Source organism: Sphingomonas sp. AOB5, assembly GCF_029433115.1.
Classification (GTDB): Bacteria; Pseudomonadota; Alphaproteobacteria; order Sphingomonadales; family Sphingomonadaceae; genus Sphingomonas.
Genome location: NZ_JARNTV010000001.1, coordinates 108,310 through 165,980 on the forward strand (window position 1 = coordinate 108,310; position 57,671 = coordinate 165,980).

General features: G+C 64.5%; 49 protein-coding genes and 1 tRNA gene (2 of these 50 only partly in view). 28 read left to right on the forward strand and 22 right to left on the reverse strand.

All coding sequences use genetic code 11. The annotated features are described in order from the left end of the window. Both P1X14_RS00635 and P1X14_RS00640 read left to right on the forward strand, forming a co-directional pair. Positions 1–650, forward strand: partial view of an amino acid permease gene (locus tag P1X14_RS00635; protein ID WP_277313361.1) — the 3' portion only. 880 nt of this gene lie to the left of the window's left edge; only the last 650 of its 1,530 coding nucleotides appear in the window; its start codon lies off the left edge, out of view; it ends in the stop codon at positions 648–650. 83 nt (positions 651–733) lie between these two features. Then, positions 734–1,252, forward strand: a complete 519-nt coding sequence (locus P1X14_RS00640; protein ID WP_277313362.1) for a GrpB family protein — start codon at positions 734–736, stop codon at positions 1,250–1,252. Positions 1,253–1,255: 3 nt separating this feature from the next. Here P1X14_RS00640 and P1X14_RS00645 read toward each other — a convergent pair whose 3' ends face one another. After that, positions 1,256–1,807 carry an alpha/beta hydrolase gene (locus tag P1X14_RS00645; protein WP_277313363.1) on the reverse strand — a complete coding sequence of 184 codons (552 nt, stop codon included), beginning with the start codon at positions 1,805–1,807 and terminating at the stop codon, positions 1,256–1,258. A gap of 60 nt (positions 1,808–1,867) precedes the next feature. Further along, the gene (locus P1X14_RS00650; RefSeq protein ID WP_277313364.1) at positions 1,868–2,866 is read right to left on the reverse strand and encodes an adenosine kinase; all 999 of its coding nucleotides are present in this window, start codon (positions 2,864–2,866) and stop codon (positions 1,868–1,870) included. Positions 2,867–2,921: 55 nt separating this feature from the next. On the opposite strand from P1X14_RS00650, the gene P1X14_RS00655 reads away from it, so the two are divergent. Genes P1X14_RS00655 through P1X14_RS00665 form a run of 3 tightly spaced genes read left to right on the forward strand, consistent with a single transcriptional unit; the run spans position 2,922 to position 4,503 of the window. Next, complete coding sequence (locus P1X14_RS00655) at positions 2,922–3,614, forward strand: EI24 domain-containing protein (protein ID WP_277313365.1); 693 nt, start codon at positions 2,922–2,924, stop codon at positions 3,612–3,614. Continuing rightward, positions 3,611–3,982 carry a hypothetical protein gene (locus tag P1X14_RS00660; RefSeq protein ID WP_277313366.1) on the forward strand — a complete coding sequence of 124 codons (372 nt, stop codon included), beginning with the start codon at positions 3,611–3,613 and terminating at the stop codon, positions 3,980–3,982. The genes P1X14_RS00655 and P1X14_RS00660 overlap by 4 nt, the downstream gene beginning before the upstream one ends. Beyond that, positions 3,979–4,503 (forward strand): methyltransferase domain-containing protein, encoded by a 525-nt coding sequence (locus P1X14_RS00665; RefSeq protein ID WP_277313367.1) that lies wholly within the window; start codon positions 3,979–3,981, stop codon positions 4,501–4,503. The genes P1X14_RS00660 and P1X14_RS00665 overlap by 4 nt, the downstream gene beginning before the upstream one ends. Here P1X14_RS00665 and queG read toward each other — a convergent pair. Next, positions 4,478–5,536 (reverse strand): tRNA epoxyqueuosine(34) reductase QueG, encoded by a 1,059-nt coding sequence (queG, locus tag P1X14_RS00670; RefSeq protein WP_277313440.1) that lies wholly within the window; start codon positions 5,534–5,536, stop codon positions 4,478–4,480. The genes P1X14_RS00665 and queG overlap by 26 nt on opposite strands. 42 nt (positions 5,537–5,578) lie before the next feature. Here queG and P1X14_RS00675 point away from each other — a divergent pair, with 42 nt between their 5' ends. From P1X14_RS00675 to msrB, 5 genes are all read left to right on the forward strand, one after another. After that, positions 5,579–6,526, forward strand: coding sequence for an ATP-binding cassette domain-containing protein (locus P1X14_RS00675; protein ID WP_277313368.1), 948 nt, complete (start codon positions 5,579–5,581; stop codon positions 6,524–6,526). After that, positions 6,523–7,767, forward strand: coding sequence for an ABC transporter permease (locus P1X14_RS00680; protein ID WP_277313369.1), 1,245 nt, complete (start codon positions 6,523–6,525; stop codon positions 7,765–7,767). The genes P1X14_RS00675 and P1X14_RS00680 overlap by 4 nt, the downstream gene beginning before the upstream one ends. A gap of 80 nt (positions 7,768–7,847) precedes the next feature. Then, positions 7,848–9,077: a cytochrome P450 gene (locus P1X14_RS00685; RefSeq protein WP_277313370.1), complete on the forward strand. Its 1,230-nt coding sequence runs from the start codon at positions 7,848–7,850 to the stop codon at positions 9,075–9,077. Between the two features lie 72 nt (positions 9,078–9,149). Then, positions 9,150–9,683 carry a hypothetical protein gene (locus P1X14_RS00690; RefSeq protein WP_277313371.1) on the forward strand — a complete coding sequence of 178 codons (534 nt, stop codon included), beginning with the start codon at positions 9,150–9,152 and terminating at the stop codon, positions 9,681–9,683. A 76-nt stretch (positions 9,684–9,759) separates the two neighbouring features. After that, complete coding sequence (msrB, locus tag P1X14_RS00695) at positions 9,760–10,245, forward strand: peptide-methionine (R)-S-oxide reductase MsrB (protein ID WP_277313372.1); 486 nt, start codon at positions 9,760–9,762, stop codon at positions 10,243–10,245. A gap of 16 nt (positions 10,246–10,261) precedes the next feature. Here msrB and P1X14_RS00700 read toward each other — a convergent pair whose 3' ends face one another. After that, the gene (locus tag P1X14_RS00700) at positions 10,262–10,825 is read right to left on the reverse strand and encodes a CHAP domain-containing protein (RefSeq protein WP_277313373.1); all 564 of its coding nucleotides are present in this window, start codon (positions 10,823–10,825) and stop codon (positions 10,262–10,264) included. 433 nt (positions 10,826–11,258) lie between these two features. Here P1X14_RS00700 and P1X14_RS00705 point away from each other — a divergent pair, with 433 nt between their 5' ends. Both P1X14_RS00705 and P1X14_RS00710 read left to right on the forward strand, forming a co-directional pair. Beyond that, positions 11,259–11,810, forward strand: coding sequence for a hypothetical protein (locus P1X14_RS00705; RefSeq protein WP_277313374.1), 552 nt, complete (start codon positions 11,259–11,261; stop codon positions 11,808–11,810). 101 nt (positions 11,811–11,911) lie between these two features. Further along, the gene (locus tag P1X14_RS00710; protein WP_277313375.1) at positions 11,912–12,535 is read left to right on the forward strand and encodes a LysE family translocator; all 624 of its coding nucleotides are present in this window, start codon (positions 11,912–11,914) and stop codon (positions 12,533–12,535) included. A 13-nt stretch (positions 12,536–12,548) separates the two neighbouring features. Here the strand turns inward: P1X14_RS00710 and P1X14_RS00715 are convergent, their stop codons facing one another. Further along, positions 12,549–13,286: an extensin family protein gene (locus tag P1X14_RS00715; protein WP_277313376.1), complete on the reverse strand. Its 738-nt coding sequence runs from the start codon at positions 13,284–13,286 to the stop codon at positions 12,549–12,551. Next, the gene (locus P1X14_RS00720; protein ID WP_277313377.1) at positions 13,283–14,026 is read right to left on the reverse strand and encodes an NUDIX domain-containing protein; all 744 of its coding nucleotides are present in this window, start codon (positions 14,024–14,026) and stop codon (positions 13,283–13,285) included. Before P1X14_RS00720 ends, P1X14_RS00715 begins: the two co-directional genes overlap by 4 nt. Before the next feature lie 141 nt (positions 14,027–14,167). Between P1X14_RS00720 and P1X14_RS00725 the strand changes: the two genes are divergently transcribed. Then, the gene (locus P1X14_RS00725) at positions 14,168–15,397 is read left to right on the forward strand and encodes an endo-1,4-beta-xylanase (protein ID WP_277313378.1); all 1,230 of its coding nucleotides are present in this window, start codon (positions 14,168–14,170) and stop codon (positions 15,395–15,397) included. On the opposite strand, the gene P1X14_RS00730 is transcribed toward P1X14_RS00725, so the two are convergent. From P1X14_RS00730 to P1X14_RS00760, 7 genes are all read right to left on the reverse strand, one after another. Then, positions 15,370–16,407 (reverse strand): sulfotransferase, encoded by a 1,038-nt coding sequence (locus P1X14_RS00730; protein ID WP_277313379.1) that lies wholly within the window; start codon positions 16,405–16,407, stop codon positions 15,370–15,372. The two genes, P1X14_RS00725 and P1X14_RS00730, sit on opposite strands and share 28 nt — an antisense overlap. Then, on the reverse strand, positions 16,391–16,765 hold the full coding sequence (locus P1X14_RS00735; protein WP_277313380.1) for a hypothetical protein: 375 nt from the start codon (positions 16,763–16,765) through the stop codon (positions 16,391–16,393). Before P1X14_RS00735 ends, P1X14_RS00730 begins: the two co-directional genes overlap by 17 nt. Position 16,766: 1 nt before the next feature. After that, positions 16,767–16,985, reverse strand: a complete 219-nt coding sequence (locus P1X14_RS00740) for a hypothetical protein (protein WP_277313381.1) — start codon at positions 16,983–16,985, stop codon at positions 16,767–16,769. Continuing rightward, entirely contained in the window at positions 16,976–18,337 is a 1,362-nt protein-coding gene (locus P1X14_RS00745; RefSeq protein WP_277313382.1) for an arylsulfotransferase family protein, read from the reverse strand. The genes P1X14_RS00740 and P1X14_RS00745 overlap by 10 nt, the downstream gene beginning before the upstream one ends. A 105-nt stretch (positions 18,338–18,442) precedes the next feature. Next, entirely contained in the window at positions 18,443–19,786 is a 1,344-nt protein-coding gene (locus P1X14_RS00750) for an ATP-binding protein (protein WP_277313383.1), read from the reverse strand. Continuing rightward, positions 19,783–20,508 (reverse strand): response regulator, encoded by a 726-nt coding sequence (locus P1X14_RS00755; protein WP_277313384.1) that lies wholly within the window; start codon positions 20,506–20,508, stop codon positions 19,783–19,785. The genes P1X14_RS00750 and P1X14_RS00755 overlap by 4 nt, the downstream gene beginning before the upstream one ends. Before the next feature lie 79 nt (positions 20,509–20,587). Continuing rightward, on the reverse strand, positions 20,588–21,916 hold the full coding sequence (locus P1X14_RS00760; protein ID WP_277313385.1) for a dicarboxylate/amino acid:cation symporter: 1,329 nt from the start codon (positions 21,914–21,916) through the stop codon (positions 20,588–20,590). An 83-nt stretch (positions 21,917–21,999) separates the two neighbouring features. Here P1X14_RS00760 and P1X14_RS00765 point away from each other — a divergent pair, with 83 nt between their 5' ends. From P1X14_RS00765 to P1X14_RS00785, 5 genes are all read left to right on the forward strand, one after another. Beyond that, on the forward strand, positions 22,000–22,467 hold the full coding sequence (locus tag P1X14_RS00765; protein ID WP_277313386.1) for a YbaK/EbsC family protein: 468 nt from the start codon (positions 22,000–22,002) through the stop codon (positions 22,465–22,467). A gap of 118 nt (positions 22,468–22,585) precedes the next feature. Continuing rightward, a tRNA-Leu gene (locus tag P1X14_RS00770) sits at positions 22,586–22,672 on the forward strand. A 228-nt stretch (positions 22,673–22,900) separates the two neighbouring features. Next, positions 22,901–24,181 carry an integrase arm-type DNA-binding domain-containing protein gene (locus P1X14_RS00775; protein ID WP_277313441.1) on the forward strand — a complete coding sequence of 427 codons (1,281 nt, stop codon included), beginning with the start codon at positions 22,901–22,903 and terminating at the stop codon, positions 24,179–24,181. Positions 24,182–24,496: 315 nt separating this feature from the next. Beyond that, positions 24,497–26,785: a restriction endonuclease gene (locus tag P1X14_RS00780; RefSeq protein ID WP_277313387.1), complete on the forward strand. Its 2,289-nt coding sequence runs from the start codon at positions 24,497–24,499 to the stop codon at positions 26,783–26,785. Positions 26,786–26,896: 111 nt separating this feature from the next. Further along, positions 26,897–27,925, forward strand: a complete 1,029-nt coding sequence (locus P1X14_RS00785; RefSeq protein WP_277313388.1) for a phospholipase D family protein — start codon at positions 26,897–26,899, stop codon at positions 27,923–27,925. A gap of 137 nt (positions 27,926–28,062) precedes the next feature. Here P1X14_RS00785 and P1X14_RS00790 read toward each other — a convergent pair whose 3' ends face one another. The 3 genes from P1X14_RS00790 to P1X14_RS00800 all read right to left on the reverse strand — a co-directional run bounded on the left by P1X14_RS00790 (position 28,063) and on the right by P1X14_RS00800 (position 29,615). Further along, on the reverse strand, positions 28,063–28,962 hold the full coding sequence (locus P1X14_RS00790) for an HNH endonuclease (protein ID WP_277313389.1): 900 nt from the start codon (positions 28,960–28,962) through the stop codon (positions 28,063–28,065). Positions 28,963–29,038: 76 nt separating this feature from the next. Beyond that, positions 29,039–29,308 carry a helix-turn-helix domain-containing protein gene (locus P1X14_RS22095; protein ID WP_346770434.1) on the reverse strand — a complete coding sequence of 90 codons (270 nt, stop codon included), beginning with the start codon at positions 29,306–29,308 and terminating at the stop codon, positions 29,039–29,041. Between the two features lie 97 nt (positions 29,309–29,405). Next, entirely contained in the window at positions 29,406–29,615 is a 210-nt protein-coding gene (locus P1X14_RS00800) for an AlpA family phage regulatory protein (RefSeq protein WP_277313390.1), read from the reverse strand. A 738-nt stretch (positions 29,616–30,353) separates the two neighbouring features. On the opposite strand from P1X14_RS00800, the gene P1X14_RS00805 reads away from it, so the two are divergent. The 4 genes from P1X14_RS00805 to P1X14_RS00820 all read left to right on the forward strand — a co-directional run bounded on the left by P1X14_RS00805 (position 30,354) and on the right by P1X14_RS00820 (position 33,973). Then, on the forward strand, positions 30,354–32,096 hold the full coding sequence (locus P1X14_RS00805) for a ParB N-terminal domain-containing protein (RefSeq protein WP_277313391.1): 1,743 nt from the start codon (positions 30,354–30,356) through the stop codon (positions 32,094–32,096). Positions 32,097–32,148: 52 nt separating this feature from the next. Next, complete coding sequence (locus tag P1X14_RS00810) at positions 32,149–32,385, forward strand: sigma factor-like helix-turn-helix DNA-binding protein (RefSeq protein WP_277313392.1); 237 nt, start codon at positions 32,149–32,151, stop codon at positions 32,383–32,385. A gap of 76 nt (positions 32,386–32,461) precedes the next feature. After that, positions 32,462–33,385, forward strand: a complete 924-nt coding sequence (locus tag P1X14_RS00815; protein ID WP_277313393.1) for a HEPN domain-containing protein — start codon at positions 32,462–32,464, stop codon at positions 33,383–33,385. A gap of 267 nt (positions 33,386–33,652) precedes the next feature. Continuing rightward, positions 33,653–33,973: a DUF736 family protein gene (locus P1X14_RS00820; RefSeq protein WP_277313394.1), complete on the forward strand. Its 321-nt coding sequence runs from the start codon at positions 33,653–33,655 to the stop codon at positions 33,971–33,973. Positions 33,974–34,264: 291 nt separating this feature from the next. Here P1X14_RS00820 and P1X14_RS00825 read toward each other — a convergent pair whose 3' ends face one another. The 5 genes from P1X14_RS00825 to P1X14_RS00845 all read right to left on the reverse strand — a co-directional run bounded on the left by P1X14_RS00825 (position 34,265) and on the right by P1X14_RS00845 (position 40,709). Beyond that, on the reverse strand, positions 34,265–34,891 hold the full coding sequence (locus P1X14_RS00825) for a hypothetical protein (protein WP_277313395.1): 627 nt from the start codon (positions 34,889–34,891) through the stop codon (positions 34,265–34,267). Beyond that, complete coding sequence (locus P1X14_RS00830; RefSeq protein ID WP_277313396.1) at positions 34,888–35,745, reverse strand: DUF4747 family protein; 858 nt, start codon at positions 35,743–35,745, stop codon at positions 34,888–34,890. Before P1X14_RS00830 ends, P1X14_RS00825 begins: the two co-directional genes overlap by 4 nt. Before the next feature lie 324 nt (positions 35,746–36,069). Beyond that, the gene (locus P1X14_RS00835) at positions 36,070–39,828 is read right to left on the reverse strand and encodes a hypothetical protein (RefSeq protein ID WP_277313397.1); all 3,759 of its coding nucleotides are present in this window, start codon (positions 39,826–39,828) and stop codon (positions 36,070–36,072) included. Between the two features lie 322 nt (positions 39,829–40,150). Next, entirely contained in the window at positions 40,151–40,369 is a 219-nt protein-coding gene (locus P1X14_RS00840; protein ID WP_277313398.1) for a conjugal transfer protein TraD, read from the reverse strand. A gap of 19 nt (positions 40,370–40,388) precedes the next feature. Then, complete coding sequence (locus P1X14_RS00845) at positions 40,389–40,709, reverse strand: conjugal transfer protein TraD (protein ID WP_277313399.1); 321 nt, start codon at positions 40,707–40,709, stop codon at positions 40,389–40,391. A 170-nt stretch (positions 40,710–40,879) separates the two neighbouring features. Here P1X14_RS00845 and traA point away from each other — a divergent pair, with 170 nt between their 5' ends. The 6 genes from traA to P1X14_RS00875 all read left to right on the forward strand — a co-directional run bounded on the left by traA (position 40,880) and on the right by P1X14_RS00875 (position 55,148). Next, positions 40,880–43,780 carry a Ti-type conjugative transfer relaxase TraA gene (gene traA / locus P1X14_RS00850; protein ID WP_277313400.1) on the forward strand — a complete coding sequence of 967 codons (2,901 nt, stop codon included), beginning with the start codon at positions 40,880–40,882 and terminating at the stop codon, positions 43,778–43,780. Positions 43,781–43,789: 9 nt separating this feature from the next. After that, positions 43,790–44,410 carry a DUF6118 family protein gene (locus tag P1X14_RS00855; RefSeq protein ID WP_277313401.1) on the forward strand — a complete coding sequence of 207 codons (621 nt, stop codon included), beginning with the start codon at positions 43,790–43,792 and terminating at the stop codon, positions 44,408–44,410. Between the two features lie 179 nt (positions 44,411–44,589). Beyond that, positions 44,590–45,714 carry a Druantia anti-phage system protein DruA gene (locus P1X14_RS00860; RefSeq protein WP_277313402.1) on the forward strand — a complete coding sequence of 375 codons (1,125 nt, stop codon included), beginning with the start codon at positions 44,590–44,592 and terminating at the stop codon, positions 45,712–45,714. Positions 45,715–45,718: 4 nt separating this feature from the next. After that, positions 45,719–48,511: a hypothetical protein gene (locus P1X14_RS00865; RefSeq protein WP_277313403.1), complete on the forward strand. Its 2,793-nt coding sequence runs from the start codon at positions 45,719–45,721 to the stop codon at positions 48,509–48,511. Continuing rightward, a complete protein-coding gene (locus tag P1X14_RS00870) occupies positions 48,511–49,575 on the forward strand; it encodes a hypothetical protein (RefSeq protein WP_277313404.1) in 1,065 nt (354 codons plus the stop codon). The genes P1X14_RS00865 and P1X14_RS00870 overlap by 1 nt, the downstream gene beginning before the upstream one ends. Continuing rightward, entirely contained in the window at positions 49,572–55,148 is a 5,577-nt protein-coding gene (locus P1X14_RS00875) for a DEAD/DEAH box helicase (protein WP_277313405.1), read from the forward strand. Before P1X14_RS00870 ends, P1X14_RS00875 begins: the two co-directional genes overlap by 4 nt. 408 nt (positions 55,149–55,556) lie before the next feature. Here the strand turns inward: P1X14_RS00875 and P1X14_RS00880 are convergent, their stop codons facing one another. Beyond that, positions 55,557–57,671, reverse strand: partial view of a M16 family metallopeptidase gene (locus P1X14_RS00880; protein WP_277313406.1) — the 3' portion only. Its footprint extends 798 nt past the window's final position; the window shows 2,115 of its 2,913 coding nt (coding positions 799–2,913); the start codon falls outside the window, past its right edge — the gene reads right to left on this strand; it ends in the stop codon at positions 55,557–55,559.

The window sequence follows — 57,671 nt, forward strand, 5'->3', positions numbered from 1 at the left end:
TGGTCGCGGCGATCATGACCCTGCTGGTCCCCTATGCCTCGCTCAACGTGCCGGATCCGGTCGCGGTGGTCGTCGACAGCTTCGGCGAGCAGTGGGCTTGGCTGGCCAAGACGATCAAGATCGGCGCGATCATCGGCCTCACCTCGGTGGTGCTGGTGCTGATGTACGCCCAGACCCGCATCTTCTACACCATGGCCCGCGACGGCCTGCTGCCGAAAGTGTTCTCGACCGTCCATCCCAAGTTCAAGACCCCCTGGGTCAACACGCTGGTCGTCGGCCTGCTCACCGCAGTCGCGGCGGGCTTCTTCGACATCAACGTGCTGGGCGACATGACCTCGGTCGGCACGCTCGCGGCCTTCGCGATCGTCTGCCTCTCGGTCATCTATCTCCGCCGTTCGGCGCCGGAGCTGCCGCGCGGCTTCAAGGTGCCCTTCTATCCGGTCACGCCGATCCTCGGCATCCTGTCGTGCGTCTATCTGATCACGACGGTGCCGGTGAGCGTGCTGATGTTCTTCCTGTGGTACATGCTGGGCGGCATCGTGCTGTACTTCGTGTACGGCATCTGGAACTCGAACCTGCAGAAGGGCGAGGACCAGGACGACCAGCCGGACATGGGCGAATATGTCGCTCCGGTCGGCGAGCAGCCGTAAGGCCAGCGTCGCAACTGGAAACGAAAAGGGCCGGGTTCACCCCCGGCCCTTTTTCTTTGATCGATTCACGTCGATAGCAAGCCATGCCCAAAGCCGTCCGACTGTTACCGCACGATCCGCACTGGGCCGCGCTGGCCGCTGCGGAAGCCGAACGGATCCGCGCCGCGATCCCGATCGCGCTGGCCATCCATCATATCGGATCGACATCGATCCCCGGCATCGCCGCCAAGCCCATCCTCGATCTGCTGGGCGTCGGCGAAAGCCTGACAGAACTCGACACGATGCGCACGGCGATGGAAACGCTCGGCTATCGCTGGCGCGGCGAATATGGCCTGCCCGGCCGCCGCTATTGCACCCTGACCGCCCCCGATACGGGCGAGCGCCGCGTCAATTTCCACAGCTATGCCGGCGGCGATCCGTCGATCCACCGCCACCTCGCCTTCCGCGACCATCTGCGCGCCACGCCCGCTCTCGCCGCCGAATATGAAGCGCTCGAGCTCGATTGCGCGGCCCGCAACGCAGCCAGCATCGACGATTATTGCGACTGCAAGGACGCCTGGATCAAACGCGTCGAAGCCGAAGCGGTGGCGGCGCTGCGATAGCGCTCAGGACACGGCGGCTAGGTCCGCCGCGACGGCACTCAGATCGTTGCCCAGCTGGTGATCGCGGCCATCGAGCAGGCGGGCGACTGCATCGGGCATCGTATGCACGTAAAGCTGGAGATGCGCGGGGGGCACCTCTTCGTCAGCGGTCCCGTGATAGAGGAACACCGGCGCACCAGCAGGCAGCCGCTCGCCAAAGTCGTGCCGCTCGGCCAGTTCGTCGCTGGGCCAGCCATGCTTGCCGATGAAGGGCGCGGCGATCAGGGCGAGCGCGCCGATACGGAAATCCGGAGCCTGTTCGGCCAGCGCATGGATCAGCATCGTGCCGCCCACCGAATGGCCGACCAGCACCGCGCCATCCTCGAGCCCGCCCAGCGCCTCGCGCAACGCGGGCCTCCATATGGCATATTGAGGATCGGCTTCGTCGGGCATGCGCGGATAGATGACCGAATAACCGCCACCGAGTTCGCGCTTCAGGCTGGCGACGAGCTTGTCGTCCGAGCCATCATGCACGCCCTCTCCGGCGCCCTGAACGAACAGGATCTGTGTCGGCATGTCCTTCACCTCGCCAGCGTTGGAAGGTCCAACCCCGGCGAGGTGCGGAAAGTTTCGGCGTCAGCCCAGCGCGGCTTCCGCCAGCGCCTTCAGGTCCGCTTCGGGACGCGCGCCATAATGCTGGATGATCTCCGCCGCGCAGATCGCGCCGAGACGCAGCGAAGCCTCGACGCCGAGACCCTTGGCCTGGCCGTGGAGGAAGCCCGCTGCGAACAGGTCGCCCGCGCCGGTGGTGTCGACCACCTTGTCGATCGGCTCCGCGCCAACCGAAACCCGCTCGCCGCCGGCCAGCGCGATCGCACCCTTTTCCGATCGGGTGACGACCGTCAGCGGCACCTTGCCCGAGATATGCACGACCGCCGCTTCGAACTCGTCCTTCTCGCACAGCGCGAGCAGCTCGTTCTCGTTGGCGAACAGGATGTCGATCAGCCCATCGGCGATCAGCTTGCGGAAATCGTCGCCATGTCGCGAGATGCAGAACACGTCGGACAAGGTGAAGGCCACCTTGCGGCCGTTCGAGCGGGCGATGTCGATCGCCTTGCGCATCGCGGCGCGCGGCTCTTCGGGATCCCACAGATAGCCTTCGAGATACAGGATCGCGCCGCTGGCGATCACGCTCTCGTCCAGCGCGCTGGCCGGCAGGAACTGCGAGGCGCCGAGGAAGGTGTTCATCGTGCGCTGGCCATCCGGCGTCACGAAGATCAGGCAGCGCGCCGTGGTCGGGTCGCCTGCGCGCACTTCGGTGTCGAAATCGACGCCCGCCGCGCGGATATCGTGCGCGAACACGGTGCCGAGCTGGTCGTCGGCGACCTGACCGATGAACGCGCACTTGCCGCCCATCGCGGCGATGCCGGCGACGGTGTTGGCAGCCGATCCGCCCGAGACTTCGCGACCCGGGCCCATCTTCGCATAGAGGGCATCGGCCTCCTGCGGCGAGAACATGAGCTGCATCGATCCCTTGGCGACGCCGATCTCTTCGATGAACGCGTCATCGGCCTGCGAAAGAATATCGACGATCGCATTGCCGATCGCGACGACATCATAGGTGGCTGCTGTCACCGGAAACTCCAAATAGGTTGCGTTGCTCCCCTACGGACAGGCAAAGGAGAGCGCAATGATCCACGCCCTCTTCCTCTCGCTCGGGCAATTGCTCGATCGGCGCGTGGCCGCGGTGTTCCTGAAGTCGCTTGCGCTCACCGCCTTGCTGTTCGCCGCCGCCGGCGTCGGGCTGTGGTGGGGCCTGCACTGGCTGATCGACAATTACGGCCCGTGGATGGGGATCAGCCGCGAAGGCGGGGTGGTCGCCGATATCATGACCATCGTGGTGATGCTGTTCGCCTGGTGGCTGCTGTTCCGCGCCATTGCCATCGGCGTGGTCGGCATCTTCGCCGACGAAGTGGTCGCCGCGGTCGAGGCACGTCACTATCCGCAGGCGCATGCGGCGGCACGCGACGTGCCCTTCGCGCGTTCGGTGGCGATGGGACTTCGCTCGGCACTGCGCCTCATCGTCATCAACCTGCTGTTCGCGCCGGTCTATATCGTGCTGCTGGTCACCGGCGTGGGGACGGCCATCGCCTTCTTCGTGGTCAACAGCTGGCTGCTCGGCCGTGATCTGGGCGACATGGTCGCGGCGCGGCACATGGGCGCGCGCGACCTGCCCAAATGGCGGCAAAAGACCAGCTTCCGCCGCTTCATGCTCGGCTCGGTCGGCACCGGCGTCATGCTGGTGCCGGTGCTCAACCTGATCGGGCCGATCCTGGGCGCCGCGATGGCGACCCATGCCTATCATCTCGGAAAGACCAAATGAGAGCTTTCGCCGTAACCCTCTCCGCGCTGACGCTCGCCGCGTGCGGCGGCACGACTGCCGAGATCGCCCGGCCCGCGCGCGCCGCGCCGATCCCGGTGCCGGTGACGCCCACCGCGATGGCCGCCGGACTCGACCGCGTACACGGCCAGCCTGCCACGCGCCTCATCGCCACCTTCGGCAAGCCGCAGATCGACCTGACCGAAGGCGCCGGCCGCAAGCTGCAATTCGCGGGACCGATCTGCGTGCTCGACGCCTATCTCTATCCCAAGGGCCGCGGCGAGGCGCTGGTGACGCATATCGATACCCGCCAGCGCGACGGCAGCCCGATCGATCAGGCCAGCTGCGTGGCGGCGCTGCAGAAGCAGTGAGTGAGGAAGAATCGGACGGTGATCGGGCCTGCGCCGCAGCGCGCGGCCCCTATGCCGGCACGCCCAACCATCTCGACGCGCCCTTCTGGCAGACCCCGCTGCCCGTCGTCGAACGGCTGCTCGACCTTGCCGAAGCGGGGCCGGACGACCTGCTGATCGATCTCGGATGCGGCGACGGACGGATCGTCATCGCCGCCGCCCGGCGCGGCGCCCGCGCGATCGGGGTGGACATCGATGCCGAGCGGATCGCCGAAGCCGAAGCCGCCGCGCGAGAGGCGGGAGTCGCACACCTTACCGAGTTCCGCTGCGAAGACCTGTTTGCCACGCGCCTCGACGATGCGACCATCGTCTCGCTCTATCTCACTACCCTCGCCAACCGCCTGCTCGCCCCGCGGCTGAGGGCCGAGCCAAAGCCCGGCGCGCGGATTATCGGCTATTGCTTCCCGATGCACGACTGGCCCGCCGATATCAGCGAGACCGCCGATCATGTGCAGGTCAATCTGTGGCGGGTTCCCGGCTGAGCCGCGCCAAGGCCCATCCGGCCGCTTCGCGCACCACGTCGTCGGGATCGTCGATCAGCCGCTCGACCACCGGCACCAGCGCCTTATCGCCGCTGTTCCCCGCCGCGATCAGGCAGTTGCGTACCATCCGGTCGCGCCCGATCCGCTTGATCGGCGAGCCGGAGAAGACCTGCCGGAACCCGGCATCGTCGAGCGACAGCAATTCCGCCAGTTCCGGCGCGACGAGTTCGGCCCGCGGCGCAAACGCCATGTTCGCCTGCGCGGCGGCGGCGAACTTGTTCCACGGACACACTGCCAGGCAATCGTCGCAGCCATAGATGCGGTTGCCCATCGCCGCGCGGAATTCCTCGGGGATCGGGCCTTTGTGCTCAATGGTCAGATACGAGATGCAGCGCCGCGCATCGAGGCGGAACGGCGCGGGAAAGGCTTGGGTCGGGCATGCCGTCTGGCACGCGTCGCAACTGCCACAGGTCTCGACCCCGCGCGTGTCCGGCGCCAGATCCAGCGTTGTGTAGATCGCGCCGAGGAACAGCCAGCTGCCATGCGTCCGGCTGACCAGATTAGTGTGCTTGCCCTGCCAGCCCAGCCCAGCCGCCTCGGCCAGCGGCTTCTCCATCACCGGCGCGGTGTCGACGAACACTTTCAGGTCGGATGGCGACTGCTCGACCAGCCATCGCGCCAACGCCTTCAGCGCCCGCTTCACCACATCGTGATAATCGGCCCCCTGCGCATAAACCGAGATGCGGCCGCGATCCCCCTGCCCTTCCAGCGCCAGCGGATCGATCGCGGGCGCATAGCTCATGCCCAGCGAGATCACCGAACGCACTTCCGGCCACAGCCCCGCGGGGCTTTCGCGGTGATGCGCGCGCTCCTCCATCCAGATCATCGATCCGTGCTTGCCCTCGGACAGCCATTCCCGCAGCCGCGCACCCGATTGCGGCGCGGCATCGGCACGCGCGATTCCGCAATCGGCGAACCCCAGTTCTGCCGCCTTCACCTTGATTTGCGCTTCGAGTGACTTGTCTTGCCGCACCACCACCCGCTACCACGAAGTGGATTATAGGAGTTACCCCGTTTGAGCGATGGTCTGGCCGTTAGCGCCAAGGGTCTGGTGAAGCGCTTCGGCGACCGCCGCGTGGTCGATGGCGTCGATATCGCCGTCCGCAAGGGGCTGATCTATGGCGTGCTCGGGCCGAACGGCGCGGGCAAGACCACCACGCTGCGAATGTTGCTGGGCATTATCGAACCGGACGGCGGCGAGCGCATGCTGCTCGGCCGCGACCGCCCACGCGAAGCCAGCGACAGCGTCGGCTATCTGCCCGAAGAGCGCGGCCTCTATCCCGGCATGAAGTGCCGCGACGCCATCGCCTTCATGGGCGCCCTGCGCGGCCTGCCCTGGCGCGAGGGCCGCAAGCGCGCGGAACAGCTGCTGACCGATGCGGGCCTGGGCCACGCCATCGACGAGAAGATCCGCAAGCTCTCCAAGGGCATGGCCCAGCTCGTCCAGCTGCTCGGATCGGTCGTCCACGAACCCGAATTGCTGGTGCTCGACGAACCCTTTTCGGGCCTAGATCCGGTCAATCAGGAGAAACTGGAAAAGCTGATCATCGCCCAGCGCGACCGCGGCGCGACGATCCTCTTCTCCACCCATGTCATGGCCCATGCCGAGCGGTTGTGCGATCGCCTGTCGATCATCGCCGGCGGCAAGGTCCGCTTCGAAGGCACTGTCGCCGATGCCCGCGCCACCCTGCCCTTCAAGGCGCATTACACGCCGCATCATCACGCCGATGGCCTGCGCGCGCTGCTGCCCAAAGATGCCGAGCGCGAAGGCGAGGACAGCTGGCGGTTCAGCGTCCCCAAGGAAGGGATCGAAGCGTTGCTGGTAAAGCTGATCGAGGCCGGGCACGGCATTTCGGGCCTGTCGATCGAGCGGCCCGGCCTGCATGACGCGTTCGTCCGCATCGTCGGCCCCGACGCATTGCGCGATGCCGGACCCGACGCGCTGACGGAGAACGCGGCATGAGCAAGTTCCGCCGCGCCGTGCGCCAGACCCTCACCATCGCCCGCCGCGATTTCACCGCGACGGTGTTCACCCCCACCTTCCTGCTGTTCCTGCTGGCGCCGCTGATCATGCTCAGCTTCGGTCTGGTCGGCGGCATGGGCGCGAACAGCGTGTCGAACAGCGGCGAAGCCAAGCAGCGCATGGTCGTGATCGCACCCGCTACGCAGGCTGCGGCGCTGACCGAGATCGACAAGCAGATGCGCCTGCTGTTCCCGGCCGCAGCTCGCCCGCAGCTTCTGGTTCAGGCCCCGCATGGCGACACCTCGCGTCAGGCCCGCGCGATGTTCGATCGCGACGATTTCGAAGCCTCGGCAGTCATGTTCGGCCCGCTCGAAAAGCCGAAGATCCTGCGCGGCACCAATTCGTGGCGTGAGGCAGCGTATCTCGGCCAGCTCGCCGAACAGACGCTGCGCGCGGAAAAGGCCGGCGGCACTGCCCGGCTCAGCACGCCCGATATCGACGTGGTAACCCGCGGAGGTGCCTCGTCGAGCGGCAAGAGCCAAGCGGCCTTTTTCTCGGTGTTCGGCATCTTCTTCCTCACCCTGTTGCTGGCAGGTCAGGCGGTGGGCACCATGGCCGAGGAGCGATCGAACAAGGTGATCGAGATCCTGGCGGCCGCCATTCCCCTGGAGAGCGTATTCCTCGGCAAGCTGATCGGCATGTTCGGCGTGGCCTTGTTGTTCCTCGCCTTCTGGGGAACGCTGATCGGCAACGGCGCGCAATTGCTGCCCCCCGAAATCCTGCGCGGCTTTGCCGATATCGGGCCGGCGGTGGGCGGACCGATGTTCACCCTGCTGTTCATCGCCTATTTCACCATGTCCTACATGCTGCTCGGCGCGGTGTTCCTCAGCGTCGGCGCGCTGGCATCGACCCAGCGCGAGATCCAGATGCTCTCGCTGCCGATCACCATCCTTCAGGTCGGCATGTTCGCCTTCGCGTCGTTCGGCGCGGCGAACCCGGACAGTTGGTCTACGATTGCATCGGAGATCTTCCCGCTCAGTTCGCCCATGGCGATGGCCGGGCGCGCGGCGAACTCGCCCGAGCTGTGGCCGCACGCGCTGGCGCTGGTGTGGCAGCTGCTCTGGGTCGGCATCACCGTGACGATCGGCGCCCGCGTGTTCCGCCGCGGCGTGCTGAAGTCGGGCAATGCGCCGCTCAAGCTGTTCGGACGGAAGAAAACGGCCCGGCCGATCGAAGCCTGAGATCGACGCGACTCTGGCGCTACTCTATTGACACGCATGTCAGTTAAAGGCCTACTCCGGCAAAATTATGGAGAGGCCCGATGGCGACGCTTGCGACCGAGACCCAGGGAATCGTCGATCCGCTCGATATGAGCCGGCCCGAGCTGTATCGCGATGACACCTGGCACGCGCCGTTCCGCGAGCTGCGCGAAAAGGCGCCGATCTATTACACCGAACATAGCGGCTTCGGTCCCTTCTGGTCGGTGTCGACCTACAAGCCGATCGTCCAGATCGAATCGCTGCCCGAAATCTTCTCGTCCGAGGCCGGCGGCATCACCATCGCCGACATGGCCGAGGGCGACATCAAGATGCCGATGTTCATCGCGATGGACCGGCCCAAACATACCGGCCAGCGCCGCACCGTCGCCCCCGCCTTCACGCCCAGCGAGATGGTGCGGATGAGCGACAATATCCGCACCCGCACCGCCGAGATTCTCGATTCGCTGCCGGTCGGACAAGAGTTCGACTGGGTCGATCGCGTCTCGATCGAACTGACCACGCAGATGCTGGCGATCCTGTTCGACTTCCCGTGGGAGGACCGGCGCAAGCTGACCTACTGGTCGGACTGGGCCGGCGATATCGAGATGGCCAAGGATCCGGTGATGAAGGAGAAGCGCCGCGAGATCCTGTTCGAATGCGCGGCCTATTTCGGCAATCTGTGGCAGGGCAAGATCGGCAAGGAGCCGACGCCCGACCTGATCTCGATGATGATCCACTCCGACGCGATGGCGCACATGGATCAGATGGAATTCCTCGGAAACCTCATCCTCCTCATCGTCGGCGGCAACGATACCACCCGCAATTCGATGAGCGCCTATGCCTGGGGCTTGAACCAGTTCCCCGAGGAGCGCGCCAAGCTGGAGGCCAATCCCGGCCTGATCGCCAACGCCACGCAGGAGATCATCCGCTGGCAGACCCCGCTGGCGCATATGCGGCGGACCGCCACGCAGGACACCGAAGTCGATGGCGTGAAGATTCGCGAGGGCGACAAGCTGGCGCTCTGGTACGTCTCGGCCAATCGCGACGAGAGCGTCTTCCCCGATGGCGACAAGATCATGGTCGAGCGCGAAAATGCCCGCCGCCACCTCGCCTTCGGCCACGGCATCCATCGCTGCGTCGGCGCGCGGCTGGCCGAATTGCAGATCGGCATCCTGATGGAGGAAATGGCCAGGCGCCGCCTGCGCGTAAACGTACTGGCCGAACCGGAACGCGTCGCCGCCTGCTTTGTCCACGGCTATCGCCAGATGCGCGCGGAGCTGAGCCACTATTGAGGCTTGGCGATTTCCCTCGCCCGGCACCGCAACCCTGATAGGATTTCGCTTCGAACCTGTGGGAGAGGATCGATGCGGAAAGCGATATTGGCGGGTGCGTTACTGGCGCTGGGCGGGTGCTCGCTGGCGCCGAATGTCATCCATGCCATCGCGCGCGACGGGCGGATCATGTTCGAGATCTACGATCCCGGCAACTGGCCGTTCGGCGGCAAGCGGATCAAGGACATCGCCTCCGACGAGATCATCGTGTCGCACGACCGGCAAGTGATGTGGCACATCGTGCGCAAGCCCGATGCAAGCTGCCAGGGGGAGGCCCGCAAACCGACCTTCCCTCTGACCTACAGCGTCACGCCCGCCTGTTTCGTGCAGAAGGTCGCGCCGCAGGAGTTGCGGCCGGGCGTGCTGTACCGGGTCGAGAGCGACAATGCTCGCGGCGCCCGTGGCGGCGGCGAAGGCTTCTTCAAGATCAGCCTCACCCCGGTGAATTTCGACTGGGGTCCGATGAGCGACGAGCTTCGGGACTGGGAACGCTATCGACCCGCCACGCGCGACGAAAATGGCTATGCGATCGCCAATGACGCAATCCCGGACGAGAACGCGATGTAGCTTTCTTTCGCGCGGTCCGCATCCTTCTGGCGATTTCGCGCGAACCTCCCACATTATGGCAGAAGGAGTCGAAGCCATGCAGATCAGCCGCCGCAACCTGCTGACCAGTGCCGGGTCGGGCCTGCTCGTCGCTGCATGCGGTCCTGCGCCCGCCGCCGAAGCCGCGCAGAATTTCGAGTTCAAGCTTTCCGACGCCGAATGGCGCAAGCGGCTCAGCCCGCTGGCCTATAATGTACTGCGCAATGGCGGCACCGAATATCCGGGCAGCAGCCCGCTCAACAAGGAGCATCGCGCGGGCATCTTCGCCTGCGCCGGCTGCGCGCTGCCGCTATTCTCGTCGACCACCAAGTTCGACAGCGGCACCGGCTGGCCCAGTTTCTATGCGCCGCTGGCCAATGCCGTGGTGACGAAGAGCGACCGGAGTCTGGGAATGACGCGGACCGAGGTGCTGTGCCGCCGCTGCGGCGGCCATCTCGGCCATGTGTTCGACGATGGACCGCGGCCCACCGGCAAGCGCTATTGCATGAATGGCGTCGCGCTGAAGTTCACGCCGAAACGGTAAAGCCCCTAAGCAGGGATCAGAGGCTCGACTTGCCCATGAACGAAGCGAGCAGCAGCGGGCGCTCGACCTTGCGGCCCGCCAGCTCGAGCGGCTGACCGAAGGCCGGGCCGTCCTTGTCGTCGTTCGGATAGATGAAGCCGTTCACCGGAAACACGGTGGTGCCCATGCTGGCGGTCGGCGCGAACCAGACCTTCACCTGGCTCCAGTCGCCGGCGGGCGACACGTCGATGGCGCGGACATTGCGCTCGATGCCGCCGCGATACGACCAGTTGGCATGGGTCAGCAGCACTTCGCGATCGCTGACGATCGCCGAAACCATGGCGACATGGCCGAAGGGGTTACGGCCGGTTTTCTTGAACGACATGACCGAACCGACTTCCGGCTCGTTGCCGCGCTCGTAGCGGCCCTCGGCCTGGCCCCACCAGGTCCATGCGTTGCCGCGGATATCGATGCCGGAGACTTCGCGAGCGAAGGGCACGCACTGCAGATAGGACGACTTCTTCGCCATCGCGGGGACCGAAGTCGCCAGGCAAAGCGCCACCATCAGCGCGAAACGCGCAGTCAGAGCTCGAAAAGACATTAACCCCCCGGATCGGAACGTGATCGGTGAATGCTGATGACCAGATCGAAGTTTAACAGTCTACCCATCGGCCCGTCGTACGGGACGAACCGTTGGATCGAGGCGGTGGGCCGGAGACCGGATTCGGAACCTTACGACGAGTCGAGCGATGCGGGGGACGAACCGTTTTGCGATGCAGCGATCTGCTGCTCCGCATCATTACGGATCCGGATTCGCACGTAGGTGATCATCCCAAGATGACTGGTTTGTTGCCCAAGCGCATCACATTCAGGCGTTTTCCGTTCACGGGACTCCGTTCGTCGCAAGCCATGTTGCGTTGCAAAAAGAACTGGCGTCCAATGCTGAACGCGGGACGACGGCAGATTAAGCGCTGCGTTAACCATTCGAGCGCATGATCTGCCCAGTGCAAATTGCTGGGGTGGAGTGGTTCGATATGGGCGCACGAATGAAACCGGCGGAAGGCGCGATGACGCTGGCCGAAATGAAAGAATTTGCGAGCTTCGCCGCGGCGACGCAGCGGTATATCCGCCGCTCGCTCGATATCGGCCTTGAGCGCGACGATGCGATGGTTCGCTGGTCGCGCGACGTGGTCGAAGCCGCCAGCATCCGCGCCCAGGCCCGCATGTACGATCGCCTTACCGAGATCCGTGCGCTGCTCCCCGACGACAGCGCCCTCGACGCGATCGAGCCGTTCATGGCGCCTCTGGTCACCGTCACCGCGTTCGATCTGAGCCAGGGCCGGCTGACCAACTTCTCGGCCTATCGCTTCCTCTATGAGCGCCTGGTCGGCGCCGAGGTCCGCCCCTGGCTTCCCGCCGCCTTCTGCTCGGCCGCGGCCCTGCCGCATCTCCACCCGGACCTGCGCCGCAAGCTGCTCCAGTCGATCAGCGAAGCCGCGGCAACCGCCTCGGGCTGGTCGAACCGCCAGCCGGCCTTCTTCCCGCAATGGGTGGAAAAGGTCGACGGCCAGCCGCTCGCCAACTGAGCTTCACCACCGCACAGACAAGGCCCCCGGAGAACGTTCTCCGGGGGCTTTTTCGTGCACGGCGCCTATTCCCCGCCACATAGTGCGCCTAGCGCGGAGCGATGATCGATCCCGCCCTGTTCCTCGCCTTCCTGTTCGCGGCCTTCATCCTGACCATCACGCCGGGCCTCGATACCGCGATGGTGCTGCGTGCGGCAGCGTCGGAGGGCGCGCGGGCGGGCATCTTCGCGTCGATCGGCATCCTGGTCGGCTGCCTCGTCTGGGGTGCGGCCGTCTCGCTCGGTCTGGGCGCGCTGCTGCACGCGTCCGAACTCGCCTATTCGGTCGTGAAATGGACCGGCGCCGCCTATCTGATGTGGGTCGGCGCGACGATGCTGTGGCGCCCGCGCGAGACCATGGCCGCCGATGCCGATGCGTCGCGCGCCGCCGGCATCCGGGCGATGCGCCGCGGCTTCCTCACCAACATGCTGAACCCGAAGATCGGCATCTTTTACGTAACGTTCCTGCCGCAATTCATTCCGGCGGGCGCCAGCGTGGCGGGCTATTCCTTCTTCCTCGCCTGCGTCCATGTCGCGATCACCGTTTTGTGGTTCGCGCTGCTGATCGCGGCGACCGCGCCGCTCGGCCGGATGCTGCGCCAGCCGCGCATCCTCAAGTCGCTCGACCGGCTGACCGGCGGCGTCTTCATCGCATTCGGGCTGAAACTGGCCGCGTCCAGGGCCTAGGTCCTCAATTAGCTCACCGGCAGGCCTTCCACCCCATCATCCCGCGATTGCCCTGATCGAAGTGGAAATGATCGCGGTGCACCTCATTGTAGTCGGGTGACAGCACGGTCGTGAACATGCCGCACGCCCCGTCGCGCACCTCGCGCAGAAAGGCGCGGACTGCGGGATCATTGCTGTTCCAGTCGCCCTTCACCGTGATCCGCCGCGCGTCGCTCAACCGGAAGGCCGAGATGTCGAGCGCATTGGCAGTCGCATGCTGGCTCCACACCCCCTCGCCGCGCCCGACGATCTGGCGGCAATTATAGCTGCCCAGATGCTCGATCGCGCTGACCCGCTTGTCGAAATGCTTCAGCGCGGCGGGCTGGACGACTTCCCATTCCCACAGCGCCAGTCCGGCCGCGACCGGGCAGGAGGTGGTGACCCGCGCCGGCACCAGATCGATCCGCCGCGCACCGCCACCCTCGAACCGCACCCCGTCCGAATAACCGCATTGGCCGCCCTCGACGATGATCTCGGGCTGGCCGGCATATTCGATTCCCGCACGATCCAGCAGCGCCTCGCACTTGCCGGGATGTTCGCGCAGCGCGGCGATCTTGCCCGCGGTGAACAGCCCGACCGGCTGGGCGAGGTCGAGTTCGGTCCAAGGCAAATCCTGTGGCCGGTTGCGCAGTACGGCGTAGAGCAGGAAGGCGCCGAACAGCAGCACTCCGACCGCGATCGTCCATTTGATCGCACGCCGCGTCGCCTTCATCCTCTGACCGCTTCGGCCAGTATCTGCGAGGTGACCGGATAGCCGAGATCGTCGGGAATGCAGAGATGGCGCTCGCCGTCGCGCTCCTCGATCCACGGCGTCAGGATGCGAACCTCGTGCGCGTTGGCATCGGCCACGGCATCCTCCCACGATGCGTACAGCGCCAGCCGCTCGAGGTTGCGCCGCGTCGGGAAGATGATGCTCGCCCGCCCCGCATCGCATTCCGCCAGCACGTCGCGCGCGCTCATCCAGAAGGCGCGGGTATTCTCGTTGCCGTCGACGATCGGTTCGGCACCTTCGGGCGCGCGGGCAAGGTAGAAGCGCGTGTCGAACACCTTGTGATGCACGCCGCGCGGCAGCCAGCGCGCGAACGGCACCAGCGCATCCAACTGCAGTTCCGCGCCCGCCGCCTCGAACGCCGCGCCCATCGGCTCACCGGCATAGAGCGCGCGGCGAAGCTCCGGAATCGCGTCGGCCGCGACCGACAGGCCGACCGCGATTCCCGCTTCCTCCAGCGTCTCGCGAACCGCGGCGATGCGCGAGGCCGTCTCCTCGTCGCCGCCGATCAGTTCGGCCAGCACATGATCCCCGGCATCGACCCGCCCGCCGGGGAACACCAGCGCCCCGCCCGCGAACGACATCGCCTTGGCCCGCTCGACCATCAGCAGTTCGGGCGGCCCATCCGCCGCTTCGCGCATGACGACGATGGTGGCGGCGGGATGGATTTCGGAGTCGGACATTGCGGACACCCTAAACCATTTGCACGCCCGGTCGATCCGTTCGCGGCTTGACTCGCCGCCATCGATGCCGCCACATTGTTAGCGCTATCATTCATGGATGATCCGGCAATCAGCCGGGCGCGGATGGCTGGGGAGAGGAAGATGAGCGAGCGATTCTCGCGCCGGGAAACCATGGCCGCGATCCTGGCGCTGGCCGCCGGCGGATGCAGCAGCAGCAGCAGCAGTTCGGGCGGCAGCGTCACCCCGACACCGACTCCTACGCCGACACCTACTCCAACCCCGACGCCCACCCCCACGCCGACACCGCTGTCGGTAGCGCCGGTAAAGGCCAACGCGGCGGCCAAGAACATGCGCTTCGGATCGGCGGTCGCATGGAGCAATGCCGGCGCCGACGCCGGCTCCTTCGCCAATCCCAGCTATGCCGCCTTGCTCGAACGCGACTGCCAGATCCTCGTCCCCGAGAATGAACTGAAGTGGCAGGCGATCCGCCCCAGTGCGACAACGTTCGACTTCGGCCGGTTCGACGCGATGCTGGCCTATGCCGAGGGCAAGGGGCTGGCGATGCGCGGCCATACCCTGCTGTGGCACCAGCGCCGCTGGATGCCCGCCTGGGCCGAGAGCCATCCCTATGGCGCAGGCACCGCCGAAGCGACGCGCATCCTCACCGAGCATATCCAGACCGTCACGCGGCGCTACGGCACCCGCATCGCCAGCTATGACGTGGTCAACGAAGCGGTCGATCCGGGCACCGGCGCGCTCTACGAAACCGCGCTCAGCACCGCGCTGGGCGGCGCCATCCCCACGCTCGATCTCGCCTTCCGCACCGCGCGCGCCGAACTGCCGACGACCCAGCTCGTCTATAACGACTATATGAGTTGGGAAGGCGGCGGCGCGACGCACCGCGCAGGCGTCCTCGCGCTACTGCAGGGGTTCAAGGCGCGCGGCGTGCCGGTCGATGCGCTGGGCATCCAGAGCCATATCGGCATCTATTCGAACACGCCGGTCGCCACCCTGGTCGCCAACCAGGGTCCCGACTGGCGCGCCTTCCTCGATGCAGTGGTCGCGCTGGGCTACAAGCTGGTGATCACCGAGATGGACGTACGCGACACCGGCCTGCCCGCCGATATCCCCAGTCGCGACGCGGCGCTGAGCGACTATGCCCGCGCCTATCTCGATCTGATGATGGGGTATCCGGCACTCAGGGACGTGCTGTTCTGGGGGCTGTGCGACAAATATAGCTGGCTGCAGGGCTTCGAGCCGCGCGCCGACGGCCAGCCGCGCCGTCCCTGCCCCTATGACAGCAGCTTCAACCCCAAGCCGATGCAGAACGCGATCGCCGCGGCCTATGCGGCCACCACCGCCCGCCCCTGAAGTTCGGGAAGCACCGCGCGCGCCTGCGCCAGCCGGCCGGGATCGGCGCCGGGTTCGGCATGCAACGGCGGCGGCGCAAGGCCGGACAGCGAAGGCGCGCGTTCCAGCCCGGCGGCCCGCGCGAACGCCGCCTCGTGCCCGGCGCTATCGGCGCACAGCCGGTCGTAATCGAGGAAGCGCTGCCGCGCCGCCACCGCTTCCGGCTGGGCCAGCAGCGCGCGGTGCACACTGATCCAGCCCTTCAGCCAGTAATCGATCCGCGCCCGCGATTCCCCAGCGCCCGGCGCACCCTCGAACCCGAACGGCCGCTGGTCCGCGCCGAATTCGTGATGCCCCAGCCAGCTCATATAGCGGCGGCGGAACGGGTCTTCGGCCGCCAGCTTGTCCGCTCGCACATGCTGGGTGCGCAGCGAGATCGCCTGTTGCAGCGGATCGCGAAACGGATGCAGCAGCACCGCGTCGGGAAAGGCCGCGACCAGCGCAGGCAGCCGCAGCACATTGTTGTTGTTCTTCGACAGATATCGCGGCCCGCCATGGCGCAGCAGCACCAGCCGCACATAGTCGCGGAACGCCGCGATCGTATCTGGCGCCACCGGCTCGGGCAGCAGCGCCTCACGCGTGCGATAGCGGTCGCCCTCATGCATCCGCCAAAAGACCTCCTCGATCGCCTCGGGGCTGTCGAGATCGTGGGTCAGCCCGTCGCCATGCCCGCGTTCGCTGGTCTCGACATGACGCTGGAAGCCCCGGCCCAGCCGTGCCCAGCTGTTCGGCGCCAGCGGAAAGGGCATGTCGCGATAGGAAAGCGAGGCAAAGCCGCCGCTCGCATGCAGCGCGCGCATCAGCACCGTGGTGCCCGCGCGCGCCAGCCCGGAAACGAACACCGGCGCCTCGACCGCGATCCCGTTCAGCGCCCGGCGATAGCGTGCCCGCTCGATATCGAACGAAGCTTCGAGGACCGGGCGGAAGCCGAGCGCGATATGATGCAGGATGCGGTCAGCGCGGCTGTACACGACGCCTCAATGCGGGTGCGACCTGCCAGCGCAGCAGCGCATAGCCGAGCGTCAGCGGCACCACGCCCAGCCGGGTCGCCCAGTCGAGATCGTCGCCCATCGCATAGTGCAAAGCCAGCACCGCCAGCAGCGGCGACGCCACCGCGACCAGCAACGCACCCGCGCGGATCGATCGCGCGAACAGCCGCCGCGCGAGCAATTGCAGCGCGCGTTCCTTCACCCATTCGGACACGCGCCCGCGCCGGATCGTGCGGAGCGAGCGCCGGCTGCAGGCGCTCATCTCGGCAAAGGCGGGGATCAGCGGCAGGCGATGCGCGAGTTCGAGCACCGCGACGAGGCTGAGGAACAGCAGCAGCATCTCAGCGCGCTCCCTTGCCGCGGATGCGCCGGATCAGCCGCTTGAACGGATACCAGAGCACCGAGAAGATCCCGAGCAGGATCGACCCGACGATGCCGAAGGCGACGCCCACGGCGCCAAGGCCAAGGCCCGGCCCGGTATAGGCCAGTGCCGCGCCCGGCGCGGTGAGGAGGAGACAGGCGGCAAGCGCCGCCATGAGGCGTGGTGGATTCAGCTGCATGTTGCACTCACCGCGGATTGGATGGCCTGGCCATCGGTTGATGGGGAAAGGTAGCGCGCCCAGCTGATCGCCATGCGGCGCATGTCGTCGCCGGCCGAAATGAAGCGCCAGCGCAGCGTGCCGTCGGGCGCGATACGGACGAGCCGGCCCTGCTCGGTTTCCTCGATCATCGCATCACCATTGGGCAGCGGCGTGCCGCGGCCCTGCGCGCGCGTGGCGAGCTTGTTGCGCTCGAACCCGGCCTGCCAGGGCGAGCTGGTCCGCCCGGTGGCGAAATCGACCACCAGCAGCCGGTTGGTGCCATCCACCTGCATGTTCGGATCGCTGGCACGGATATTATTGTCGAACACCGAGATGCGGTGATCGTCGAGGATCTCGACATCGTGCTGGAAGCGCCACGGCTGGGTCTGCCACCACAGGATCTTGCCGGTGGAGGGCCGGTAGAGCGCGACCAGCGAGAGGTTGCGGATGCTCAGGAACAGGTCGCCGCGATGCCAGTGCGGGCCGCTTTCGAACACCGGCTGGATATCGTTCAGGTGGAAGGGGTCGTCCGAATAGGGCCGGCTGCCCCACAGATGCGCAAGGCCGTTGCGCTCGAGGATATCGGCGATGCGGGTGACCCCGATCAGCTTCCCCTCGGGCGAGACCTGCGCCAGCGCATCGTCCCAGAAGCCGGGCTTCACATTGGGCTGGCGCGGCTTGGGGTAGCGATACCCCGTCCAGATGCTGCCGTCCGGCCCCTGTTCGGTGCCGTGATGGAAGATGCCGTCGATCGACCAGATCAGCTTCCCGCATGCATCGTACCGGGCCAGCGGCGAGCTGTCGTGGACGACGATGCTGCCGTCGGACAGCAGCAGCGGATGCATCAGCCGGTTGCGCGCCACATCCTTGTCGCGGCGGATATCGGTGAGTTCGGAGGTGAAGCTCGATTGCGCGTTAGACGCGGCGATATCGGGCACGAATTCGTGCATCACCCGCCCGTCGCTCAGCCGCAGCAGTTGGACGATCGAACGGCCGCGCTTGGCATCGAATGGCGAGACCAGCACATAGCCGGGATCGGTGAAGGCCTGATCGGGATTGCGCCAGAAGCCCGCCGGCAGCGGCTCGAACGCCTTTCCGCCATACCAGGGCGCGGCCCCACGGAAACTGCCCTGGATCGTATCGGGAATGCGCGCCAGCTGGATCGCGACCCGGCCGAGCGGCCCGGACTTCTCCCAGCCGTCGACGACCGAGCCGAGGCCGATCGCCAGCCCGAGCCCCGCAATGCCCGTCAGCAGCACCGACCAGAGCGGCACGGGCCGGGCGAGCACCTGCTCGAACCGTCCGCGCTGCGCATCGTCGCCGGCCGCCACCGGCTGATCAATCCGATCCCCGTCCAACAAACATCCTTCAGTTCCGCCCCTGTCGTTTCGGGTCGGTTACGTATGTTTCCGGAGGATTTCGTCAGATGTCCGTGTTCAGGCGGGCAGCAACACGCGCGCCAGCAGTCCCCCTTCGGGGCGGTTTTCGACCGTCACATCGCCGCCATGCGCGCGGGCGACGGCACGTACGCTGGCCAGTCCCAGCCCGATCCCGCCGGTGTCGCGATTGCGCGATCGCTCGCCGCGGAAAAAGGGCTCGAACACGCGGTCCAGATCCTCGGGCGAGATGCCGGGACCTTCGTCGCGCACCTCGATCAGCGCCTGCCCCTCGCTATGGCCGAGCGACACATCCGCGCTGCCGGCATATTTGAGCGCATTGCCGACAAGGTTGGACAGCAGCGCCTTCAATGCCACCGGATTGCCGTCCACCACGATCGGCGATCCCGGCACCAAAGTCACCGCGCTGCCCTGATCGGCCAGCTCGTCGGTCACCGTCTCGGCCAGCGAGCGCAGGTCGAGCGGGCGGCGCGTGGCGGGCTGGCTGGTATCGCGGACGAATGCCAGCGTGGCGGCGATCATCGCCTCCATCTCGCGCACATCCTGCTCGCATGCGCGGCGGATCGCATCGGGTGCATTCTCCAGCCGCAGCTCGAGCCGCATCAGCGGCGTGCGCAGATCGTGCGCCACCGCGGCGATCACCATCGCGCGATCGTCGACATAGCGGTTGAGCCGCGCCTGCATCTGGTTGAACGCCGCCGCCGCTTCGGCGATCTCGGCCGGGCCGGTCATCGCCAGCGGCGCGGCGCGCGGATCGCGTCCCAGCCGCTCCGCTGCCGCGGCAAATGCGCCGATCGGCTTGGCCAGCCGGTGCGCCAGCATCCATGCGAACGGCACCACCGCCGCCGCGCCGACCAGCAGCCACAACAGGCTCATCCACTGCCACGTCGCAAGGCCATGCGAAGCCGGACGGATCGTGAGCCACTCGCCATTGTCCTGACGGAAGGAAGCGACGAAATCGCCGATCACGATCACGTCGCGCGCTTCCGAAGCACTTGCCGGCAGCACCGGCGGCGGCAGGCTCGCGCGGTCGTACACGATCGGCCGCTGGGGATAGACCGGCGGCGGAAAGCCGAACCGGATCCGGTCGAGCGGCACGCCCATCGCCATGGCGAGCGAGGGGCGGATACGGTCCGCGCGCGGCGCCCAGCTGACCGGATCGATCTTCGCATCGGGCGCGATCTCCAGATCGATGCCGGAATCGGGCGTGCCGTGCAGCGCATGCGCGATCTGGCCCACCGTCACCACGCGCTGCGCCGGCGTCGGCACCGCGAACGACAAGGCGAAGTTGAGCAGCTGGACGATGGCCAGGCAGGCCAGCATCACCAGGAAGATCCGGAGGAACAGCGGCGATTGCGCTCCGCTGCTCCGGAACAGCTTCATGAGCGCGCGACCCTGGGCACGAACAGATAGCCTTCGTTGCGCACGGTGCGGATGATCTCGTCTCCGCCCGCGCGCAGCTTGCGGCGCAGGCGGCTGACCTGCACGTCGATCGCGCGATCATAAGCGTCCGAATCCGGCCCGCGCGCAGCCGACAACAGCGCCTCGCGCGACAGCACCCGGCGCGGCCGCTCGATGAACACGCGCAGCACCGCGAACTCGCCATCGGTGAGCCCGACCAGCACGCCCTCGGGATCGAACAGCTCGTGCGAGGCGAGGTCGATCCGCCACCCGTCGAACACATATTGATCGGCCTCGGTCGTGGCCGCCCCGCCCCGCCGCCGCAGCGCCGCGCGCACCGTCGCCAGGATCTCGCGCGGGCTGCACGGCTTGGTGAGATAATGGCCAGCACCGACCTCGAGGCCGAGGATACGGTCATGCTCTTCGCCAAGGGCGCTCAGGAACACGATCTCCGGCCCGTCGTCGCGCGCGATCCGGCGGCAGGCGCTCAGGCCGTCCTCGCCGGGCATCATCACATCGAGGATGATCAGGTCCACCGCGGTGCGCGCAAGGATCTGGTCCATGTCGCGCGCACTGGCCGCGGTTTCAACGCGATAGCCGCGCGCGCCAAGACTTTCGGCGAGCAGCTGGCGGATGTCGCGATCGTCATCGACGACGAGGAGAGTAGCGGTTGCGGCCGCCGTTGCGGGGGTCTGGTGCAGCATGTGTCCGGCTTTGCGCCCGAATGTGTTCGGAATGTTTCCGCATAGCATGCCGTTCCGAGTCGATATGTATCAGTTTGTATCAATCGGGATCCGCCTCCGGCCCGATCCGCGCCGGACCGGCCTCCGGCCGCCCATTCAACGCCCGGTTCAGCGCCTCGCGATCCAGCGCTCCGTCCCACCGCGCCACCACGATCGTCGCCACCGCATTGCCGATGAAGTTGGTCAGGCTGCGGCACTCGCTCATGAAGCGGTCGACGCCCAGGATCAGCGCGATCCCCGCCACCGGAACCGACGGCACCAGATGAAGCGTCGCCGCCAAAGTGATGAACCCCGATCCGGTAACCCCCGCCGCCCCCTTCGAGCTGATCATCGCCACCCCGAGCAGGAAGATCTGCTCGCCCAGCGAGAGGTGCACGCCCGTCGCCTGCGCGATGAACAGGGCCGCCAGCGTCATATAGATGTTGGTGCCGTCCAGATTGAACGAATAGCCCGCCGGCACCACCAGCCCGACCACCGGTTTGGCACAGCCCGCCCGCTCCATCTTCTCGATCAGCGCAGGCAGCGCGCTTTCCGACGAGGAGGTGCCCAGGACCAGCAACAGCTCGGCCTTGAGATAGCGGATCAGCTTCAGGATCGAGAAGCCCGACAGCCGCGCCACCGTGCCCAGCACCACCAGCACGAACAGGATCGAGGTGAGGTAGAAGGTCGCGACCAGCTGGCCCAGATTGACCAGCGACCCCAGCCCGTATTTGCCGATGGTGAACCCCATCGCCCCGAACGCGCCCACCGGCGCCGCGCGCATCACGATCCCGACCAGCTTGAACACCACCAGCCCGATCCGGTCGATCATCTCCGCCACCGGCCGCGCCGGCTCGCCGACCAGCGCCAGCGCCACGCCGAACAGGATCGACACCAGCAGCACCTGCAGCAGCTGTCCCTCGACCAGCGCGGAGACGAGCGTGGTCGGGATCATCGCCAGCAAAAAGGCCGCGATGCTCTGCTCGGCCGCCTTCTCCTCATAGCCATGGATCTTGCTCGCATCGAGCGTGGCGGGATCGATGTTCATCCCCGCGCCCGGCTGGACGACGTTCGCCACGATCAACCCGACGATCAGGGCCAGCGTCGAAAAGAACAGGAAATAGGCGAACGCCTTGGCCGCGACCCGCCCGGCATCGCCCAGCGCCTTCATCCCCGCAATCCCGCTGACCAATGTCAGGAAGATCACCGGCGCGATGATCATCTTCACCAGCGCGATGAACGCGTCGCCGATCGGCTTGTACCAGCCATCGGCATATTGCGGCAGATAATAGCCCGCGGTCACGCCCAGCAGGATCGCGACCAGCACCTGAAGATAGAGATGCCCCCACAGGCTCGGCTGGCGCGCAGGCGGCGCTCCGGTCGCGATCACTGCCACAGATGCTCCTCCCCCCGCCGGACCGGCTACCCGCACCGGCTATAGGCGCGCAGGCGCTTCATGATAAGCGCCGTGGCATGACCCTGGAAACCGCCCGAGCCTGGCTCGCCGAACATGCCCCCGATCTCGCGCTGATCGAACATGGCGTCAGCACCGCCACCGTCGCCGAAGCCGCCGCGGCGCTCGGCGTCGAACCGGGCCGCATCGCCAAGACGCTGGCGCTGCGCGTCGGCGATTCCGAATTCCTGATCGTCGCCCGCGGCGATGCCCGGATCGACAATGCCAAGACCAAGGCCGAATTCGGCGGCCGCCCGCGCATGCTCTCCGCCGAGGAAGCGCTGGCCGTCACCGGCCATCCCGTCGGCGGCGTCTGCCCCTTCGGACTGGCGACCGACGTGCCGGTCTATTGCGACGTCTCGCTCCGCCCCTATCCCAGCGTCTTCCCCGCCGCAGGATCGCTCACCAGCTCGGTCGAGATCGCACCCGACCGGCTGGCTGCGCTGGTCTCACAACGCTGGGTGGACATCGCCAAGCTGGCGGAATGACGCACCGCCACGCCAGGCCCCGTCCCTTTCGCAAAGGATTTTACAAGAAAGCGAATTTCCGCGTTCCACGTGGTTGACAAGCCCATGCCCCCACCGTAGTTCGCGCCCCCTACCCCGTGCCCAGATGGCGGAATTGGTAGACGCACCAGCTTCAGGTGCTGGCGGTCGCAAGGCCGTGGAGGTTCGAGTCCTCTTCTGGGCACCATTTCCCTGTGTCAGGGCATCCCAGCACATCGACAAAAACGGCAGAAATCTGCCACTTTTGCTCGGTTCTGTGCGGAAATGTCCGAGCAGGTTCCAGTCGATCCCAGGGCCATATTGGGCCATGAACGGGGCCTAAAATGGCCCCGGAAAAACGATGGCCCGGTGGGCCATTTCGACCGGAAAAGTGGGCGCCATCCGAACAGAACCGATCGAATCGGGAGTTTGGGTTATGGCTTTGAAAGATCTCGAAATTCGCGCCCTCCAGCCGAGGGATCGCATCTACAAGAAAGCTGACGAGCGCGGCCTCTATATCGAGGTGCATCCAAGCGGCTCGAAGCTCTGGCGCTTCAAATACGGTTACCTCGGTAAGGACAAGCGCCTAGCTTTCGGTCGCTACCCGGAGGTCACTCTGGCAGAGGCTAGACAGAAGCGCGACGAGGCCCGGCAGAAGCTGCGTGAGGGCATCGACCCGCTTGCAGAACGCAAGCGCGAGAAGCTCATGGCCCACTATAAAGCGGCGAATACCTTCGGCGACGTGGCCCAGGAATATATCGAGAAGATGATCGCCGAGGGCCGAGCCGATACGACGACGGCGAAGGCCGGATGGCTGCTTGAACAGCTCCGGCCGCTTTGCAACCAGCCAATCGCGGACCTCAAACCGATCGACGTCCTTGCCGCGCTGAAGCGGCTCGAAGCAAAGGGGAAGCTCGAGACGGCCCGGCGCTGTCGATCATTCGCGGGCCGCGTGTTTCGCTACGGCGTTGCGACTGGCCGAGCCGAAGGCGATCCAACCTCACTTCTCCGTGGCGCGCTGATCACCCCGAAGACGACGCACCATGCCGCGATCCTTGACCCGGCGGCGTTCGGAGAGTTGTTGCGCGCGATCGATGCTTACCCTGGCCATCGGATAACCAGGCTCGCGGCGCAGATATCGCCCCATGTGATGGCCCGACCGGGTGAACTCAGGCAGGCGCTATGGCCCGAGATCGACTTCGACAATTCGGTCTGGCGAATCCCCGCCACGAGGATGAAAATGCGGCGACCGCATTCGGTTCCACTATCGCGGCAGGTGAAGGCTTACTTGTTGGAATTGCACGAGCTGACCGGTCCCGACGGCTATATCTTCCCGGCGTTTCACACCTCTCGACGCCCGCTCAGCGAGAACACAGTCAATCAGGCGTTCCGCCGTATGGGCTACGCAGCCGGAGAAGTTACCGCGCATGGGCTTCGAACCACGGCTTCGACGCTGCTCAACGAAAGTGGAAAGTGGAACCCGGACGCGATCGAGCGCTCGCTGGCGCACGCGGACAAGGACGCGGTGCGCGGCACATATAATCGCGGTGCCTATTGGGACGAGCGTGTAGCGATGCACCAGTGGTGGAGCGACTATCTCGACGAGTTGCGTGACGGACCTTCGGGAGAACACATGCCTAAGGCTCCAACGCCTTGCCGAGACAGTATTCGGAGCATCGCCGCGAAATCGTCCCGAAAGAAGGTGCGAGAAGGGTGAGCAGCTCAGGGAGGAGTTGAGGAAAAAGGGCGTCGCGCACGCGGCGCCCTTCGAGGCAGCAGACGAAACACTTTGGCAAACCATCCTGCATGGGCGCAAAGGAGTGGCGATCAAATCGGGAGCACGCATGCCGGGCGTTTACCGGCCGTGTGACGAGTGGATACTCTAACCCTGTCGTGTGTAAAGAAGGTCCGCTTTACTCTAGGGTTATGAATGACACGCCCTTCCGTATGAAGAGACTCGCACCTGCGGCTTGATCTCATCAAACAGAATGTCGGCGATCCGAACGCTGGTTATTTACCAAGATGGAGCGCAATGGCGGAATATAATTTGGGCAAGCTTTCGCATGCCGATTTCGAAGAACTGGTTCACGACTTGCTCGAAGCTGAGTGGGAATCCCCTTTAGAAAGCTTCAAGACCGGGCGCGACGGCGGCGTTGACCTGCGTCGCATCGATGCGGGTGCCAGCACGATCATTCAGTGCAAGCATTTCGAGGGCAGCAGCTTCTCGACATTATTGTCCAAGCTGAAATCGCAGGAAATCGCGAAGGTCCGCGCGCTGGCTCCGGCGCGCTACATCCTGGTCACCTCGGTTGGACTCACGCCGGGGAATAAGGACGCGATCGTCGAGGCGATGTATCCATTCATCCTGACGCCTGAGGATGTGATCGGCGCGTCGGAGATCGAGGACCTGCTGCGCAACCATGACGAGGTCGTGAAGCGGCACTACAAGTTGTGGCTGACCAGCACGGCGGTGATGGAACGGGTGCTGCACGCGGCCGAGCACGCGCGGACCGAGATCCATATAGCGAAGATCATCCGCAAGTTGCCGGTGTTCGTTCGGAACGACGCGTTCCCGCGGGCGCTCCAGGCGCTGGAAGATCACCGCCAGGTCATCCTGTCCGGACCACCAGGCATCGGCAAGAGCACGCTGGCCGACATCCTGCTGTACGCGCACCTGGAAGATGGTTTCCTGCCTGCGATCATCACCGGCGACCTGGCCGAAGGTCATGTCCTCGCACGCGCGGGCAAGCGCATGTTGTTCTACTATGACGATTTCCTTGGCGAGACTTATCTGGGCGATCGACCGGAATATCTAGGGCGCAAGGAGGACAAGGCGCTTGTCGATTTCATCGAATATGTGCAGCAATCCGAGGGTAGCCGGTTCATCCTTACATCGCGCGAGCATATCCTGGCCGACGCGCTCCAGCGTTCGGAGCGTCTCCGACAAAGCGGATTCGCCGACCATCGCTGCGTGATCGAGCTGTCAGACTATTCCAAGTCCCAGCGGGCGCGCATCCTCTACAATCACTTGTACTTTAGCGGCCTACCGGAAGCGTATAAGGAGGCGATGCTCGCTGACGATTTCTTTCTGGAGGTCATCGAGCACGAGCATTTCAATCCGCGAGTGATCGAATGGCTCTCGACCTTGCGCCGGCTTCGATCCGTGCCGGCCGAAGCGTACCAGGATTATGTCACCCGGTTGCTCGACAATCCCGAGGAGATCTGGCGGCACGCATTCGAGCAGGAGATATCCGGGGCAGCGCGCGGAGTCCTGATCCTGGTCTACAGCCTTGGATATTTCGTCGGCCTGGATGACCTCCGGTCCGCCTGGGATGTGTATGAACCGCACTGCGCCGCTAAGTACAACTACAGCAGCGCGCCGAACAGCTATCGTGACGCGCTCAAGGAGCTCGACGGTTCGTTCCTCCGATATGACGAAGGGCGCGTCCTGTTCCTTAACCCGTCGGTCAGGGACTTCATGGCGACCGTCCTGGAGCGCAGCCCGGATACTGTCTCGGACCTGTTGTCGACGGCGATCCGGTTCCGGCAGGTGGCGGACATCGCCGACACGGCCTCGCTGCCCGAGAGCGCACCAGAGCTGAAGGCCTTTGTACAGGACAACATGCCATTGATGCTGTCCGCCTATAGCCGGTTGATCACCACCGAGCATGTCAAATGGGTGAGGGAGAAGGGCAACCGCGTGGGCCACCACGTGGATTTCTCCCCGTCCCAAAAGGTGCGGCACCTTGTCGAGGTGTCGGACGATTTGCAGGCGAACGGGGCACTGGACGTAGTGCGCCAATCGCTGGATCACCTACTGTCTTCCAATGACGTGACCAGCCTTGTCTACGCGATCCAGGGCTTTCGCGAGAGCCCGTGGCTCAACCAGGGCGTCACCCGCTACCTGATCGATCCCGCGGTCGACCACCTGCTCGAGGTGCTGCCGTTCGCAATGTCCGACGACTGCCTCACCCTGCTCGATGCCATGCAACGCGGCCTATCGTTCGAAGCACCGGTCCGGAAACATATAGACGATGTCATCGACCAGATCGTCCATGACGGCTTTTCCGAGGAGCGCGACAATTGCGACGGCGCCGACGACCTCACCGGGCTGAGGGACACGCTGACCCGTATGCAGGAGCGCCATGCCAAGAACCTGAAATATGAGATCGCCTCCATCGACGAAGCGCTTGCTGAACTCGAAGATGACAACGAAGATTTCGGAAGTGGCGACGGATTGGCAGTATCGAACCAAGAGGAACCGGCCAGGGCCTATGGTGACGACGATATACGCGACCTTTTCGGGACCCTCTTCGATTGAGCCCGGTGACCAGCCGGAGCTTATGGGCTTAATGAGCCCGGTGGCCGGCGCTCCCGGCCAATAAAGGCGCAGTCTAGTTGAGCGGTCACCTCATCGACCGAGGGAAACGATATGAAGATCCTCGAAGGCCGGGAGCTTGCCGCGGAGATATTGGCGCTGTTCGACCAGCCGGGGAAACTGCGTTGCGCCGTCGCATTCTGGGGTCCGGACCTTGCAAAGCTGGCGCGTGGCCGGGAGGCAGAGGTCGTGCTCGACATCTCGATGGGCGGTACCTCGCGAAACGCGCTGAAGGCATTCGGGCTGCGCCGGAAGAAGCTGCCGGACCCGAGCTCGAAGGTGACCGTCCTCGACGGGATGCATGCCAAGATATTCCTGGGCGAAAAGCTTGCCATCATCGGCTCCGCCAACGCCTCGCGCAACGCGCTGGGCAACAAGGAAAACCCGCCCGCTTTGTCGGAAGCCGGCGTCGTGGTCGATCGTGAACTCGATCCCGTCGCATACGGGCGCGTCGAGGAAATATACAAAGGCTATTTGGAGCGGTCTCTACCGGTCACAACGAGGGATTGGGAACGCGCCGTAAGGGCCTCCGGCAATCCCGCCGCGCGGGACTATGCCGTGCCTAGTGGACCGGCCCCGGCGTCCATCCTGCGTGCGTTGCTGGATCGGCCAGAGGACTTCGGCCGGGTCTCGTTCATCTTCGCCGACGATGAGGTCGATGCCGAAGAGCGTGCGGAAGCCAATGCCGCTTACGTCAAGGAAGTCGGCCAGGAGCCAAAGAATGCACGCCGAAGCTTGGTTTGCATGCTCGATGACGACCCCGACACGGATGCAAAGCTCCGCGGCGCGTTCCACGTCATCAACTACTGGTTCACACGCCCGGTCGGAATCTACGCCTATCATGACATCGTGCGGATTGAACACGCTGACGCCACCGTCAGTTATTTCGGTCGAAGGGGCTGGCCTAAAATTCGCGAGGAACTCGGCATGCCGCGGGTAACAAAGGATGAAGCATGGCGGCAGGACCTGGCGGTCGCCGAGGATATTGCGGCGTCGGAAGGCCAAGAGCCGACCGACCGCTTTGTCGTGCTGACGTCCGACGAGTTGTTCGAACACATGGAGCGCTCACACGAAGGTGATTGACGGGTGATCAACATTGGAGAAGCGCGAACGTTATCGCGACGCTCCTCGGGCGCTTTTCTGCAAAAAAGGAATATCTCCGCACATAATGGGGATACTGAAGGTGCTAATCCCCGCACGCGCGTGGCTGGGCATCGACCCTACCGTTTGAAAATGCATTCGCGATGCCACGCTAGGAAATGCGGGTGCGGTCGTTCTGCCACACGAGTCGGTGCGAGAGCGTAGCCATTCTTGTTAGTGACACTACGGATGCTGTCAGGGTCGTTGGCCTGACGCGAGATCAGAATCTCCAGATTGTCGCCCAGGCTGATCAAACCACGGTCGAACATCCAATGCGCGGTGCCGGAGAGCGCCAACCCGTTGCTGATGATATCGGGGCCGTTCGCTTCGACCGGTTGAATGTGCGCGGCCTCGACCTCCGCACGTCCGCCGCCGTTGATGAGCTTGAGGCCAGTGATCGCGCACCGCTGATCGTAGGCACGCAGTACGGTGCGCCGAAAAATCCGGTCCCTGACCGGCCGAGAGGTCAGCGCCGGAACGCGGACGCGCTCCTGTTCGAAGATGAAGGGCACCGGCTCCTCTCGTAGCGTGTCGCCCTTCGCAATAACGTCGGTTCGCGGCAGCAACGGCGCGTCGTCACTCAGCCCAATGTCGATGATGCGATTGAAATCCGCTGCAGAGATCGGCCGCACGGCAGATTGCGCGCGCCCGGAAATGCGGCCCTCTTCGTTCAGCACGCCGGTTTCAATCGGCCCTTGCGGCCCGGCAAAGGGCACGGGATTGGCGAAGTCGAGATAGGAGCCAGGCTCGATCAGCGCGAGATACATGCCCGACGTCGAAGGGTCAGGGATGATGCGCTCCACCTTGGCGACCGCGAAATAGCCCCGGGTGTCGGGGACCTTGCGTGGTTCGTAATAGATGATCCAGTCGCCCTCGGTCAGTTGGGCGCGGCTCAGATATTGCGCAGGAAACTGATACCGCTCGGCCGGACTATCATCATAAATTGAATCGGATCGATGGATGAAAACGCCGAAGGCCATTGGCAGAGAATAGACACTTCAGCGTCCGACGCCAGCGGCCGTGCAGCTGGAGCCGGACGCCGAAGTGCGAGCGCCGCTAGCCTAGCTGCTCCTCTCTGAGGCGTTGCACCAACGCGTGCAGGCCAGCGACGGGTACGAGTGTCGAACGGCCGAGCTTAATCACCTCAATGTCTCCTGAGGTGATCAGCTCGTAGACCCTCGATCGGCTGATCCCGAGCATTCTTGTTGCTTCGGGAATGCGCACCGTTATCGGTGCTAGGGATGATAGGTTGTGAAGATCGGAGGGATTGTCAGCCGTCTCCTTGCCGTAGGCGGTTCGATCCAGGTGCGATCTCGTAGCAGTCATTTCAGGCCTCCTTGTTTGGCCCGACCATGACGACGGTGGGGGACATCTACCCCCGGTAGAAAATCAATCTGGACGCAAAGGGAATCTGGCGGGGGTGCTACTGGCCTGTTTCGGCGGAGTAGAACATCGGATTGTGCAGCCAGGCGTTGATGGCGGACTCGCGCCAACCGGCGCAGCGGGTGCTGATCTGGACGTTCTTTGGGAACGTGCCGTTCTGCATCTTCCGGTACATGGTCGAGCGGCTGAGGCCGGTGCGTTCAAGAACCGTCTTGATCCTGAGGATGCGGTCGGGGGTGTCGATCTGCATTGGTATCACCTTGCATGAAGTGCTTCGTGGTGGTGCTCCCCGGGGCGAGTTGGGCAGGAAATCTGCGTGGTGAAAAGATGCCCAGGGGTGTCAGAGAACGACAGCGTGCACAAACGCATCTCTGGCGTAGTTCGATATTTCAGAGGTGAAGTCTCAGGGCGTCCCACGCTTTGCGTGACCGCGCTCTACGCCGCTTGAGCGGCACCGAGTCGCACAGCGTCTCGGCCCATCCGGGTTGCGATCGCTGACGCTAGATTGGTCCGGAGACCAATCTGACCGGGCGCTGCCCGGCGGCGGAACGCGACAGCTGATGGGCGTGCGCTGGCGGACTGCTACGCAGCCACCAGGGTCCGCAGCGCCTTTGATTTCCGCGTAGCACACTCGATCCGCCCGGAGGGCGCGGCGGAGGCTGGCGCACGGGCGCGCGCGCACGCCGCCACGACGGCCGTCCGGATTCGAAAGTGCGTGCTTGCTGGCGCCTGCGGCGCCGGGCGCTTCGCGCTGAAGATCTGCGGACGGCGCTGGCGCGCCGGCGTTGCCTGCCGGCCGCGGCCAAGGGGGGTGGGCGTCGCTACCCTCTAATCCCGTCGCGGCGTGCTGCAACTTGGGCTTCGCCCAAGTCCTACTCTTCGTTTCGGCCCTGCGGGTGCTGCCCGCCGCTCAAGCGGGACTGCCGGTCCGCTCCTTGCCGCCCACCCCCCTTTTCCGGGGCCGGTGCGGTTTTCGAGGAGAAGGAAGATGGAACTCAAGCATATCGATATCGCCAAGCTCTGCATCTCGTCGGCGAACATGCGGGCCAAGGGCAAGCCGAACCTGTCGCACATCCTGCCGTCGATCCGGGCGCGGGGCGTGCTGGTGCCGCTGATCGTGCGGCCTGCGGAAGGTCAGGACCGGTTCGAGATCGTGGCGGGCAAGCGGCGCTACCATGCGGCGCTGGCGGTCGCGGAGGAAGGCGGCGGCGAAGAATCGCTTCCGTGCGCGATCATGGCGGCGGGTGACGACGCGGCTGCGCTGGAGGCCTCGCTGATCGAGAATGTCGCGCGGCTGGACCCTGACGAGGTGACGTTGTGGGAGACGTTCACGCGGCTGGTCCGCGAAGGACGGTCGCCCGAGGACATTGCCCTCACCTTCGGGCTGACCGAGCTGCAGGTGAAGCGGACGCTGGCGCTAGGCAATCTCCTGCCCCGCATCCGGGGCCTCTATCGCAAAGGCGACATCGACGTCGCGACCGTGCGGCATCTGACCCTCGCCTCGAAGGCGCGGCAGCGCGACTGGCTGGCGCTGGTGGACGATCCCGATGCGCGCTGCCCGACCGGGCATCAGTTGAAGGCTTGGCTGTTCGGTGGCGCTTTGGTGCCGGTGAGTGCGGCGCTGTTCGACATCGCCGACTATCCCGGCGAGGTGATTTCCGACCTGTTCGGCGAGGAGCGGTATTTCAGCGATACCGCCGCATTCTGGGCGGCGCAGAATGCGGCCATCGCGGCAAAGGCCGAGGGCTATCGCGAGGCTGGCTGGCCTGAGGTGGTGATCCTCCCGACCGGCGAAACCTTCCACAGTTGGGAGCATGAGCGCTGCGCCAAGCGGAAGGGCGGGAAGGTGTTCCTCGCGTTCAGCGCGCGCGGCGAGGTGACGGTCCATGAGGGCTATATCTCGACCAAGGAAGCGCGGCGGCGCGAGCGTGGCGAAGTCAGCCAGGACGACAAGCCGGTTCGCCCCGAGATGAGCGCACCGATCCAGAACTATGTCGATCTGCACCGGCATGCGGCGGTTCGTGCCGATCTGATCGGCCAGCCTTCGGTCGCACTGCGGTTGATGGTGGCGCATGCCATTGTCGGATCGCCGCTCTGGACTGTCCGGGTCGAGGACCAGCGAGCGGCGAGCGATGCGATTGCCGAGAGCGTCGAAAATAGCGCATCCGAAGCGCGGTTCGACGAGAAGCGGCGCGCGGTGCTGGCGCTGCTCGGTTTCGATTCCGAGACCCCGACCGTCACGCGCGGTTATGAGGGCGAGCATGGCATCGCCGGGCTATTCGTCCGGCTGCTGCAGCTCCCCGATCCTGCGCTGTTCGACGTGGCGGCAGTCGTCATGGGCGAGACGCTGGAGGCCGGGAGCGCGCTGATCGAAGTGCTGGGGCCGCTGCTCGGCACCGACATCGCCAAGGTCTGGCAAGCCGACGACGCTCTGCTCGACCTGATCCGCGACCGCGAGGTGATCGGCTGCGTCCTTGCTGATGTCGGGGGTGAGTCGGTTTCCAGCGCCAACGAGGGTGCGACAGGCAAGGTGAAGCGTGGGATCATCCGCGACTGCCTGACCGGCGAGAGCGGACGCGCCAAGATCGAGGGCTGGGTGCCGAAGTGGATGGCATTCCCGCCAGCCGCCTACACCGAGCGCGGTGGTGTCGGCACAGTCAGCCGCGCTGCGCGGGTCGCGGACCTCACTCTCTCGCAGCCCGAGCCGCAGCCACTGCGGCAGGCTGCCTGAGCATGGGTCTGGCGGTCACTGTGCCGCCAGACCTCCACCCGTGGAGGACATCATGACCCATGATCCCGATCCCGTGACCTTGAAGCGGATCGAACGGGCAGTTCGCAAGCTGCCCCGGTTGCAGCGCGAAATCTTCCTCGCCGCCCGGCTCGACGACATGAGCTATGTCGAAATCGCCGAGCGCACCGGCCTCGCCGTGCGCGATGTCGAGCGGCACATCGCCAAGGCGCTGACGAGCATCGACCGTCGCCTGAACAAGCCGCCGAGGCGATGGTGGCGCATCTGGTAGTTTCAAAATTCAGCCTCGCGGGGCGTGCCCCGCGAGGCTGTGCTTTACGCCCGTGCTCGGTTAGGATCATCCACCCATGCGTACCGACCTCGACCATCTGCCACCGGCCAAGCAGCGCGAGCTGGAGCGCGTCGTCCAGATCCTCTTCGAGGAATTTGGCGACGCGACCGCGATTGCAACTTCGCCCTGGAAGAAGCAGGCGCGCATCCTCAAGGTCATCCTGTACGGCAGCTACGCGCGCGGCGGCTGGGTCGATGAGCCGCATACCGCCAAGGGCTATCAGTCGGATTTCGATCTGCTGGTCATCGTCAATCACGAGAAGCTGACTGATCGCATCGAATATTGGTCGACCGCCGAGGATCGACTCAACCGCGAGCTGGCTATCACCAAGACGCTGCGGACGCCGGTCAACTTCATCGTCCATACCACTGCCGAGGTGAATGCCGGTCTGTCGGAAGGGCGGTACTTCTTCATGGACATCGCGCGCGATGGGATTGCGCTCTATCAGAGCGATCCCGCCGACTTGCCCGAGCCGCAGCCCAAGACGCCGGATCAGGCGCTCGCACTGGCGCGGGAGTATTTTGAGGAGTGGCAGCCCGCTGGCGACGGCATGCTCCAGACCGCCAAATTTAGCCTTTCCCAAGGGCGGCTGAAGGATGCGGCGTTCCTCATGCATCAAGCAACGGAGCGCTATTACCATTGCGTCCTGCTGGTCTGCACCTTCTATACGCCGCACGTTCACAATCTCGGCTTCCTGCGCACGCAGGCCGAGCGGATCGACCTGCGCCTGATCGAGGCATGGCCGCGCGAGACGAAAGCGGATCGCGCGCGGTTTGAGAAGCTAAAGGCCGCGTACATTAAGGCGCGCTATTCCAAGCACTATCGCATCACCGAAGACGAACTCGCCTGGCTGGCCGAGCATGTCGAGGCGTTGGGCCGCGTGGTCGAGGTGATCTGCACCGAGCATATCGAGGCGCTTGAACGCAGCGCCGCAGCGTGACTTCCATCTGAGGCAGGGCCGGACGTTTCTCCGAGATCGCAGCACCGACTCCGTGTGATTGCCTTGACCTGTGACCGGTCAGGCCCGCGCGCAACCTTCGCTTCCGCCATTCTTCCCCGCCGCTGCGCGGCTCCTCGCGAAACAAGAATAGCGTCCGCTCAGGTCCTCCGCTTCGCTGCGGCCGTGCCGGTGCGCGCGGGCCTTCGAGCCAGCCACCTTCAGTCGGCATCGACGGGAACGGTTCCCGCGACCAAGTGGAGAAAGCCAATGCCTGCCATCGGATATGTCACCCGCGACGAGCATGGTTCGTTCAAGGGGAACCTCAAGACGCTCAGCATCCGCGCCGACGTCGCGATCGTCCCCAACACCGCGAAGGCCGGCGACACCCAGCCCGACTATCGCGTCCTGTCCGGCGATATCGAGATCGGTGCCGGGTGGAACCGCCGCGCCGAGAGCAGCGGCCGGGATTACGTCTCCCTCTCGCTGGCGGCGCCCGAGTTCGGACCGCGGCGGCTCTACGCCAATCTCGGACGCGTGCCGGGCGATGCCGATGACCGCTTTGCGATCATCTGGAATCCAGCGGACTGACGAGAGGCGCGGCGCCTTCGGGTGTCGCGCACTTCTTTTAGCGTTACGACAGCAAGTGGGTCGGTTGCGGACAAGACGTTTTGACCGCCAGAAGCACAAAGCCGCCCTTTCGGCAGAAAGATGCAGTTCCGGTAGGATTCATAGCTGAACGTCTGGGCAGCATTAGATAGGCCCGAGATTTTAGGCCCATTCATCACGCTAGCCGACATTCAGTCAATTCGGATCCGTCTACAGTAACGCAAACACCACGCCTCGCGAGACGACTGGCCTCTCGTCTGTGCTAATTAAAAACTACTCCTGCTGACCCTGTGCTGGAGTCAGTGGTTGAACAGGCTGCGTGATCGGCGTCTGCTGAGCGATAGCAGCCGCTCTGCCACTCATTATTGCTAATCGGTATGCAGCCAAGGCGGCTCCAATTAGGAGGACGATGGCGTACACCGTCAGGAAGTATCCGACGAGACCGGCGAAACCGGTAAGAAGTCGGTTCAGCACCGTAGCCCAGTATGGAGAAAAGGGCAGCACCCCAATAATATCAATTAAAAGCGTCGACTTGTTCATAATTGCAAATACGATCGCTGCCGTCTGGATAAGAATGAAGTGCAGGAACGTCGCGTTAACCATTCGCAGAACGGTCGGGCTGCCGTCAGTAGTCGGCGCATTTAACGCGGCTAACAGCCGCTCATCGGCCAAGCTAAAAATCAAAGCATAAGCGCCAAGGCTAAACCCAAGAAGATTGGGCAGAAGACTAAGGGGAAGTTCAATCCAATCGGGTCGAAGCCAAGCTGAGTAGGATGCGCCAGACACCAAGACGGAAAAGTGAAACAGCGGAGAGGAAAGCAGGTCTTTCCACCCGCCGTAGTCAGACCAGTACCGTGAAAGGGCACCCAAAAGTCCCTGGTAGCTGGCGGGAACTCTCATCCTTGGTTGGCTTCCATACTACGACGAAGGCGATCGAACGCTGCCGCTTCGCTCTCCACCTCGGGATCATAGCGTATCTGATCGATGCGCGGGTTGTCGCGTGTCGAGATCCTTACATGCCCATCGCCATCATATCCCTTGGCCTCAACCTCCCCATTTGCGAGCGCGGCCGTTCCCAGCCGTCGCAGGCTAGGCGTTTCCTGGAGTGCACCGCCGGGCGGCGCCGTGTACGCTATCTCGATCCGCTGAGCATGAGCAGCTGCCAATTGGTTGTCGATTTGGCCCTCAAGATCGTCGTCCCAGATGTCTGGGTTCGGGCGGTCAATGATGAAGCGCACGCTTTTGAGGCGGCGCAACTTAAAGATGCGTTCCAGCGATGTCCTATCTTGCAGAATGCTAATTTTGACCGGGCCGAACTGCTGGACGATGAGCTGGTCATCGGAAAGGCCGAGAAATATAGCCTCCGCGCTGTTGGGAGTAAGCTGACGACCGCCGCTATACTGCTCGAACGTCAGAATGTGTTTCCTGACGTTCATCGTGAAGCGAAAAGCTGATGAATTCGGATGCGCGTTGGCCGGGATGCTTATCTTTTTCAAAAGGTCGGGGTCAGCATCCTCAAGGCTGTTTTCGTCGAACCATTTGCTGGTTGGGTCGATCTTTGTGAAGGTGCGAAGGTACCCTTTGATCAAGCCCTCTTCGATGTTTCTCCTATCAAGAAGAGTGATCATACCGAACCTGTCGCCCCGAATTCGGACCGGCAATCTCAAATCGTAAAGCGCCTGAAGGTATTGATCATATAACTCAGGAGAGTGCGGATGCAGCCGAATGTTCAACGCGCCAACCGCCAGCTTCAATTCTCTTGCCACAGTACCCCCGATACTCCCCTTTCTTTGAAGGTAGGCCACCGCTCCTTCCCCGGCAAGCAGTTTGCTAAGTATCGAGTGAAGCGCGGGCCCAAGTCCTGACAGCCTAGATACCGACCCAACAGGAAAGCCATGCCCGGTCAAGGGGGCGGCCAATCAGGACTTGGTAAGGCGACGGCGCCACCCACGCGAACTGGTTCCGATCGCGTAGGTGAATGGCGACGCACGGGCACGGAGATCGGCGGACTCGATTTCGAGTACATCGAAGGGAGCCGGTGCCGCGAACTGCCTGATCGCCATACCGGGTCCGTTTTGTTATTCGAAGCGGCTAAGTTTTGCGCGCTCGCTTGCGTCCCAGCGTGAGATATGCCGCTCTAGCCCTTTCAGCACGGTTTCGGCCCAAAGTCGCACGCGTGGATCGGAATGCCGGGTCAGCGATGCCACCAGCATGCGGAACTCGATGAGCCGGGCGGTCAGGTTTCCGCTTCCGGAGAAGACGCGCTGCCTAAAGATCCGAAGCACGCGCTCAGGCTGGGGTGCGGCGGCGACACAGGCCGTGGCGAGCGTCGACCAGCGCACTTCGCCGGCATAAGCGTCGTGGGCGGTCATGGGCACGACCTTTGCCAGAAGCAGGCTCCTCACCGGGGCATCCGCTTCAAGCCAGCGCAGCACCACCTTCTCGGCAAGAACCTCCTGCGAGAAGAAGATGCGGAGAACATCCTCGCGTGCGTCCTTCGCCAGTATCTCTTCTAGGACGATCTCCGGATAGCGTCGCGTCAGCAACGTACCCAGCGCCTGGAAACTCGGTAGGATGTAGAGCGTGTCGGGCCGAGCCTGCATCACCGCCACGCAAATTGCCGCTGCGAGTGCATCTCGGTCCTGATTGACCGGCGTCCATCGTGCGAGATCGGCGACCGCGCTCGGAAGGCCGGCCGCCCCATCGGCATAGGTGCGCGGGTTGCAGAGGAAGCTTTTAGCGAGCCGGACCATCTCGGCTTCGGGTTCAGCTCCTTCATCGAGGCCGAAGAAGTAACTGCACAGAAGCGCGATCGCCGGGTAGACGCCATTGCTGTCGCGATAGATCAGGTCAAGAAAGCTCGCGCGCGAGACTGCCGGGATCAGCTTGATGTTCTTGGCATCGATCAGCATCGATATCTGATCGGGGCGCATTTCGCAGGATGACAAGGCGGCAACGATACGCCGCACCGCTTCCTCGTTGAGCCCGATGCTCAGATGCAGGGCGATAAGGTGCTGGCGAAGCGCCGGGTCCGCCGCCGCCTGGTCGAGCCAAGATTCCGCCATGGCCTGGTCGCGCTGAGCTATACCCTGGATCAAGCCCGCGAGCATCTGCACCTGTTGTTTGAGCTCTGAATCCGCTGTGAACGCGTAGCGAGCGCTGACCCATAGGGCTTCGGGATCTGTGGCCGCTTTCGCAAATGCCGCGCCGAACGCACGGAGATTATCGCTGGACTGGGCCTTATCGCAGCGCCGCATCAGGTCGGTGAAGCTCGCTCCGCCCGTCGCAAGTTGCTCACCGAGTTGTTCCGCCGGGGAGCGGCGCCCCGTGCTCGAAAATGCTCGCCGGTCCGGCTCGGCTTCGCCGGTCACCATCCGCCAGAGTGTATCGTCACCCCAGTCAGATTTTCGGCACACAAACGTCTCAAACAACGCAACGGGCGTGTCGGGGCGAAGCGCTCGTTCAAGGTCTCTGACGCCTGGATTCGCACGCTGCCGTTTACGACCGGACATATAGGCCAAGTCAGCCGCGGCAGCCAGCCAGCCTTCAAGCCAATATTGCTCCGGTCGGAGTTCGCGCATCGCCGCGGTCGCCAGATCTGCCGTCGCGCGATCGGCATGATTGGAGAAACTTGCGCAGACCGTTGCGCGCGCCGCGCCCGCAAGGCTTGGATCGCGAGCAGCCGCGTCTCGAATCTGCCGATAAGTCGCGTCGAACCATGCATGGTCTTCCTCGGGACCCTCAGGTGACCACGCCGGCGTCATAATACGCTGCTCGAAGCTCTGGTCGTTGCGGCCAAAATTGTTGGTCATGAGCATCGCTTCGGCCACTTCGAGGCCGAACCGGCGAACCTCTTCACGGCGGTCGTGAAGTAGGCGATCGAGCAAGCGCTGGCGGGCCCCATGCGCTGCCATGGTCGCCTCGGCAAAAGGCCGGAGCATATCCTGAATGATTTGCGTAACTTTGCGCCGTTCGTCCTCCGTCGCGCCCACCCATAGCTCGACCAAGGCCGCCATCGCCCGGTCGAACAGCCTGTCGTCATACCCAATTCTAGCGAGCAGCCTTGCCAGATCGTAGCGCCGCTGACCGGCGAGGTTAATCGGGCGAGGCGATACGCGTTCCGCCTGCATTCGCTCGATAGCCCGAAGCGCGGCGACCGGTACCCAGGGCGCTATCGCGATAAATCCGCGAAGGCCGTTGCCGTCGAGCGTGCCGGGATTCTCCAGCGCGCCGCCCGCGGCAAGCAGCATCTCCGCGATGCGCTGTGCTGCTGGCTCGGCACGAAGTTCCCCCAATCTCCGGGCGAACGAAGCCAGCAATCGCGGTGGAGCATCCAGGAAGCGCTGGAGCAGTCGTGCCGGATCGCTCCGCCGAAGAAAGGGTGCTGCGAGCATATTCGCAAGAGCCGGCGGCATGACCGCGCGCTGGGGGCCACGCTGCTGGACGACGCCCCAGTCGAGCAGGGTCGCGACGTGGCGATAAAGGACATCCTCGGAGAGCGCATCGATGGCGGCGAGGGAGGGATGTTCTTCGGTCTCGCCGTCCGCCGCTTCGACATAAAATGCATAGACTAGCGCGGCGATTTCGGCGGAGCGCCTTAGTCCTGGCTCCTGCTCGCCGCGGCCGGTCCGGAACAGCCGGTCGAGAAGTTGGGAATCGCGCAGCCGGGATAAGTCACCGCCGCGTGCGCCTTCGGCAATCTTGAGCGCGATACGGGCATTCCCGCCGGCAAAGTGCGCCAGACGTTCGTAATCCCGGTAGCCCAAGCCGGGTTGGCGCTGACCCAGCAAGTTCGCAATTAGTTGCGGACTATTGTCGTCCAACCTGACGAATTCGCCTAGCGTGGGGTCGCTCTCGATATCATAGTCGATCGTCAACAGGCTCGACTGGCTTTGCTTGCGCGAAACGATCTCGGCGAGCTGCGCGTGCGCTCGCGACGTGCAATTATCGACGATGATGACGGATTTGACGTTAGCCAGGACGAGTTGCTCGGCGAGCAGCGGTGCGCCGACCGCAAGCTCTAGGCCGGCATCGCCATAAATAGCCTGTTCGGCAGGAAGTTCGCTGCCCTTGGCGATCCGGCCGTCGAACAGCACTTCAGCGAACCTTGTCTTGCCCATCCCGGACAGACCGACAAGGCGCACGATTCCGCCAGGCTTCGCCAATATCTCGCGCACTGCCCCGAGTGCTGTGCGGATGTCGACCGTTCTGCCCTGCAGGATTGCGCGCCTGCTTTCATCGAACAAATAGGGCAGCGCCGCGGCCCCGGGCGCCGACCAGTCGCCCGCCGGCCGCCAACCGCCAAGATCGCGACCAGCCTGGCGCAGCACCCACACGGCAATGCCGAGATGCTGATTTACCCAGCGCGCGATACTGTCGGCGCCAAGGAAATCCGTATGTATTTTCTCGGCTCCAGGCACACCCTCTAACGCTTCGCCCATCGCGTCCACTCGCCTGGCATGGGCGGAATGGGAAACGTCGTCGGTCGAAACAATTATATAGGCGCCATTAGCCTCGGCCAATTCCTCGAAGATCGCCCGCGCTGCGCCTCCGGGTCGCATTTCGCTGCGAATGGCCGCAGGCGGCATGACTTGGGCTTTGCATTGGTAATAGATTTTCCGCCGTGGCAGCCAGCCGTTCGGGATAGCTTTGTCGGTCCAGACGATGGCCGCATCGACCCCCGAATCTGCCGCGGTCTGGTTGCCGCCCACCGAGATGGCGGCAGGTGCGATGCCGCGCGTGCGCGCCTCGGCCTCGAGCAGCAGTCGCAGCAGCGAACGAAGCTGCATGTCGGAAAGCGCCGCGACAAGTTCCTTACTGACTTCGAACGGCCCCATGTTGAACGATGTAGTTTTGCTCGTCTTGGAAAGCACCGGAAAAGTTGTTGGCTTAAGACAGTGCTGAATTGGATTTTCGACCCCTCACGCAGGTCGGGCCTTTGCTCACAAATGAAGCGTGCACGCTCTTGCTTTCGCTGCGCTGCCGCCGACCGTCCCGCTGTCCGAAGTCAGATGCGTGCCAACCACTCAGTAGCCGCTATTTCTAGAATCGACCGAACCATTGGCAGGCTTCGGGATCAACTTTAGAGCAGCCCATTGATCGAGATTGAGCGCGTAGCCGCACTGAAACCGGCCCGAAATGGCAACGAGCAGTTCGCAATCACCAATCTTTCCTCGTCATCTGTTCGAATGCCCGTCGACCGCGCCGGCGCCATAGTGCAAGGGCCTGGTCGCGATGTTCGCTCTGCAACGTCGCTGCGCTTTCGACCATGAGGCCGAAGATCACGGCGCGATCGTCGCCGGTCAGTTCGATCAGTCCGGCTTTCGCGATTAGACCGCCAAGCTCGATCAGCTGGCGGGTTCTCTCGCGGCGCTTCACGACCCACTCTCGCTTGTCGTCACGCGCGATCCTGGCTTGCAGCCGGTGACGCTGCGCTGATGCTCGCCGGATCGCGGCGCGCGTCGCCGCGGTGGCTTCCGCCAGCTTTCCGTGATCCTTGAAAGAACGCCACGCCGCGTTTGCGCCACCCCTCTTTCGTCGCATTGTCCGCAATTTCGACGGTGGTGAGCAGCGCACCTGCGAGTTGCTCGATCGGTAGCGCGTCGGCTCCCGTAGCAGCCACCAGTTCGCCAAGCTGATGTAGCTTTTGATCCTTGAGGCGCCTGGCCTTGTCTCCCAGCGCCTTCAGTTCGGCGTCAAAATCCCGGGGTTTGCGCATCGGCCCTCTCCATTTGCACGGCAAGGACCGACCAGTTATCGGCGCATTCGATCAGGCACAATGTCCTGAAATCTCATGGGATTCCGCAGTCCCGAGAAAGATGAATTCTTTCGAGGGCGCGCTTATACGTCGTGCCGACGTGCTGCTTGGGGTGTAGATGGGTTGCCGCAATGGCAATCTACCACTTCTCGGCAAAGGTCATCTCGCGCGCTGCCGGTTCGAGCGCCTTGGCGTCGGCGGCGTATCGCTCAGCCTCGCGCCTGCACGACCAGCGGCTCGATCGGCACCACGATTTCTCCAACAAGGCGGGTGTCATCCACTCCGAGGTGATGCTGCCGGACGGCGCGCCCGAGCATCTCTCCGATCGCGAAACTCTTTGGAATGCGGTCGAGGCCGCCGAGCTGCGCAAAGACGCTCAGCTTGCTCGCGAGATCGAGTTCGCGATCCCGCGCGAGATGACCAAAGAGCAAGGGACCGAGCTGGCCCGCGATTTCGTCCGCGCCGAGTTTGTTGATCGCGGGATGATCGCCGACCTCAACGTGCATTGGGACATCGGCGCTGATGGGCAGCCCAAGCCGCACGCGCATGTAATGTTGACGCTTCGCGATGTCGACGAAGACGGCTTCGGCAAGAAGAACCGCGACTGGAACCGCACCGACCTTTTGGAGAAGTGGCGCGAACGCTGGGCGGAGCATGCTAACCAGCGCCTTGCAGAACTCGATGTCGATGCGCGGATCGATCACCGCTCGTTGGAAGAGCAAAGCATCGACCTCGAGCCCCAGCACAAGATCGGCCCGGCGGCATCGCGCATGGCAGCGCAGGGACTCGAGTCCGAGCGCGTCGATGAGCATCGCGAGATCGCACGCTCGAACGGCGCGAAGATCATCGCGGAGCCGCGCCTTGCGCTTGATGCGATCACCCGCACCCAGGCAACGTTCACAACACGCGACCTCGCCATGTTCGTGCATCGGCATAGCGAGGGAAAGGAGCAATTCGATCATGTGATGGCGGCGGTCCGCGCTTCGCCGGAATTGGTCGCGCTCGGCAAGGACGGTCGCGGCGAGGATCGCTTCACCAGCCGCGACATGATCGAGACCGAGCAGCGTCTTTCACGCGCGACGCAGGTGCTCGTCGAACGCGAGCGACATCGCGTCAGCGAGCAGGATCGCGGTCGCGCGCTCGCCAATGCCGATCGCCGCGGTCTCGTGCTTTCCGCCGAACAGCGCTCGGCGTTCGAGCATGTCACCGAGGCCAAGGATCTCGGCGTCGTGGTTGGCTATGCTGGCACCGGCAAATCCGCGATGCTCGGTATTGCGCGCGATGCCTGGGAGCGTGCCGGCTATCAGGTTCAGGGCCTCGCGCTCTCCGGCATCGCCGCTGAAAATCTGGAGAGCGGTTCGGGCATCGCTTCGCGCACGATCGCCAGCATAGAGCATCAGTGGGCACAGGACCGCGATTTGTTGTCGCGCGACCATGTGCTGGTGATCGACGAAGCCGGGATGATTGGATCGCGCCAGATGCAGCATGTGATCGCCGAGGCGGAGAAGCGCGGTGCAAAGGTCGTGCTGGTCGGCGACCCCGAGCAGCTTCAGGCGATCGAGGCGGGCGCCGCGTTCCGCTCGATTGCCGAACGGCATGGCAGCGTCGAGATCACCGACATTCGCCGCCAGCGGGAAGACTGGCAGCGCGATGCCACCCGGCACCTTGCTACCGGACGAACCGGCGATGCGCTGCACGCCTATGAAGAGCATGGCCGCGTCCACGCCGCCGAAACGCGCGAGCAGGCGCGTGCCAATCTTGTCGATCGCTGGGATCGCGATCGTGCGGCAGCGCCCGACGCGACGCGGATCATCCTCACGCACACGAATGACGAGGTGCAGGCGCTCAACCAGGCCGCGCGGGCGCGGATGCGCGATGCCGGGCAGCTTGGCGAGGACGTGACGCTTCGCGCAGAACGAGGATCGCGGACATTCGCCTCCGGCGACCGCATCATGTTCCTCAAGAACGAGCGGAGCATGGGCGTGAAGAACGGCTCTCTCGGTATCGTCCAGAGCGTAACCAGCGCCCGTATGGCCGTGATGCTTGATAATGGTCGCGCAGTGGCGTTCGATCTCAAGGATTATGCGCAGATCGATCACGGCTACGCCGCGACGATCCACAAGGCGCAGGGCGTCACCGTTGATCGGGCACATGTGCTGGCAACCCCCGGCTTAGACCGGCACGCGGCCTATGTTGCGCTGTCGCGGCACCGCGACAGCGTGGAGCTGCATTACGGCCGCGACGACTTTGCAGAGCCATCGAAGCTGGTGCGCGCATTGTCGCGTGATCGCGCCAAGGACATGGCCTCGGATTACTCGCAGGAATTCGCCGAGCGACGGCAGATTCGACTGCCTGAACCCGTCGTAGAAAAGGCAAGGCCAACGCCGGCGCGCGATCCATTCGCCGGACTCGATCTACGGCCAGTCTCGCCGCCGCCCACGCGCGGCCTGTTCGAGGGGGTTCGGCTCACGCAATCGGTGCGCGCTCCACAGTCGCTCGGCTTGGAAAGCGCAGTGCAGCGGTTCGCGCGCGCAACCGCTGATATCATGCGCTTACGCAACGATGGCTACACCGAGCTGCCGCACCAGCGGATCGCGTTCGACAAGGCGAGTAAGGCGTTGGACGCCCTGCGACCGGAAGCTTCGCGCGATCTTCGTTCAGCGTTCGCACGGGATTCCGGCCTAATGAGCGAAGCTGCTCAAGGCCGTACCACTTCCGCCATCCGCGCGATGGCGCTGGAAGCAGAGATTCGAGCCAACCCGGAGCAACGCGCGGATCGGTTCGTCGATGATTGGCAAAAGCTCGCCCGGCAACATCGCGCGCTTCGCCACGCCGGCGACGATGTCGGCGCCCGCGCGATCGGTCAGCAGATGAGCGCGCTGGGCAAGAGCATGGAACGTGATGCACAGGCCGAGTCGGCGATCCGAAAGCGGCTTCCGGAGCTTGGGATTCAGCCGCGCGAGGGCGCGTCGATATCCCACAGCATCCAGGATTGGCTCGGCCTCTCGCGCGGTCGCGGGCTTGGGCGGTAGACCTGCCCAATGGACGAGGAAAGCACCCGCGAAGTCGGCGGCAGCTTGGCTGCGCATGCCTTTGGCGAACTTCGCGCCGAGGTCAGCCTGATGCGACGGGCCGTTGAACGGCTGACGGACGAGCGCACCTCGCAGCCCGATTATGCGCCGAGCCTGGAAGAAATCTCTAGGCGGATGGAGAAGGTTGTCGTTTGGGCGGGCCGCATCGCTCAACAGCCGGCAATGCAGCTGACTCCCGAGGGGATCGGCCGGGACATTGCTGGCGCCGCATCAACGAGCCGTGAGCAAGATCGGCAGATGCTGCAGAATGCTGCGAGTGGGATGGATGCCGCCGCCGGCCGCATCGATGCAGCGCTCGCGCGAGCACGATCGGCTGCCGAGCAGGACCGGGCGCTTCTCCGGAACCGCGTCGCGTTCGCCATCGCGGGAATGATGTTATGGGCGATCCTTCCGGGCGTTGTTGTGCGTGCCCTTCCGGAGAGTTGGGCCGTACCGGAAAGGATGGCGGCTCGAACGGTGGGGAAAAACATGTGGCATGCCGGTCAGCAGATGATGGCAAAAGGCGACCCGCAGCGCTGGGAACGTCTCGTCGCCCGGGGGCGACCAGACGCGCAGTTGCGGGGTAAGTAGTTGCAGGATCAAATATGGCCGTAGCACTTGCATGATTATGTCAGGCATGCATGGTGATAGCGGGGTCATAACAATCGTCAGCTACTGGGAAGATCGACCGGCTAAGTATGGGGGGAGTTGCACAACCGTTTAGTGCCGAAGCCGCGCTTAAGCGCGCCATTCGATCGCATCTCCGCAATTTGGGCTTCACCAAGGACGAGGCCGGCGACTTGGTCCTGCCCGGCGTAGGCAAGGACACGATCCGCAAGATGCATCGCGGGCAGCGCCGCGAGCGACTCACTGCGTCGCAGAATTTCCTGGCGCGGGCACTGCCCAAGGCAATGCCTTTCTTTGCCGACGGCGACGAGATCGACCCGCAAAGGGTTGCTTTACGCTTACGCGTCGTCCGCAGCGACACGCTGGAATCCGACCTTTTTCGTGTCGCGGCGCTGACTTGGTCTGTGCCAGTGTCCGCCGGGTTCGGTCGGCGGATGCGTTACCTAGTCTGGGACGAGGGGCATGATCGCCTGGCCGGCATCATTGCGCTGGGCGACCCCGTCTATAATCTGGCGGTGCGCGACAAGCTGATCGACTGGACCGTGCACGACAGGGCCCAGAGGTTGGTCGGAATACTCGACGCCTATGTACTCGGCGCCGTTCCGCCCTACAATCTGCTGTTAGGTGGTAAGGCCGTCGCCTGCCTGATCCGATCGCGCGATGTATATGATGATTTCCGGAAGGCTTATGGCGAGACCGTGGGAGTCATCTCCGGCCAGGCCAAAAGTGCGCACCTCGTAGCGGTGACTACCACATCGTCCATGGGGCGCTCGGCCATCTATAACAGGCTACGCCTAGACGGGACCGACTATTTCGAGCGTATCGGTTACACCGAAGGGTGGGGGCATTTCCACATCACCGACGCACTGTTCGAACGAATGCGAACATTCCTACGCGATCGCAACCATGGCTATGCCGACAAACACAAGTTCGGCGAGGGTCCGAACTGGCGGCTTCGAACCATCCGGGCCGCGCTCGCGGCGCTGAAATTCAACGAGAATATCATGCGGCACGGCATCAGGCGGGAAGTGTTCATCGCAACGCTGGCGACGAACGCATTTGAGGTGCTGCGGACTGGTGCGGTGGCGCCAGACATTTCTGGGCTGCTAACGGTCGCCCAAATCTCGGACCTGGCCCGCGATCGGTGGATTGTACCGCGCGCGGGGCGCGGAGAGATCGACTTCCGCGGATGGCGGCGAGACATGATACCCAAGCTCATTAAGGGACGCGTGGACATGCCGCAGGCTTCTTTGCGTCGATCGGGGTGATCGCATGTTGGCCCAGGCGCAGACCGAGCTGGAGGCCCATTTCACGGCACTTGCGGCAATACGCCGCCCTCATAACTACCCGGTCTACGCGCTTGAGCATGGCCTTAGCGCCGAGCAGATCGACGCGCTCGCTACTGCCGCCAGCGCGACCCTATACCCTCATGGCCCACGCGATCAGCATTGGCTGATCTGGACAGTCCTTGGCGCCGAAGCCGGTTACGCTTATGCCGGGGACGAATACTGGCCGACGCTTGAGCGGGCGACGGGGGAATGGCGGGACAATCATCGTCGGCGTTGGCTGAGGTGTCGATACGAGCGGTTTCGCGACCGGTTTGGCGGTCCGCAGCCCGTAGGACGCTGGGCCGATCAATTTTCACAGATCGCTTGGCCGATCGCTAACGCGATCCTGCCGCGCTATCTCCAGGCGCATTTTGCAGCGCAGCTTCACGCCAAGCGCTGGGCCCTTGCCAGTCCGGCGATGAGCGACAGCGCGGATCTCGGCAACCTGCTGCGCGAGGACTACGACGGGTCCTCTTCGCGCTTCGCCGACTTCTTGCAGCAGACCGACCTCACCAGCCAGATCGTCCGGGCCCTGCGCGAAGGCGATCTCGGTACCGACATGCCGCGCATCCTGCCAGACCTGCTCGCAAGGATCGTGGGTGATCTCGAAGGCCGGCGCGATTCGCGCGAATTGCTCCGGGCGGCGCGCTCGGTCATCAGCCGCCATCAATCCACGCTCGCGCTGGCGCTGCGCGGCGCTGGTCCGAACCGCACCCCGTCCGCTGGCGGCGACGCAACGATCTCGGCCGTGACACTGGCCGCACGGCTGGGGAGCGACGGCACCGTACTTCTGGGTGCGATATTCCCCGATGTCCGAGCGGCACTCGCGCGATGCAATCGCGAGCCTCGCGCTCTGGCAGCCGTCCGGATCAGGGTGGTGGGCGCAGAGGCTCGGCCCGAGCCGGCTTTGGCGCTTCTTGGCCTCGCCCGGCGCGATCGTGCCCTCGCGAGTTTCCCGGCGGCCGGCGAACCCGTCGTCCGCATCGAAACCGACGACGCGCCCCTGCGCGCCATGCTCCAGCCGCTGTTCCTTCTGGAGCCCGCACCGATCTGGCTGCTTCGGCGACACAATGACGGAATGTTCCGAGAGGTACGCGGTCGCCAGGTGCGCCCTGACGAAGTCTATCTAGTGCTATTCCGGCAGGCGCCGAACGCCGCCCTGCGGGATCTGGCTAGCCTGATCCCGAAAATAGTGTCAGCGCAAGCGATCCACGCCTTCCTGTTGGAAACACCACAACGATGGGCGGGCCAGCAGCAGACAGCCCTTCGTGCGCTCGGTATCGGGACGGTCGCCGGGATTCGGATCGACCCGCTGGGCCTATCGCCGGCCGCCGCACCCGACACTGGCTTGCCGCAATGGGTGGCATCCGAAACGGTCCTGCTCCGGCTGACCGCTGATTTCGCGCTGCACGGCTTCGCGGTGCGGCTGGACGGCGGGCCCACCGAAACCTTTGTCGCTGCAGGAGGCGAGGTCCGCCTGGAGATCGGCGCGCTCGCAATTGGCCGGCACAGCCTGACGGCGCGCGCCCTGGCGCGCACTCCCCACGGCGAGGCCGAGACCGGCGATGCCGCCAGCTTCGATTTCGCGATCGTCGCCCCGCAGCCCTGGCCCGACGCGATGCGGGGACGAGCGGGCTTCCGCCTGCTGCTCGAACCCGCGGGCGCTGACTTGGAAGCGCTGTTTGCCGAGCGTGTCGCCCTGCGCGCCTTCGGTCCCGCCGGACGCGCCGTGAACTGGTCACTCGAAACTTTCGATGCGGCCGGCCATCCGACAGGCACATATAGTGGCGGCAATTCGCCGGTCGGCGCCCCCGTGCCGATCGCCATTCTCGATCGGATGCGCGCTTATCTCTCCGACGCCATCGACGCCGCTCATCGGGTCGACCTAATAGGCGCGATTGGCGAGCTTGGCCGCCAGTCCCTCGCCTTTCCTCATCGGGTCGAGCCGCTTCGCTGGCATTTCGATCCCGGTTCGCGCCGGGCCCGGCTGATCGATGAAACCGCGCATGAAGACCCCGTCACCGCGCGGACCTATCATCTGTCGCGCCCGCTCGCCAAGGCCAAGCTTGACTATTCCCAGGCCATCGACGGCATCGCAGTCGAGGCGCCAGGCGCACTTCTCGTCGCCGATTATCGAGGCCGGCAATATTCTGTCTTCGCAAGCGCGCCGCCCACCGAGACCCTGCACGCCTTGTCGGAACTCGGCGTAGCCCAAGATTTTACGCTCGGAGCTGATGATGGCGAGGCGGTGTTGATCCTGCTCTCCGCGTTGGCGCGCTGGAACCGCTCGCGCCCAATCGGCCCGCAGGCTGTGAATCGCAAAAACCAAACGCTCGCGCGCATCGTTGATCAGTTACCAGCGCGCGCCTGCGGCCGGGATTTCGCCGCGCTCATCACAACCGGCGGCGCCGGGGCGCTCGTTCGCGCCCAGGCCCTTGTCGGAGGTTCGCCGGGATTCGGGTCGCGCGCCCGGACGTTCGCGCCGTCCGATGACGAGGATGGGCTCGACGCGTTTCAAAGGATCGCCCGGACCTATCGGGTCGACTTGGACGGTCACCAGGCAGCCGATGCCTACCGCCTCGCGGTGGCACCGGGCATGCTACGGCTGGGAGACGCGGACAGCGCGCGAAAGCGTATTGCCGCGCTCCTCGCTAACCGCACGCTGGTTCGCGGCGCGTTCCTCGCCTCGGCCGCGATGACGATGGCGCACGCAGAGCAATTGGCAGCGGCAATATGATGCGTGCGCTAACAGCTGAGCAAGCCACAGGCGCAACGGCGCTTGCGCTCGGCCTCACCCAACAGGACGGCGACATGTTGAAGGCCGCGCTGCGCCGCGCGCTATTCTGGCTCGCGCCGGCCTCAGCCGCGGACATCATCCGCTTCGTGCTCGCACCGCTCGAGGCCCTGGGCGTCGAACGCGACGCGGTCGAAACGGCGCTCGAGGAAATGTTAGCCTATGGCGACGCACTCGAGATGCACAAGCTCGGCAGCGATCCCTGGGACGCGCCCCGGGTCGTGCTTCGGCCGGCGCCACCTACTTTCGTGCAACGGGCTGACGGATCCATCATCCTGCTGGGTGTCGCTGGCGATCAGCCGACAGCACTGACACCCGAACTGGCGGCCCGCGTCGCGGAGCACGGACCGGTGCGGCGGCTGCCTGTGCAAGGCGACCCGTCCTTGCCCGCCCATCTCCGCCTGCTCGGTCTTGCGCAACTGTCGGAGGCCGCTTGGCTGAGGACACCTGGCGCCATAGCCGCGGGGGAGTTTGTTCGGCAATGGGCCGAGCGGCTTTCGGCGCTGCCGCGCGAGGCGGCCGCGATCCCGGACCTTCAGATCCTGGACCCGGCCCGACCCGTTCGATTCTATAACGGTCGATGGCGCCCTGCCGACGCGAAATCCACCGGTATCTTTCTGGCGCGGCGGCCACATCGCTTCGGCGCAGATCTCTGGTCGATCGCTGAATTTCGCAACGGCAGCTGCCACCGCCTGCTTGACCTCGGCGACGACAGCGACCGACAGCGACCGTGCGATTTGGCGTGGCGCATCCAGGCCGCCTTCGACGCGCTCGCCGGCCATCCCCAGCAGGTGGATCTACGGCACGCTGGCGACGTGGGTAGGCTCGATTTCTTCTCGCCGCTTCCGTCCTTCGCCGAGCGTCGCCTAGCTTTGGTTGGCGACAAGCAACTCGGTCCGGGCCGCCTGTTCAGCTACGCGCTTCCGTTCGTCGCGGCCGAGCAGGAAATACGCGCCCTCCGGGATCTCCTCTGGATGGAACTCTTTGACGGCAAGGACCAAGCATGACGGCCACGATCCAAGAGACCATCGCTACGCTGCACCATACACTGCAGGGCTATATCGAGGCGACCTATCATATCGCCGACCCAAAAACAGTGGCCCAGCGCCGTGCACTCCTGCGCAATGCCGGCGGCATCTTCCAGACGCCCTATGTCGAATCGACCCCGCGCTACGTGACCGGCAAGACCTATGCGCAGATGACCGACATCCCGGACGCGGCGCGCGAGGCTTTTGCCCGGCTGGCGGCGCCGGCCACCGGCAAGCCCTTGCTATTTGACCCGCCTTACACTCACCAAGCCGACGCCATCCGCACGATTCTGTACGACCGGCGCAACGTCATGATCATGACCGGAACCGGCTCGGGCAAAACCGAGTCATTCCTACTGCCGATCCTCGGCAAGCTCGCGATCGAGGCGCGCGATCGAAGTGCGCAGTTCGCCGGACACAGTGCGGTTCGGGCGATGGTCCTGTATCCGATGAACGCGCTGGTCAATGACCAGCTTGGGCGCCTGCGCACGCTCTTTGGCGATCCGCGCTTGGTCGAGATGTTTCAAGGCTGGTCGGGACGTGCCGCCACCTTCGCCCGCTATACGAGCCGCACCCCCTATGCGGGCGTGCGGACCAAGGAGAAGGACAGCGCTCGCCTACGCTCGATCGGTGACTTTTTCGTCGACATCGAGGATGCGGCCAAACGGCATGCCGACGGCACGCCCATCGTCGACGTGGAGGACGCGCGTGCCGCAGCGCTGATGAGCCGGCTCCAAGGCAAGGGGAAATGGCCCGCAAAGCCCAGCGTGTCGCAGTGGTTCGGCAGCGGGCGCTGGATGGCCGGGAGCGCATTCCGTCGCGCCGTGACGCTCGAGGACGATGCCGAACTCATGACTCGGTACGAGATCCAGCAGGCGCCGCCAGATCTTCTGATCACCAACTATTCGATGCTCGAATATATGATGCTGCGGCCGATCGAGCGCAGCATCTTCGAGGCGACCCGCTTATGGCTGGCAGCCTGCCCGGACGAGAAGTTTCTAATCGTCCTCGACGAGGCGCACCTATATCGCGGCGCGCAGGGCGCCGAGGTCGGGCTATTGCTGCGACGTCTACGCGAGCGATTGGCGATCCCGCCCGATCGCTTCCAGGTCATTTGCGCGACCGCGAGCTTCTCCGATGCCGGGAAGGCTATGGCCGGTGCGTTCGGAGCGCAGTTGACCGGAGTCGACCCGGCGAGCTTTGTGCCTGTCACGGGCGACCTCAAACTACGGGGAGGCGCGGCCAAGGGCGACGGCGCCGACCTAGCCAGCCTTGGGGGCATCGATCTCGACCTTTTCTTTTCCGAGAACGCGGCCGAGCGCAGCGCGTCGATAGCGCCGTTTCTCTCGGCGCGCGGGGTGAGTCCGTCCGGCGATGACGAAGCCGACCTGTTCCATGCGCTGAGCAATTACCCGCCGTTCGCCTTGTTGGTGAATGAGACGATGCGCCGCGCCTGCGCCCTCGACGAACTTCCCGATCTCATCTTCGACGATCCCGCTCCAGACGCAGGTGCGCGCGCGATCAACGCCCTCCTCGCGACCGGCAGCCGCGCACGTCTGAAGCCGGACGACCCCAGTCTGTTGCCCTGTCGCGTACACGCATTCTATCGCGGGCTACCGGGGCTGTGGGCCTGTATGGACCCTGACTGCACCAGCCTCAGCCCGGCGGAGCGCGGCGGGCCCATCGGCAAGCTCTACGCCCAGCCGCGTGATCGCTGCGGCTGCAGCGCGCCAGTGCTGTCCTATTTCACTTGCCGTTATTGCGGCACCTCCTATGCGCGCGCCTACACCAAGGATGTCGGGCAGCCCGACCATCTGTTTGCCGAGCCGGGTCAGAAGCTGATCACGTCGGCCGGGGTCGCGTTGTCCTTCCAGCCGCTCGATCTAATGCTCGAAGCGTCAGGTCCTCTCACCCAGGGCGTTGCCGCGAACTATGATCTCGCCTCCGGCCTGCTCAACCCGGAAAAGCTAAGCGCGCGCCATCGTCTGGTCTATCTGCGGCCCCAGGCAAGCAGCCTCGCGGCCGCAGTAGGGACGGGCACCGATGACGACGACGATGACCAGGGCGACGATGACGACGACGGGAGCATGGGTGCCGGCCCTGGCCAATTTGTGCCCTGCGGCTGCTGCGGACGGTCGGTCCGCGGCGGCAAGGCCAGCGTTCAGGACCATGTCACCAAGGGTGACCAACCGTTCCAGGCGCTCGTGTCCGCGCAGATCCGGGTGCAACCGCCGAGCCCGGCCAAGGCGACCGAGTTCGCGCCGTTGCGTGGCCGCAAGGTCCTCGTCTTTTCCGATTCCCGCCAGGTCGCCGCGCGGCTCGCTCCGGCGCTACAGGTTTATTCGCTGAAGGATACGCTGCGCGCGCTGCTGCCGGTCGGCTACCAACTGCTCGGCAGCGACCCCGTCATCGCGGACTCGATCGTGCTCGACAATGCCTGGCTCGCCACGGTCGTCGCCGCCCACAAACTCGGTGTTCGCCTCCGGCCCGAACTGGAGCCTTCGGAGACCATGCCGAGCGTGCCCGATACGCCGCCTGGGAGTATGCCGGGCACTAAAGTGCTCATTGGGCTGCTCAACCAAGAGCCGCCGGCCAACCTGATCCGTGCCTTGGTCGATGTCCTGCGCGACAATATCCTCGGCCTCGAACCCCTCGCGATCGCATCGATCGTCGAAGCCGAGAGCGAAACCGCCAAGATCATGGCGCTGCCGCCGCTTGTCGGCCTGGCCGAGACTCCAGAGGATAAGCTCGCGGTTGCGCGAGCTTGGCTGCGTGCCTGGTCGCGCAAGAGCGGTATCTGGTTTCGCGGTATGCCCAACAGTTGGTGGGGCACCGGCGGCATCGTCCGCTCGCACAAGGGCGACTTCCGCGCCATGCAGCATGTGCTGAACACCCCGGCACTCAAGAAGAGTTTCAAGAAGGAATGGATATCGCGGCTGATGCCGCTTGTCACTGAGCAGGCGGACGGCGGCAGCCGACTGCTGGCGCGCAAGCTTTCGCTCCAGATCGGCGGAGATGATTGGAAGCGCTGCGCACGTTGCACTTCGGTTCATCGCACGATCGCGACCGTGCCGGTCTGCATAGACTGTGGATCTATCGATGTGCATGCGTTCGATCCAGACAGCGATCCAGTGTTTCTCGCACGCAAGGGCTTCTATCGCGGTCCGGTGATTAAAGCGCTCGGCAATGACGATCCGGACCTCATGTCGATCATCGCGGCCGAGCACACCGCGCAGCTCAATGCCGCCCGGCCGGACGCGGCCTTCTCACAAGCCGAGCATCATGAGATGCAGTTCCAGGACATCGACTTGTCTTGGCGCGACGTCGACCAGGGCCGCAGCACCAGTATCGATGTGCTGAGTAGCACCACGACCATGGAGGTCGGCATCGACATCGGCGACCTCTCGGGTGTCGCCCTACGCAATATGCCGCCCGGCCGAGCCAACTACCAGCAGCGGGCCGGCCGGGCGGGGCGCCGCGGTAATGCTGTCGCCACAGTCGTCGCGTTCGGCAGCGCCGACAGCCATGATGATCACTATTTCACTCGCCCGCAGGAGATGATTCGCGGCCAGGTCATCGACCCGCGTCTGACTCTCGAGAATCCGGACATTGCCCGCCGGCACATTCGGGCCTTCCTGCTCCAGCGCTACCACGACCATAAGCTGCCGACTCTCAACCCTTCCGATCCGGCCCTCGCCAATCTCTTCTCGGTGCTGGGCACGGTGGGTGATTTTGCCAGCACCGGGCCGCTGAACCGGCTCGACCTCCAGACTTGGCTCAATGCCAACGAAGCAGGGCTGCGCGCCGCAATCGACGGCTGGCTGCCCGGTGAATTGAGTCAGGCCGACCGTACCATGCTGCTCGATCAGTTCATCGTCGACCTGCTCGGAGCGCTCGATCTCGCGCTCGAAGGCTTGCAGGACGCAGCCCTGCCACCGGACCCGGAGGGGGCGCCCGCCGCGGCTGATACGCCGGCATGGATGGCGCCACTACCCGAGGACACACCCGATCCGGACCAACTCGAGGCGGAGGCCGATCCGGTTCCCGACGACGACAAGGGTTTGGATGCGGCTGCCGACAATCTGCTTGATCGCCTGCTCTATTGGGGTGTCCTGCCGCGCTACGCGTTCCCGACCGACGTCGCACCCTTCTATGTTTTCAGCGCCAACTCCACCGGCTATCGGGCTGAGATGGAGTTTGCGCCCAGCCAGGGGCTCAACCTCGCGCTCTCGCAATATGCGCCGAACAAGCAGATCTGGATCAAGGGTAAGCAATATACTTCCAAGGCGATCTACTCTCCCTTTCCTGACGATCGCCGCGTCGCCTGGGGTCGCAAGCGCCTCTATTATGAGTGCGAGCGGTGCGGGCACGCCAAGACCGAAGGATTCTACAATCCGGCCAAGCGCGGCGAGCGGCTGACCTGCGAGGCGTGCCACACGCCGAACAGCTTCGGGCCCGCGAAACCGTGGTTCCGCCCTCCTGGATTTGCGCATGTGTGGAAGGCGCCGGCGCCTTCGGTCCCGGACGAACCGAATGAGACTGCCTATGCGACGCGCGCGAAGTTGGTGATGACCGCGGACGGCACGCAGATGGGCGCGCCGATCACGAGCAACGTGCGCGGCCTGGCGACTCGGCAGCATCTGCTGGTCTCGAACTCGGGGCCCGACAGCGATGGCTATGACTATTGCGTGCGCTGCGGTCGGATCGAGTCGTCCGCAGCGCCCGAGATGAACCTCTCGCAGCCGCACCCTTTACCCTATCCGAACGATAATGACCCACCTTGCCCTGGCTTCTCCTCGCGGGGTGTTGTTCTTGGAACCGACTTTCCCACCGACATTGCCCTATTCGCCCTTCGCCTCGATGCGCCGTTCCTCTTGATACCGGCGCACTCAGAAACGCTGTCGGCGATGCGCACCGTGTGCGAGGCGCTCGCCAAGGCTGCGTGCCGACTGCTGGAGATCGAGCCCGGCGAGGTTCTCGCCGAATATAGACCGGCGCTAAATGACCGGGGTGCTGCCGGTTCGCTCGTGGAGGTCTTTCTCTACGACACGCTGGCAGGCGGCGCGGGCTTCGCGCCGCAGCTTGTCCCGCGCGGGCAGGAACTGTTCGAGATGGCACTGTCACTACTGGAGGACTGTCCCGAGCAGTGTGACGCGTCCTGCTATCGCTGTCTGCGGAGCTTCCGGAACAAGCTCGATCACGGGCTGCTCGATCGCTTCGTTGGCGCCCAATTGCTTCGTCATCTGCTCTCCGGCGTTATTGCGCCGTTCGATGATAGGCGTGCCGCGCAGTCGCTGGCGATCCTAGCAGCGGATCTAAGGCGCCAGCTTCCCATCAACTTCAGTGTTGATCAGCCGTTGACGAACAGCGCCCTATCGGGACCGCTCATAGTCCGAGGTCCGCAGGGGAAGACTGTGACCATTGATATTCATTCGCCTATTGCACCCGGCATACCTGCATTTGGTTCGACAGATGCAGTGCTCGTCGATGACCTACGAGTCAGGCGACACCTAGGAGAGGAGATTGAGCGCATCCTCCCTGCGTTGATCTGATCGGTCGGGATACAAAACGATAGGCTTTGCAAACGGGCCTTTGGGTTCCAACATCCAGTCGAATGACCCAGTATTGCTGCGGTTGCCCGAGTCAAAAATCGCTATCCAAGACGCTCGCAACGGCCCAGGAATCGATGAAACTAATTGACACTTTCTGATCAAACATGTAATCAAATCATCGGCGAGACTTGAAGTGACCTATATTACGGGAAATTTTTCGGGTCATTCATGAATTTTTTAATCGTCGATAAGATTGCATTTCAAGTGGATACTTAACTTTATCGAGTTCTCTTCTGGCACCATTTTCCCGCTGGCGAATAATCGCGCGGGACCGAGCTGCGGCTAACACCGCTTCCGATCCTCGCAAGCCCCACCCGCCAGCGGCAAACCGCCGGCGGGCGTCCAGGCTCACTTCTTCCGCTTCACCCCCGCCCGCGGCGCAGCCGCCGGCTTCGGGGCCTTGCCTTCCGGCACCACCACCATCGTCCAGTCCTTGCTCGGCACAAGGTACTTCACGGCCAGCGCCTGGATGTCCTCCGGGGTCACGCCGCGATAGTCGCGGCCCAGCGTGTTCACGGCGGCGATGCGCGCGGGATCCAGGCCGCCGCCCTGGGTCAGTTGCAGCCAGAACATGTTGCCGCTCGAACGGCGGATGATCGTCTGCATCAGCGGGTTGATCGCGCGTTCCAGCTCGTCCTGGCTGATCGGCTTCGCCACCAGGTCCGCGGCGATGCTGCGGGTCAGCTGGAAGAAGAAGTCGGTCTTGTCGGGCGGCAACAGGCCCAGCGCCATGATCTTGCCGCCGCTGGTCGTGCCGATCGGCCAGTCGCTCATCACCGATGGCGAATAGCTCACGCCCGCCTGGCTGCGCAGCTGATCCATCAGCCGGTCGCGGAACACTGCGGCCAGGATCTCGAGCCGACGGCTTTCGCGGATATCGGCGCTGCCGCCGCCGGTCGGCCAAGCGATCACCGCCGCGGCCTGATCGTCCTGCCCGGTATGGGTGCGCACGACAGGCTTGGCGACATGCGCCGGGAACTTGGCCGGCGGGGTCAGCACGGTGCTGGCGGTACGCGGCTTCAGCGCGCCGAAGGTCGATCCGAACGCGGCGATCGCTTCCTCGGTCTTCAGGTCGCCGAAGATCGAGACCTCGATCGGCCCGCTTGCCAATAGCGGCTCCCACAGCGCGCGGAAGCTCGCCGGGGTCAGCGCCGCGATGGCCGCCTTGGGCGGGATGCCCCAGCGCGGATCGCCCGAATGGAGCAGGCTGTCGAGATCGCGGTTGATCACCGCGTCGGGCGAGGCCGACAGGCTGGCATAGGTCGAAAGCGACGCGGTCTTGCCGCGATTGACCGGGTTGGGATCCCATGCCGGCGATGCCAGCTTGGCCGCGAACAGCTTCAGCTGATCGGGCAGGTCGCTCATCGTCGTCTGTGCAGAGAAGACGAAGGCGTCGTCGTCGATCGCGAAGTCGAAGCCGATCTGGCGATTGCCGGTCAGCGCATCGAGCTCCTCCTGGCCATAGGTGCCGACGCCGCTGGCGACCAGCGCGCCGCCGCCTGCCCATGCCGGCGTCCGCCGGTTCGCGGGCAGCGCGTTGAGGCCGCGGCCGAAGCGTACCTGGACATAGACCTTGCTGGTCTCCGAAGAATTCTCGTGGATCAGCAAGGTCACGCCGTTGGAGAAGGTGACCTTCTCGATCTTGGGCGAGAACAGCACCGTCTCGCGGCTCACCACCGTGCCGGGCGTGCCCAGCGCAGGCAGGCCGTCGAAGGTGACGTTGCCCAGTTCCTTGCGCGGCTTGCCCGATCCCGAGACATCGGCGTTGAGCGCCGCGGTCAGCTTGGCGCCCGCGCGCGGATCGGCGGTGTGCAGGTTCAGGATCGCGCGGGTGGCCGTGCCCTCGAACACCTTCTTCGATGCGGCCTGCACCGTTTCGGGCGTGAACATGCGCAAGTCCACGGCTTCCTTGAAGATGTCGTAGCTCGCCTCGGGCGTGGTCATCGTCTCGTTGATGTCGACCGCCTGGATCATGTCCTCGGCCAGCGACACGCCCGATTCCACCGGTGCGGTGTTGATGCGGTTCTTCATCGCCGATTCGATCTCGGCGAGTTCGCGGTCGATCTCGGCCTGGGTCGGCGGGCTGGCGGCAGCATCGGCGATCACGCCGCGCACATCCTTCAGCGCGGTCTCCCAATTCTCGCCCACCGGCATGATCTGCACGGTGGTGACATTGGCGGAGCGGCCGACATCGTCGAGGCTGGCGCCCGCGGCCAGGAAGCTGCCGCCGGTGCGCGCGCGCGATTCAAGCCGCCGGTTGATGATGCGGATCGCCACCAGATCGACCATGCGCTTCTGGTTGAAGATCACCGTGTCGGAAAACACCGTCCAGGGCCGCACCACGGTCAGCATGGTCAGCACCGGGATCTGCGGCTCGACCAGCGTGGCACTCGTCGGGCCATCGGCGATCGGCTTGCCGAAATCGGGCGTGGCCGGCGCCGGGCCGGTGCCCTTCCAGCTCGA

What these genes read in the sequence shown, in the direction of transcription:
- P1X14_RS00640 (WP_277313362.1), top strand. Translation starts at nt 734, where the DNA reads ATGCCCAAAGCCGTCCGACTGTTACCGCACGATCCGCACTGGGCCGCG.
- P1X14_RS00645 (WP_277313363.1), bottom strand. Translation starts at nt 1,807, where the DNA reads ATGCCGACACAGATCCTGTTCGTTCAGGGCGCCGGAGAGGGCGTGCAT.
- P1X14_RS00655 (WP_277313365.1), top strand. Translation starts at nt 2,922, where the DNA reads ATGATCCACGCCCTCTTCCTCTCGCTCGGGCAATTGCTCGATCGGCGC.
- P1X14_RS00660 (WP_277313366.1), top strand. Translation starts at nt 3,611, where the DNA reads ATGAGAGCTTTCGCCGTAACCCTCTCCGCGCTGACGCTCGCCGCGTGC.
- P1X14_RS00680 (WP_277313369.1), top strand. Translation starts at nt 6,523, where the DNA reads ATGAGCAAGTTCCGCCGCGCCGTGCGCCAGACCCTCACCATCGCCCGC.
- P1X14_RS00685 (WP_277313370.1), top strand. Translation starts at nt 7,848, where the DNA reads ATGGCGACGCTTGCGACCGAGACCCAGGGAATCGTCGATCCGCTCGAT.
- P1X14_RS00690 (WP_277313371.1), top strand. Translation starts at nt 9,150, where the DNA reads ATGCGGAAAGCGATATTGGCGGGTGCGTTACTGGCGCTGGGCGGGTGC.
- msrB (WP_277313372.1), top strand. Translation starts at nt 9,760, where the DNA reads ATGCAGATCAGCCGCCGCAACCTGCTGACCAGTGCCGGGTCGGGCCTG.
- P1X14_RS00700 (WP_277313373.1), bottom strand. Translation starts at nt 10,825, where the DNA reads ATGTCTTTTCGAGCTCTGACTGCGCGTTTCGCGCTGATGGTGGCGCTT.
- P1X14_RS00705 (WP_277313374.1), top strand. Translation starts at nt 11,259, where the DNA reads ATGGGCGCACGAATGAAACCGGCGGAAGGCGCGATGACGCTGGCCGAA.
- P1X14_RS00710 (WP_277313375.1), top strand. Translation starts at nt 11,912, where the DNA reads ATGATCGATCCCGCCCTGTTCCTCGCCTTCCTGTTCGCGGCCTTCATC.
- P1X14_RS00715 (WP_277313376.1), bottom strand. Translation starts at nt 13,286, where the DNA reads ATGAAGGCGACGCGGCGTGCGATCAAATGGACGATCGCGGTCGGAGTG.
- P1X14_RS00720 (WP_277313377.1), bottom strand. Translation starts at nt 14,026, where the DNA reads ATGTCCGACTCCGAAATCCATCCCGCCGCCACCATCGTCGTCATGCGC.
- P1X14_RS00725 (WP_277313378.1), top strand. Translation starts at nt 14,168, where the DNA reads ATGAGCGAGCGATTCTCGCGCCGGGAAACCATGGCCGCGATCCTGGCG.
- P1X14_RS00735 (WP_277313380.1), bottom strand. Translation starts at nt 16,765, where the DNA reads ATGCTGCTGCTGTTCCTCAGCCTCGTCGCGGTGCTCGAACTCGCGCAT.
- P1X14_RS00740 (WP_277313381.1), bottom strand. Translation starts at nt 16,985, where the DNA reads ATGCAGCTGAATCCACCACGCCTCATGGCGGCGCTTGCCGCCTGTCTC.
- P1X14_RS00750 (WP_277313383.1), bottom strand. Translation starts at nt 19,786, where the DNA reads ATGAAGCTGTTCCGGAGCAGCGGAGCGCAATCGCCGCTGTTCCTCCGG.
- P1X14_RS00755 (WP_277313384.1), bottom strand. Translation starts at nt 20,508, where the DNA reads ATGCTGCACCAGACCCCCGCAACGGCGGCCGCAACCGCTACTCTCCTC.
- P1X14_RS00765 (WP_277313386.1), top strand. Translation starts at nt 22,000, where the DNA reads ATGACCCTGGAAACCGCCCGAGCCTGGCTCGCCGAACATGCCCCCGAT.
- P1X14_RS00775 (WP_277313441.1), top strand. Translation starts at nt 22,901, where the DNA reads ATGGCTTTGAAAGATCTCGAAATTCGCGCCCTCCAGCCGAGGGATCGC.
- P1X14_RS00780 (WP_277313387.1), top strand. Translation starts at nt 24,497, where the DNA reads ATGGCGGAATATAATTTGGGCAAGCTTTCGCATGCCGATTTCGAAGAA.
- P1X14_RS00785 (WP_277313388.1), top strand. Translation starts at nt 26,897, where the DNA reads ATGAAGATCCTCGAAGGCCGGGAGCTTGCCGCGGAGATATTGGCGCTG.
- P1X14_RS00790 (WP_277313389.1), bottom strand. Translation starts at nt 28,962, where the DNA reads ATGGCCTTCGGCGTTTTCATCCATCGATCCGATTCAATTTATGATGAT.
- P1X14_RS22095 (WP_346770434.1), bottom strand. Translation starts at nt 29,308, where the DNA reads ATGACTGCTACGAGATCGCACCTGGATCGAACCGCCTACGGCAAGGAG.
- P1X14_RS00800 (WP_277313390.1), bottom strand. Translation starts at nt 29,615, where the DNA reads ATGCAGATCGACACCCCCGACCGCATCCTCAGGATCAAGACGGTTCTT.
- P1X14_RS00805 (WP_277313391.1), top strand. Translation starts at nt 30,354, where the DNA reads ATGGAACTCAAGCATATCGATATCGCCAAGCTCTGCATCTCGTCGGCG.
- P1X14_RS00810 (WP_277313392.1), top strand. Translation starts at nt 32,149, where the DNA reads ATGACCCATGATCCCGATCCCGTGACCTTGAAGCGGATCGAACGGGCA.
- P1X14_RS00815 (WP_277313393.1), top strand. Translation starts at nt 32,462, where the DNA reads ATGCGTACCGACCTCGACCATCTGCCACCGGCCAAGCAGCGCGAGCTG.
- P1X14_RS00820 (WP_277313394.1), top strand. Translation starts at nt 33,653, where the DNA reads ATGCCTGCCATCGGATATGTCACCCGCGACGAGCATGGTTCGTTCAAG.
- P1X14_RS00825 (WP_277313395.1), bottom strand. Translation starts at nt 34,891, where the DNA reads ATGAGAGTTCCCGCCAGCTACCAGGGACTTTTGGGTGCCCTTTCACGG.
- P1X14_RS00835 (WP_277313397.1), bottom strand. Translation starts at nt 39,828, where the DNA reads ATGGGGCCGTTCGAAGTCAGTAAGGAACTTGTCGCGGCGCTTTCCGAC.
- P1X14_RS00845 (WP_277313399.1), bottom strand. Translation starts at nt 40,709, where the DNA reads ATGCGCAAACCCCGGGATTTTGACGCCGAACTGAAGGCGCTGGGAGAC.
- traA (WP_277313400.1), top strand. Translation starts at nt 40,880, where the DNA reads ATGGCAATCTACCACTTCTCGGCAAAGGTCATCTCGCGCGCTGCCGGT.
- P1X14_RS00855 (WP_277313401.1), top strand. Translation starts at nt 43,790, where the DNA reads ATGGACGAGGAAAGCACCCGCGAAGTCGGCGGCAGCTTGGCTGCGCAT.
- P1X14_RS00865 (WP_277313403.1), top strand. Translation starts at nt 45,719, where the DNA reads ATGTTGGCCCAGGCGCAGACCGAGCTGGAGGCCCATTTCACGGCACTT.
- P1X14_RS00870 (WP_277313404.1), top strand. Translation starts at nt 48,511, where the DNA reads ATGCGTGCGCTAACAGCTGAGCAAGCCACAGGCGCAACGGCGCTTGCG.
- P1X14_RS00875 (WP_277313405.1), top strand. Translation starts at nt 49,572, where the DNA reads ATGACGGCCACGATCCAAGAGACCATCGCTACGCTGCACCATACACTG.